This is a genomic window from Halomonas sp. AOP7-E1-9, assembly GCF_052376035.1.
Lineage (GTDB): Bacteria > Pseudomonadota > Gammaproteobacteria > Pseudomonadales > Halomonadaceae > Vreelandella > Vreelandella citrativorans.
The window spans coordinates 1-56963 of sequence record NZ_JBQSVC010000011.1 but is presented as its reverse complement, the minus strand read 5'-3'; the positions used below and the strand labels follow the sequence as shown (position 1 = coordinate 56963).

The 56963-nt window shown below is 54.3% G+C and carries 52 protein-coding genes, 1 pseudogene and 1 riboswitch (1 of these 54 running past the window's edge); of the genes and pseudogenes, 22 read left to right on the top strand and 31 right to left on the bottom strand.

The features are described from left to right. From ACT3R4_RS08575 to ACT3R4_RS08565, 3 genes are all read right to left on the bottom strand, one after another. Positions 1 to 1672: the 5' portion of an ABC transporter ATP-binding protein gene (locus ACT3R4_RS08575; protein WP_441678476.1), read on the bottom strand. It extends 179 nt beyond the left edge of the window; the window shows 1672 of its 1851 coding nt (coding positions 1–1672); the start codon lies at positions 1670 to 1672; its stop codon lies beyond the left edge, outside the window. Positions 1673 to 1819: 147 nt separating this feature from the next. After that, positions 1820 to 2350 carry a chromate transporter gene (locus tag ACT3R4_RS08570; RefSeq protein ID WP_441678474.1) on the bottom strand — a complete coding sequence of 177 codons (531 nt, stop codon included), beginning with the start codon at positions 2348 to 2350 and terminating at the stop codon, positions 1820 to 1822. Then, positions 2347 to 2904 carry a chromate transporter gene (locus tag ACT3R4_RS08565; RefSeq protein ID WP_441678472.1) on the bottom strand — a complete coding sequence of 186 codons (558 nt, stop codon included), beginning with the start codon at positions 2902 to 2904 and terminating at the stop codon, positions 2347 to 2349. Before ACT3R4_RS08565 ends, ACT3R4_RS08570 begins: the two co-directional genes overlap by 4 nt. A gap of 191 nt (positions 2905 to 3095) precedes the next feature. Here ACT3R4_RS08565 and ACT3R4_RS08560 point away from each other — a divergent pair, with 191 nt between their 5' ends. Both ACT3R4_RS08560 and ACT3R4_RS08555 read left to right on the top strand, forming a co-directional pair. Further along, the gene (locus tag ACT3R4_RS08560) at positions 3096 to 3764 is read left to right on the top strand and encodes a GntR family transcriptional regulator (protein ID WP_441678470.1); all 669 of its coding nucleotides are present in this window, start codon (positions 3096 to 3098) and stop codon (positions 3762 to 3764) included. A 75-nt stretch (positions 3765 to 3839) separates the two neighbouring features. After that, a complete protein-coding gene (locus tag ACT3R4_RS08555) occupies positions 3840 to 4415 on the top strand; it encodes a DUF1415 domain-containing protein (RefSeq protein WP_441678468.1) in 576 nt (191 codons plus the stop codon). Positions 4416 to 4617: 202 nt separating this feature from the next. On the opposite strand, the gene ACT3R4_RS08550 is transcribed toward ACT3R4_RS08555, so the two are convergent. The 7 genes from ACT3R4_RS08550 to ACT3R4_RS08520 form a co-directional block, all read right to left on the bottom strand. After that, entirely contained in the window at positions 4618 to 5112 is a 495-nt protein-coding gene (locus ACT3R4_RS08550; protein WP_441678466.1) for a GNAT family N-acetyltransferase, read from the bottom strand. Between the two features lie 134 nt (positions 5113 to 5246). After that, positions 5247 to 6239 (bottom strand): LLM class flavin-dependent oxidoreductase, encoded by a 993-nt coding sequence (locus tag ACT3R4_RS08545; RefSeq protein WP_441678464.1) that lies wholly within the window; start codon positions 6237 to 6239, stop codon positions 5247 to 5249. A 197-nt stretch (positions 6240 to 6436) separates the two neighbouring features. Continuing rightward, on the bottom strand, positions 6437 to 6577 hold the full coding sequence (locus ACT3R4_RS08540; protein WP_441678462.1) for a hypothetical protein: 141 nt from the start codon (positions 6575 to 6577) through the stop codon (positions 6437 to 6439). 15 nt (positions 6578 to 6592) lie between these two features. Then, positions 6593 to 7858, bottom strand: coding sequence for a nitrate- and nitrite sensing domain-containing protein (locus ACT3R4_RS08535; protein ID WP_441678460.1), 1266 nt, complete (start codon positions 7856 to 7858; stop codon positions 6593 to 6595). 107 nt (positions 7859 to 7965) lie between these two features. Continuing rightward, a complete protein-coding gene (locus ACT3R4_RS08530; protein ID WP_441678458.1) occupies positions 7966 to 9318 on the bottom strand; it encodes an MFS transporter in 1353 nt (450 codons plus the stop codon). Positions 9319 to 9622: 304 nt separating this feature from the next. After that, the gene (locus tag ACT3R4_RS08525) at positions 9623 to 10642 is read right to left on the bottom strand and encodes a patatin-like phospholipase family protein (protein ID WP_441678456.1); all 1020 of its coding nucleotides are present in this window, start codon (positions 10640 to 10642) and stop codon (positions 9623 to 9625) included. Positions 10643 to 10727: 85 nt separating this feature from the next. Beyond that, positions 10728 to 11453, bottom strand: a complete 726-nt coding sequence (locus ACT3R4_RS08520; RefSeq protein WP_441678454.1) for a murein L,D-transpeptidase catalytic domain family protein — start codon at positions 11451 to 11453, stop codon at positions 10728 to 10730. Positions 11454 to 11558: 105 nt separating this feature from the next. On the opposite strand from ACT3R4_RS08520, the gene ACT3R4_RS08515 reads away from it, so the two are divergent. Beyond that, complete coding sequence (locus ACT3R4_RS08515; RefSeq protein WP_441678452.1) at positions 11559 to 13199, top strand: L,D-transpeptidase family protein; 1641 nt, start codon at positions 11559 to 11561, stop codon at positions 13197 to 13199. A gap of 144 nt (positions 13200 to 13343) precedes the next feature. Here the strand turns inward: ACT3R4_RS08515 and ACT3R4_RS08510 are convergent, their stop codons facing one another. Continuing rightward, on the bottom strand, positions 13344 to 15014 hold the full coding sequence (locus ACT3R4_RS08510) for a peptidoglycan DD-metalloendopeptidase family protein (protein WP_441678450.1): 1671 nt from the start codon (positions 15012 to 15014) through the stop codon (positions 13344 to 13346). Positions 15015 to 15745: 731 nt separating this feature from the next. Between ACT3R4_RS08510 and ACT3R4_RS08505 the strand changes: the two genes are divergently transcribed. Both ACT3R4_RS08505 and ACT3R4_RS08500 read left to right on the top strand, forming a co-directional pair. Continuing rightward, positions 15746 to 16666 (top strand): LysR family transcriptional regulator, encoded by a 921-nt coding sequence (locus ACT3R4_RS08505; RefSeq protein ID WP_441678449.1) that lies wholly within the window; start codon positions 15746 to 15748, stop codon positions 16664 to 16666. Between the two features lie 84 nt (positions 16667 to 16750). Then, positions 16751 to 17752 (top strand): glutathione S-transferase family protein, encoded by a 1002-nt coding sequence (locus ACT3R4_RS08500; RefSeq protein ID WP_172118033.1) that lies wholly within the window; start codon positions 16751 to 16753, stop codon positions 17750 to 17752. A gap of 90 nt (positions 17753 to 17842) precedes the next feature. Here ACT3R4_RS08500 and ACT3R4_RS08495 read toward each other — a convergent pair whose 3' ends face one another. Continuing rightward, complete coding sequence (locus tag ACT3R4_RS08495; protein ID WP_172118032.1) at positions 17843 to 18325, bottom strand: PRC-barrel domain-containing protein; 483 nt, start codon at positions 18323 to 18325, stop codon at positions 17843 to 17845. Positions 18326 to 18447: 122 nt separating this feature from the next. After that, a complete protein-coding gene (locus ACT3R4_RS08490) occupies positions 18448 to 18645 on the bottom strand; it encodes a CsbD family protein (RefSeq protein WP_087108335.1) in 198 nt (65 codons plus the stop codon). Positions 18646 to 19175: 530 nt separating this feature from the next. Between ACT3R4_RS08490 and ACT3R4_RS08485 the strand changes: the two genes are divergently transcribed. Together ACT3R4_RS08485 and nfi are read left to right on the top strand one after the other, a co-directional pair. Continuing rightward, on the top strand, positions 19176 to 20900 hold the full coding sequence (locus tag ACT3R4_RS08485) for a DEAD/DEAH box helicase (RefSeq protein WP_172118031.1): 1725 nt from the start codon (positions 19176 to 19178) through the stop codon (positions 20898 to 20900). 124 nt (positions 20901 to 21024) lie between these two features. Then, positions 21025 to 21735, top strand: a complete 711-nt coding sequence (nfi, locus tag ACT3R4_RS08480) for a deoxyribonuclease V (protein WP_192526694.1) — start codon at positions 21025 to 21027, stop codon at positions 21733 to 21735. A 34-nt stretch (positions 21736 to 21769) separates the two neighbouring features. Here nfi and ACT3R4_RS08475 read toward each other — a convergent pair whose 3' ends face one another. Beyond that, on the bottom strand, positions 21770 to 22486 hold the full coding sequence (locus ACT3R4_RS08475) for a glutamine amidotransferase (RefSeq protein WP_193053458.1): 717 nt from the start codon (positions 22484 to 22486) through the stop codon (positions 21770 to 21772). Positions 22487 to 22653: 167 nt separating this feature from the next. Here ACT3R4_RS08475 and tpx point away from each other — a divergent pair, with 167 nt between their 5' ends. After that, on the top strand, positions 22654 to 23157 hold the full coding sequence (gene tpx / locus ACT3R4_RS08470; protein WP_441678446.1) for a thiol peroxidase: 504 nt from the start codon (positions 22654 to 22656) through the stop codon (positions 23155 to 23157). Here tpx and ACT3R4_RS08465 read toward each other — a convergent pair. Together ACT3R4_RS08465 and ACT3R4_RS08460 are read right to left on the bottom strand one after the other, a co-directional pair. After that, positions 23147 to 23830, bottom strand: a complete 684-nt coding sequence (locus ACT3R4_RS08465) for a gamma-glutamyl-gamma-aminobutyrate hydrolase family protein (protein WP_087108347.1) — start codon at positions 23828 to 23830, stop codon at positions 23147 to 23149. The two genes, tpx and ACT3R4_RS08465, sit on opposite strands and share 11 nt — an antisense overlap. 57 nt (positions 23831 to 23887) lie before the next feature. Then, the gene (locus tag ACT3R4_RS08460; protein WP_441678444.1) at positions 23888 to 24892 is read right to left on the bottom strand and encodes an amidoligase family protein; all 1005 of its coding nucleotides are present in this window, start codon (positions 24890 to 24892) and stop codon (positions 23888 to 23890) included. Positions 24893 to 25021: 129 nt separating this feature from the next. Here ACT3R4_RS08460 and ACT3R4_RS08455 point away from each other — a divergent pair. After that, a pseudogene (locus ACT3R4_RS08455) lies at positions 25022 to 27450 on the top strand (mechanosensitive ion channel family protein). On the opposite strand, the gene ACT3R4_RS08450 reads toward ACT3R4_RS08455, so the two are convergent. Together ACT3R4_RS08450 and ACT3R4_RS08445 are read right to left on the bottom strand one after the other, a co-directional pair. Continuing rightward, entirely contained in the window at positions 27385 to 27798 is a 414-nt protein-coding gene (locus tag ACT3R4_RS08450; RefSeq protein ID WP_441678442.1) for a hypothetical protein, read from the bottom strand. The pseudogene ACT3R4_RS08455 and the gene ACT3R4_RS08450 sit on opposite strands and share 66 nt — an antisense overlap. Before the next feature lie 52 nt (positions 27799 to 27850). Continuing rightward, a complete protein-coding gene (locus ACT3R4_RS08445; protein ID WP_441678556.1) occupies positions 27851 to 28921 on the bottom strand; it encodes a DnaJ domain-containing protein in 1071 nt (356 codons plus the stop codon). Between the two features lie 111 nt (positions 28922 to 29032). Between ACT3R4_RS08445 and ACT3R4_RS08440 the strand changes: the two genes are divergently transcribed. Beyond that, a complete protein-coding gene (locus ACT3R4_RS08440; RefSeq protein WP_193053998.1) occupies positions 29033 to 30469 on the top strand; it encodes a hypothetical protein in 1437 nt (478 codons plus the stop codon). Positions 30470 to 30619: 150 nt separating this feature from the next. Here ACT3R4_RS08440 and ACT3R4_RS08435 read toward each other — a convergent pair whose 3' ends face one another. From ACT3R4_RS08435 to ACT3R4_RS08400, 8 genes are all read right to left on the bottom strand, one after another. Then, positions 30620 to 31744, bottom strand: coding sequence for an aminotransferase class V-fold PLP-dependent enzyme (locus ACT3R4_RS08435; RefSeq protein WP_441678440.1), 1125 nt, complete (start codon positions 31742 to 31744; stop codon positions 30620 to 30622). A gap of 206 nt (positions 31745 to 31950) precedes the next feature. Beyond that, positions 31951 to 32358: a cytidine deaminase gene (gene cdd / locus ACT3R4_RS08430; RefSeq protein WP_018919042.1), complete on the bottom strand. Its 408-nt coding sequence runs from the start codon at positions 32356 to 32358 to the stop codon at positions 31951 to 31953. A 60-nt stretch (positions 32359 to 32418) separates the two neighbouring features. Further along, positions 32419 to 33144: a purine-nucleoside phosphorylase gene (deoD, locus tag ACT3R4_RS08425; RefSeq protein ID WP_441678438.1), complete on the bottom strand. Its 726-nt coding sequence runs from the start codon at positions 33142 to 33144 to the stop codon at positions 32419 to 32421. A 32-nt stretch (positions 33145 to 33176) separates the two neighbouring features. Beyond that, a complete protein-coding gene (locus tag ACT3R4_RS08420) occupies positions 33177 to 34421 on the bottom strand; it encodes a phosphopentomutase (protein WP_441678436.1) in 1245 nt (414 codons plus the stop codon). 27 nt (positions 34422 to 34448) lie between these two features. Next, positions 34449 to 35777, bottom strand: coding sequence for a thymidine phosphorylase (gene deoA / locus ACT3R4_RS08415; RefSeq protein WP_441678434.1), 1329 nt, complete (start codon positions 35775 to 35777; stop codon positions 34449 to 34451). 1 nt (position 35778) lies between these two features. After that, entirely contained in the window at positions 35779 to 36570 is a 792-nt protein-coding gene (deoC, locus tag ACT3R4_RS08410) for a deoxyribose-phosphate aldolase (protein ID WP_441678432.1), read from the bottom strand. Between the two features lie 86 nt (positions 36571 to 36656). Next, entirely contained in the window at positions 36657 to 37940 is a 1284-nt protein-coding gene (locus ACT3R4_RS08405; RefSeq protein ID WP_172118017.1) for a NupC/NupG family nucleoside CNT transporter, read from the bottom strand. 54 nt (positions 37941 to 37994) lie between these two features. Then, positions 37995 to 38837, bottom strand: coding sequence for an outer membrane protein OmpK (locus ACT3R4_RS08400; protein ID WP_441678430.1), 843 nt, complete (start codon positions 38835 to 38837; stop codon positions 37995 to 37997). 304 nt (positions 38838 to 39141) lie between these two features. Here ACT3R4_RS08400 and ACT3R4_RS08395 point away from each other — a divergent pair, with 304 nt between their 5' ends. The 6 genes from ACT3R4_RS08395 to cyoE all read left to right on the top strand — a co-directional run bounded on the left by ACT3R4_RS08395 (position 39142) and on the right by cyoE (position 44995). Next, on the top strand, positions 39142 to 39933 hold the full coding sequence (locus tag ACT3R4_RS08395) for a DeoR/GlpR family DNA-binding transcription regulator (RefSeq protein WP_441678428.1): 792 nt from the start codon (positions 39142 to 39144) through the stop codon (positions 39931 to 39933). A 278-nt stretch (positions 39934 to 40211) separates the two neighbouring features. Further along, the gene (gene cyoA / locus ACT3R4_RS08390) at positions 40212 to 41198 is read left to right on the top strand and encodes a ubiquinol oxidase subunit II (protein WP_441678426.1); all 987 of its coding nucleotides are present in this window, start codon (positions 40212 to 40214) and stop codon (positions 41196 to 41198) included. A gap of 2 nt (positions 41199 to 41200) precedes the next feature. Further along, a complete protein-coding gene (gene cyoB, locus ACT3R4_RS08385; RefSeq protein WP_441678424.1) occupies positions 41201 to 43177 on the top strand; it encodes a cytochrome o ubiquinol oxidase subunit I in 1977 nt (658 codons plus the stop codon). Beyond that, positions 43177 to 43791: a cytochrome o ubiquinol oxidase subunit III gene (cyoC, locus tag ACT3R4_RS08380; protein WP_441678422.1), complete on the top strand. Its 615-nt coding sequence runs from the start codon at positions 43177 to 43179 to the stop codon at positions 43789 to 43791. The genes cyoB and cyoC overlap by 1 nt, the downstream gene beginning before the upstream one ends. Next, positions 43788 to 44111, top strand: a complete 324-nt coding sequence (gene cyoD, locus ACT3R4_RS08375; protein ID WP_018919031.1) for a cytochrome o ubiquinol oxidase subunit IV — start codon at positions 43788 to 43790, stop codon at positions 44109 to 44111. The genes cyoC and cyoD overlap by 4 nt, the downstream gene beginning before the upstream one ends. Beyond that, positions 44069 to 44995, top strand: coding sequence for a heme o synthase (gene cyoE / locus ACT3R4_RS08370; RefSeq protein WP_087108380.1), 927 nt, complete (start codon positions 44069 to 44071; stop codon positions 44993 to 44995). Before cyoD ends, cyoE begins: the two co-directional genes overlap by 43 nt. 129 nt (positions 44996 to 45124) lie before the next feature. Here cyoE and pta read toward each other — a convergent pair whose 3' ends face one another. Together pta and ACT3R4_RS08360 are read right to left on the bottom strand one after the other, a co-directional pair. Then, positions 45125 to 47308 carry a phosphate acetyltransferase gene (pta, locus tag ACT3R4_RS08365; RefSeq protein WP_441678420.1) on the bottom strand — a complete coding sequence of 728 codons (2184 nt, stop codon included), beginning with the start codon at positions 47306 to 47308 and terminating at the stop codon, positions 45125 to 45127. Continuing rightward, entirely contained in the window at positions 47305 to 48489 is a 1185-nt protein-coding gene (locus ACT3R4_RS08360) for an acetate/propionate family kinase (RefSeq protein WP_441678418.1), read from the bottom strand. Before ACT3R4_RS08360 ends, pta begins: the two co-directional genes overlap by 4 nt. A gap of 147 nt (positions 48490 to 48636) precedes the next feature. Here ACT3R4_RS08360 and ACT3R4_RS08355 point away from each other — a divergent pair, with 147 nt between their 5' ends. The 5 genes from ACT3R4_RS08355 to ACT3R4_RS08335 all read left to right on the top strand — a co-directional run bounded on the left by ACT3R4_RS08355 (position 48637) and on the right by ACT3R4_RS08335 (position 52892). After that, on the top strand, positions 48637 to 49557 hold the full coding sequence (locus tag ACT3R4_RS08355) for an EamA family transporter (protein WP_441678416.1): 921 nt from the start codon (positions 48637 to 48639) through the stop codon (positions 49555 to 49557). Between the two features lie 77 nt (positions 49558 to 49634). After that, positions 49635 to 50144 (top strand): porin family protein, encoded by a 510-nt coding sequence (locus ACT3R4_RS08350; protein WP_441678414.1) that lies wholly within the window; start codon positions 49635 to 49637, stop codon positions 50142 to 50144. A 244-nt stretch (positions 50145 to 50388) separates the two neighbouring features. Further along, entirely contained in the window at positions 50389 to 51450 is a 1062-nt protein-coding gene (locus tag ACT3R4_RS08345; protein ID WP_441678412.1) for an HlyD family secretion protein, read from the top strand. Continuing rightward, positions 51440 to 52606 carry a DUF2955 domain-containing protein gene (locus ACT3R4_RS08340; RefSeq protein WP_496201209.1) on the top strand — a complete coding sequence of 389 codons (1167 nt, stop codon included), beginning with the start codon at positions 51440 to 51442 and terminating at the stop codon, positions 52604 to 52606. Before ACT3R4_RS08345 ends, ACT3R4_RS08340 begins: the two co-directional genes overlap by 11 nt. A 106-nt stretch (positions 52607 to 52712) precedes the next feature. Continuing rightward, positions 52713 to 52892 (top strand): CsbD family protein, encoded by a 180-nt coding sequence (locus ACT3R4_RS08335; protein WP_441678554.1) that lies wholly within the window; start codon positions 52713 to 52715, stop codon positions 52890 to 52892. Positions 52893 to 52978: 86 nt separating this feature from the next. On the opposite strand, the gene thiC is transcribed toward ACT3R4_RS08335, so the two are convergent. After that, positions 52979 to 54889 (bottom strand): phosphomethylpyrimidine synthase ThiC, encoded by a 1911-nt coding sequence (thiC, locus tag ACT3R4_RS08330; RefSeq protein ID WP_441678409.1) that lies wholly within the window; start codon positions 54887 to 54889, stop codon positions 52979 to 52981. 22 nt (positions 54890 to 54911) lie between these two features. Further along, positions 54912 to 55580 (bottom strand): thiaminase II, encoded by a 669-nt coding sequence (tenA, locus tag ACT3R4_RS08325; protein WP_441678407.1) that lies wholly within the window; start codon positions 55578 to 55580, stop codon positions 54912 to 54914. A 90-nt stretch (positions 55581 to 55670) separates the two neighbouring features. After that, positions 55671 to 55823, bottom strand: a riboswitch (TPP riboswitch). A gap of 130 nt (positions 55824 to 55953) precedes the next feature. Here tenA and ACT3R4_RS08320 point away from each other — a divergent pair. Continuing rightward, positions 55954 to 56556, top strand: coding sequence for a class I SAM-dependent methyltransferase (locus ACT3R4_RS08320; RefSeq protein ID WP_441678405.1), 603 nt, complete (start codon positions 55954 to 55956; stop codon positions 56554 to 56556). A 62-nt stretch (positions 56557 to 56618) separates the two neighbouring features. On the opposite strand, the gene ACT3R4_RS08315 is transcribed toward ACT3R4_RS08320, so the two are convergent. Then, the gene (locus tag ACT3R4_RS08315; protein WP_441678552.1) at positions 56619 to 56759 is read right to left on the bottom strand and encodes a phage integrase N-terminal SAM-like domain-containing protein; all 141 of its coding nucleotides are present in this window, start codon (positions 56757 to 56759) and stop codon (positions 56619 to 56621) included. Between the last annotated feature and the right edge of the window lie 204 nt (positions 56760 to 56963).

Genomic DNA, 56963 nt, shown 5'->3' with positions numbered 1-56963 from the left:
GCTGCCGAAACCTTGTAAATACGTCGGCTTCAGCGGCGGCGTCCATCGCAGCGGTGGGTTCATCCAGCACTAAAATATCGGCCTCTTCGCGCATGTAAGCGCGCGAGAGCGCTATCTTTTGCCACTGCCCGCCAGAGAGTTCCTGTCCATCCTTAAACCAGCGGCCCAACTGAGTGTTATAGCCTTGAGGCATGCGTTTGATAAAACTGTCGGCCATGCCATTGCGAGCGGCCTGCTGCCAGCGCGCTTGATTATTAAACGCCTGGGTGTCGCCCACGCCCAGATTTTCGCCAACCGGCAATTGATAGCGGACAAAGTCCTGAAAAATAACCCCGACGCGTTTGCGTAGTGCACTGCTTTCCCAGTCACGAAGATCACTGCCATCCAGCAGAATTCGCCCCTTTGTAGGGTGATAAAGCCGCGTTAAAAGCTTAATGAGGGTGGTTTTTCCGGAGCCGTTTTCGCCGACCAGGGCAAGGCTTTGACCGGGAGACAGGTGCAGTGAGATGTGTTGCAATACCTGCTTGCCGCCTGGGTAAGCAAAGCTTACATCTTCAAAGCGCAGCCCGTCGCCGGGAAGCGCGCCTTGCAAGCGCGTGCCGCCTTCCTGCTGGGTAGGTTGTTCCAGGTACTCGTAGAGGTTGGAGAGATAGAGATTGTCTTCGTACATGCCACTGATGGCGGTAAGGCTTGCAGAAAGCGCAGATTGGCCCTGTTTAAACACCATCAAGTACATGGTCATCTGACCCAGCGTGATAGCACCTGCAATCGTTTCAACCACTACCCAGCCATACGCTGCGTAGAACGTTAGCGTGCCCAGCAAGCCAAGCAAGAAGCCCCAGCCCTCACGGCGGAGTGTCAACCGCCGGTCTTCGCGAAATAGTCGGTTGAAAATATCGCGATAGCGTTGCAAAAAAAGCGGCTCAAGGCCAAATAGTTTGACCTCTTTAATGCTGTCTTCGCGGGCCAGTACGGTTTCCAAATAGCCCTGCATACGCGTTTCAGGTGAGCGCCTGCGAAACAAGCGAAACGCATCACCTGAAAACTTGGCTTCTGAAACAAACACCGGCAGGGCGCCTGCCGCTAGAATCAGCAGCGCCCAAGGGGAAAACTGCACAAGCAGTACACTAAAACTGACCAGTGAGATGGCGTTTTGCAGCAGCCCAAAGGTTTTATTAACCAGCGCTAAAGGCCGCGTGGAGGCTTCACGGCGAGCACGTGTTAATTGGTCATAAAGCTCTGAATCCTCGAACTGGCTTAATGATAGCGTGCCTGCTTTTTCTAAAATCATGACATTGACTTTCTGGCCCAGCAGGGCGCGAAGCAGCGACTGCTGAGCAGAAAGTCCGCGTTGGGCCAGTGCGATCAAGGCGATGATGAGAGCCTCTAACGCCACAAGCTCAAGCACCGGCATAATAATAACCGTCAGGTTAGCGGAAGGGTTGTCGCGATAGGTGTCCATTGCATTGACGACGCCATCAACGATCAGTTGGCCCACCCAGGCGCCCGCCGCAGGCAACACGCCAGCCACCAGCGTGCAAAGCGCCAGCCCGAACATCATCCAACGGGAGGTTTCCCAAACAAGGCCCAGGGCTCGCTTGCTGTAGCGAAACACGTTGAAAAAACCGTTAACCGACGGGGCGTTACCAGAGGTGGAAAACAGTGGGGGCATAGGGAGTTAACATGAACCGAGAGCGAAAGAAGCTATTATGATGCGTGGGTTGCGTCGCAATAGCCACTTCAACCGCCGGCGCTTTAATAGCGCGCGACGGTTGAAGCAAAATAAGAAGACGAGCACAGGCTCTTTTCGTACAAACCTTTAGGAAAGGATAAAGGCACCGTACACAAGCGCACCCATCACCACAAACGCGGGATGAACGCTGAACCGTACCAGCGCAATCGCGGCAATGGCGCCGATAATCAGCGTATGTACCCACCCTGCGCCATTAACGCCTTCAAGGAAAAAGCCCAACGTTAACCAAGCCATCATAATGGCGATTACTGGGCGTACCCATTGGCTCATACGCTTGACTTGGGGAGACTCGCGATGGCGGTACAAAAGCCCTAGTGCGGCAATCATCAGCAGTAGTGAAGGCACAACCGTTGCCGCTATTGCGACGGCAGCACCGCCGATGCCGGCCACTTCATAACCCACGTAGCCGGCCATTTTAGTAGCAATCGGGCTAGGCAGCGCGTTTCCAAGCGCAAGCGTTTCCGCGAAACCTTGAGACGTCATCCAGCCATAGCGGCCGACTACTTCGGCTTCAAGCAGGGGAATAATGGCTGGGCCACCGCCGTAGCCAACAATGTTCGGGACAAAAAACGCCAGGAACAGCTGCCAATAAATCATGCTGAACGCTCCGCTTTTTTAGCTGCGGAAGGGCGTAATAGCGCTGCCAGCAAAATCGCGCCAATAATAAAACCGGGGTGAATGCCCAGCCAATAAATCAATAGGCCAGCGGTAATCGCCATTAGGCTACTGACAAGCCAGCCTAGCGCCTTTTGCGATTTATCAAAGAAGTCCCAAGCCAGTTGCCCCATCATCACCATGACGACGGGAACCACGGCTTGCCCCATCCCTCGAATCCAGGCCACATCCCGATACCGACTAAAAACGCCCAGCATGACCACCATGGCAACTACCATGGGAAAACAAACTGCAAGTACCGACGCTATACAGCCACTAATGCCGCCTACACGGTAGCCGATATAACCAGGCATTTTAGTTGCGATAGGACCAGGTAAGGTGTTGCCAATGGCTAATACATCGGCAAACTCTTCGTCCGTCAGCCATTGGTGGCGTGTAACGACTTCTGCATGTACCAGCGGTATCATTGAGGGGCCGCCACCGAAACCAAAAATACCGACGCGAAAGAAGGCCCAGAACAGGGCTGTTTGTTTCATCAGTGTGTCACGCTATGGTAGGCAGGCCGAAAACGGTAGTAGATGCGTTGAAAAACCATATTTTCTCTTTATATCGTTTATATGTAATAAAATCGATTATTTTTCAGGGTAGAATAATATAATCAAGAGCGTTAGCAGGCGTCAAACGGAATAAGTGATATGCGCTCACCGGTGGATGAAAGGACCCTACCATGAACCAGTACGTTCAGCCCTCCACAACAACAGCATCTAGCCGTATTTACGATATTTTACGCAAAGACCTGGTTAATGGGCGTTTTGCTGCTGGCGAAAAGTTGGCAATCAATGCGCTTAAAGAGCTGTATCAAGTGGGCTTAAGCCCCTTGCGTGAAGCGTTAAACAAGTTGGCCGCCTATGGTCTGCTGATACAGGAAAATCAGCGCGGTTTTCGGGTGCCGACTCTTTCACGCAGTGAACTGGATGATATTGTAAAAACGCGCTTGGCCTTGGAAAGTATGGCATTTGAACAGGCAATTTCGCTGGGGGATGCGGCGTGGGAGGCAAACCTTCTCGCGGCAGAGCATCGCCTGAAATGTGCCGACATGACGCTGGATAATGACGATGAGTGGGAGCGATTGCATACCCAGTTTCATCGCACGCTGGTCGCATCGTGCGGCTCTATATGGTCGCTGCGGTTTATTGAACAGCTGCACGATCAATTTGATCGGTACCGGCGCTTGGGCCCCAAAATGCCGGTCATTCGCCAGGAGTTGGATCAGCAGCACCATGAGCTAGTGGCGCTCGCTTTAAAGCGCGACGTGAAAGCAGCGCGAAAGCTTCTTGATGAGCATATCCTTAAATCCTATGAGGCTGCACTAACGTGCTTTGCGCAGCACGGCTAAAAGCACCAGCTAAGCCGTCAGCGATCAGTGTACACTGGCGCGTACTAAACACGATAAAGTGGATGTAAAAGAGCGATGCAATATTCAGATAGTGATGTCATTGAGCAAACGTTGAGCTGGGTGCGCAACTTTATTGTGGCTGAAAACGTATGTCCCTTTGCTCAGCGAGAAGTAGAACGTGACACTATTCGTGTGGGCGTCGTACGCTCAAAAAAGCTTGAGGTGGCATTGGAAGAGCTGATGGTCGAAGTGCAGTGGTTGGATGAGCATCCGGAAACAGAAACCACGTTGCTGGTCTTTCCCACGCTTTTTAAGCACTTTGACCACTATCTGGACTATGTAGAACTGGCAGAAAGCATGCTGGCCGAACAGGGCTATGAAGGTGTTTATCAGCTGGCGACTTTTCATCCGGACTACTGCTTTGAGGACGCCACGCCAGAGGACGCCTCGAACTACACCAACCGCTCACCCTACGCAATGGTGCACCTATTGCGCGAAGCGAGCGTTGAAAAAGCCATTGAGTTTTATGGTGATACCTCGGTCATCCCGGAACGCAATGTGGCCCATTTGACCACGATGGGAAGCAGTAGGGCAGAGCGCTATCTTCAGGATGCGTTAGCGCAACGGGCATCTTCGGGTAAAACGCCATAACGCCTTGTTCGTGCTGTTTATGCAAAGCTCAAACGCCCTTGCTTTGGATCGATTGTTGCGCTTTTCTCTGCGGGTATTCCAAGCGCCGCCACTACCATCAACATGACAACGAGCAAACCTAATGCACCTGCCAGAGCATGGTTCATTGGAGTGGTTGTGATGTCGATAAAAACTATGAAAATTAATACGCTAGTCGAATAAGTTATAAGAATTTATGCATCACGTAGCTGTCTACGAGTCCTTGTGTTGCGTGACAATAAGCTTTCGGCACCGTACCCACAATATTAAATCCTAAACGCTGCCAAAGCGCTACCGCTGCCTCGTTCGTGGCAACGACAGCGTTAAACTGCATGGCTTTAAAATCATGGGTGCGGGCTAGTTGCTGAGAGTGTTCACACATCGCGCGCGCAACGCCTTTACCGCGGGCGGCAGCGGTGACCATATAGCCACAGTTACACACATGGCCACCCGGGCCTGCGGCATTGGCTTTTAGGTAGTAGCTTCCCACCAGTTCGCCTGCTGAATCTCTGACGGCATACGTGGCTTTGGGGACTTGGCACCATAGTGAGTAGGCCGCCTCGTAGCTAATGTCGGGGTCAATGGCATAGGTGTGTTGTTCCGCCACAATCGCCTTAAAAGTGGGCCAGAAAATAGCGAAGTCGTCTTGCGTCATTAAGGTGAAGGTAAGTGTAGACATGGTTAATACCTGGTAGAGATAAGCCGAGTAGCATGTGAGGGGCGTTAATGGTACCAGGCCGCAGCGATGCCTGCGGCTGTCAACATGGAAGGGGCATCTGCGCTTGAAGCCCCTTAAGTGGCTGTACGTTGCGCTTATTTTGCTACGTGAGCAACGATTTCGTAGCTGCGCACGCGGTCGGCATGATCAAAAAAGTCACTATTAATCATTAACTCATCGGCGCCTGTACGTTCCTGAAAGTCTTCAAGTCCTGCTTTAACTGTTTCTGGACCACCAATAATCGCGGCACCCAGGAACTGGTTGACTTGCGACTGCTCCATGGGTGACCAGTCCAGCTGCTCTACCGGGGGCTGCGACTGAGTCGGCTTGCCACGGATCAGGTTCAGAAACTTCTGCTGGGCGGAGGTAGCAAGGTAGTGCGCCATGGCATCATTCTCTGCGGCCATCACCGGCAGCCCGACCATGGCATAAGGCTTATCCAGATGCTCAGACGGGCGGAAGTTATCGCGGTAGAGGCGTAACGCTTCAAATAGGTAGCCGGGTGCAAACTGCGCCGCAAATGCAAAGGGCAGGCCCAGCCTGGCGGCCAGTTGGGCGCTGTAGCCGCTTGAACCCAACAGCCAGATAGGCACGTTAGTTCCTTGGCCAGGTACCGCTTTCACCTGCTGGCCGGGCTCTGCATCTCCCAGGTAGCGACGCAGCTCGCTTAGTTGCTCGGGGAAGTCGTCTACGCCCGCATGCATGCTGCGCCGCATGGCACGCATAGTGGCACCGTCAGAACCGGGCGCCCGCCCAAGTCCCAGGTCAATGCGCCCAGGGTAGAGCGTTTCCAGCGTGCCAAACTGCTCGGCAATCACAAGCGGAGGATGATTAGGCAGCATTATCCCGCCCGAGCCTAGCCGTATAGTGGAAGTGTGGCCTGCCAAATGGCCAATCAAAACGGACGTGGCGGCACTGGCGATTCCAGGGATGTTGTGATGTTCGGCAAGCCAGTAACGGGTATAGCCCAACTGCTCGGCTCGCTGTGCCAGTGAAACGCTATCCCGGAACGTTTCAGCAGCGCTGCCGCCTTGGCGTATAGGGGCAAGGTCGAGTACAGAGAGCGCGGTCGAAGAGAGTTGGCTCATATTTCACCTACTAATAAAGACGTGGAGCATGCTTAAAGATTTGGACGCGTAGGCAATGAGACGGCACGCGGTTAAATCATTAGCACGCTTGTTAGTAGAGTGTATGCGGGCTATGAAGGCCAAATGCAAGGAGCAGCCCTTTTGGGCTGCGTAACCTGTTTGATCGGTTAGTCACTCGGCGGGGTGGCGAACCAGGATCACGTTAACGTCGACATGGGCCGGTTGAGAGAGCGCATAAATAACCGCGTTGGCAATATCGCGAGCTTCCAGCGCCGTTTCAGGCGGTTCATCAAAAAAGGGCGTATCGACATGCCTGGCTCAATCAAACGAGGTGACATCAGTGGATGGCTCGTTTAGCGTGAGTATGCTGGAGCCTCTTTGAGCATGGAGGAGAGATCGAGAATGGCTTGCGCCATGTCTGCCATGCTTTTGCTTTGATCCATTGATGTCTTGCGAAGGAAGCGGTAAGCCTCCTCTTCACTCATTGATTGGTGCGCCATAATAAGCCCTTTAGCGCGTTCAATAAGCTTGCGCTCGCGCAGTGCCTTACGGGTATTTTCCAGCTCATCGCTTAACCCTTGTAGGCGGCTGGACTGGGTCTGGGTTAACGCTATCAGGGAACGGCCAAGCGGTGAGGTCAGCGCGCTGGCCGTTAAATCACCCGACGGCTGAGGATGGTTAAGGGCCAGTAACGGTTCGCAAGGCGCGGGTTTATGCGCGTAAGGCTTGGCTTTGGTCTGCTCAAGCGTTGCTTCTGCCTGGTGTATTTTGCGATAGCAAAGCGCGGCTAGCTGTGCGTTTAACGTATCTTCGACGCTTTTGATTGCATCAATGCGCAGCGTGGTTAGCTCGTACCAGGTTTCACCCAGCGGGTTAGACGCTATGTGCGGCGACGCTGGCTGGCAGGCGGCCTCGCGCAGTTGTTGAATGCCGGTTAGCGCGCTGGTTGAAACGGCTTGCTGCCAGGCAAGCGCGGCGTCTGGAGTAGCAAATTCGATAAAAGTGTCAAAACAGCGCTGCTGGTCGTTAACCAGTTGGCCGAGAAGTTGGCGGTGACTGTCATCAAAATGGCCAAGGGTATAGCCAAAGGCGCCACAGGCACGCTCTTGTCCGGCCAGCTCCTTGCCTTGCATGAGATGGAAAATAGCCACCAGCGCGCGGGTAATATCTGGATCGTCTGAAGTGTCGGCAGCTTCGAAGACAATCGCTAACAAACCGCCAATAAGGTGATTAAAGGCTTGGGTGGCGGCATCGGGAGAAATAGCAACGTTATCAATGGCGCTGCGCAGTGCGCTTAAGTCGTCCAGGGCGTTCCACATGGCGGCTATTCGGCGCAGCAGGCGCGCCGCTGCCTGTGGGCGTGCTTCCTGGCTTAGCGCCTCTAAGCGCCTGCGCATCAGCGCTTCGGCCTCTTTGCTCTTGTTAATATATGTCTGGTGGCGTGTTTTAAAGCGCTGACCTTGAGAGGCGAGGTAAATCGTTGAGGCACCGCGTTCGCGCTGAAGCACATGGATAAAACGGCTAATATCCGCAACGATTTCCGAGGCCGTCGCTAAATAACGAAAATTGTCGATATCGCAACGAATGGCGGTTAAGAGTAGCTGCTGGGCAGATGACATAACGATTTCCTTTTACTCGCCGCGTTGCCCTTCTCTCATGGCTGGCTTGCGCCGGAGAGTAGGGGGCTGCTTGAGCATAATGCCTGGCGTTAACTTAATGCCTAGCGTTAACGTAATGAAAGGGCCCCCGCACCGGTATCATCGCCCACGGCGTCACGGTAAGCGTTTGCTTCTTGTGCTTCCGTTACGTCGTTAAACCGAACGACTAATACGCACGAGGCCAGTACCAGAACGGTCACGCCTAGGTAAAATAGCCCTTGTTGATAGCTTAAGCTTTCACTGCGAAACAGAAAGGCGGCCGAGACGGCGCCGACATTGCCGCCCGCACCCACAATCCCGGCAACTGCGCCCAAGGCTTTTTTATTGATAAACGGCACGACACCGAACGTGGCGCCTTCGGCCATTTGTACGAAGAGGCTAAACACCAGCATGATGCCAATGGCCAGGCTTAGAACGTGCATTTGCGAAAAGGCGACCAGCGCAATGCCTTCACAAACCAGCGCAATAAATAGCCAGCGCACACGTCCTTTTAACCCGCCCTGTTTGGCGAACAGATCCGAGAAAACACCACCCAGCGTGCGGGCAAAAATATTCATCAACCCAAACAGCCCTGCAATCATGCCAGCCATTGCCAGCGTTAAGTCGAATTTGTCGAAGAAGTAGATAGCCGCAATATTGTTGATCGTAAGTTCAACACCAAAACAGAGCCCATAAACGACAAACAGTGCCCAAACGCGGATGTCTTTCGCCGCTGCTAAAAAGCATTGAGTGGCGCTGTTCTCGCCCGTTGCCTCGGGCAATTCACCCCGTGCGCGCAGGTCACTAAAGTTGCCGTCAGGCGCATCCTGCGTGAGGAACCAGTAACCTATCCCGGTGATAAACATCACAATGCCGGGCACGACCATGGCAAGACGCCAGCCTAGCGCTTCGTTAACGCCCAGCATTAGCATGCCTGCAAAGATAAGCGGCATGAGAATTTGCGTGGTACCGCCTCCCAGATTACCCCAGCCCGCACTCGTTGCATTGGCGGTACCCACGACATTGGGCGCAAACATCATGGTGGTGTGGTACTGCGTAATCACGAATGAGGCACCGATAGCGCCAATGGCTAAGCGGGCTAGCAGGAACGTCTCAAAACTATTGGCAAAGCCGATGCCCATGACCGGTAGGGAGCCTAAAATGAGCAGGCCCGTGTAGGTTTTGCGCGGTCCTAATCGGTCACACAGCAATCCGATCAGGAGCCGTACGATAACGGTAATCGCGACAGACGCGATGATCGTGTTGCCAATTTGTGTCTGTGTCAGGGAAAGGTCATCGCGCACCACCGCCATGAGTGGCGCGATGCCGAACCAGCCAAAGAAACAGATATGAAAAGCAAACCACGACAGGTGGAAGGCACGCATCTGAGGCGTGGAGAACGTCAGCAGTCGAATACGATTGGCTTTATTGCGTATGTCCATGGGATGGCCTCACAGGATCTTAACCAGTTGAGCATCACGCAACGCCAAATCGCTCTGTTGCGTTACGTGTTCACGAGAACATGCCTTCGTCATTGAAGGTCAGGCTCGACGCACTCGTACCCGGTTGGGCCTGGTCTACGCCTACCATCACAAGAGATAGTTAAGCAATTAATTCGCCATCGGGGATTTTTATAAGCCTTATCAGTTGGTTACTTTTTATAGGCCGAAGATTTACAGAAAGAGGAATAGCCCCATGCGCTGTTGATGGGCATGCCGTAGGCGGCATGCATCACAATAGTGCTGTTTAGTCGTGCAGGTAAACGGCGTCGATATCCAGCGTTGAGTGATTGCCGATTGCCTCGAAGTGCTCATCCAGCCAGCGCTGCGCGGCGTCTCGGCCTTGTTCAAAAAGGTGTGAAAGAAACGACCATTCCGAATTCATCTTGCTGGAAACGGAAAGGTTTTCCAGCGCTTGCTCGCCGCTAATACGGTGAAAGAGGGCCTGCTGGTAACAGTTGTTGATCCCTTGCTCTTCCAGGGCGTGTTGCAGTAGCGCAATCATGCGTATCTCTTTAATCAGCGCGGCGTTAAAGGTAATTTCATTAAGTCTGTTCAGGATGGATGACGCACAGGTCGGTACTGAGTCGCGGCTGATAGGGTTAATTTGTATCAGCAGGATATCCCGTGAACTGCACTCCTCCATTAAGGGAAACAGCGCGGGATTGCCCATGTAGCCACCATCCCAGTAGGCCTCGCCATCAATTTCAACGGCCTGGAACATCAAGGGTAAACAGGCAGAGGCCATTACAGCATCAAGACTCATCTCTTCACGACGAAAGACACGCTGTTTGCCCGTGCGCACATTGGTGGCCGCCACAAACAGCTTAAGCTGCTCGCATTGGCGCACCCGCTCGAAATCAATGTGTGCATCAACGATGTCACGCAGTGGGTTAACGTTTAACGGGTTGAATTGATAGGGCGAGATCAGGCGCGTCATAAGGTCCATCGAGATATAGCCTGGCGAATGATCAAGGCTCCAGTTGCCGGTCCAGACATCCATCGGCGAACGACGTACCGGGCTTGCCATACCCGCGCGACTGACCGCCTGCCAAAAATCCGTCAGTGCTTGCCTGGCTAACGGCTTGCCGCCTCTGGTAAGGGCATCGGCCATCACCACGCCATTCATGGCACCGGCACTGGTGCCGCTAATACCTTCTATTTCGATGCGCTCATCTTCAAGCAGGCGGTCAATGACGCCCCATGAATAAGCGCCGTGTGCCCCGCCGCCTTGCAATGCGAGATCCAACTTCTTGACTTGAGTCATAAGGCCTCATGCGTTAGTTAGCTTATTCATGCTGCACTGCTTCTCAGCATGGCATAAGAACCGACACATGCCACCAGGCGCGAATTTAACGTTGCGCTAAATGGGGGGCACCTGGCGTTTGGCAGCGTAAGAAATTTGAGCTGGCGAGCCACTCCTCATCGGGGTAATAGGCAAACACATACTGATCATCTCTTAAGCTATCAATCAGCGGGTAAGTGATATCCTGGCGTACAGCGGGGCAGCCATGGCTGCGGCCGAGGCGGCCTGTTTGCGCGATAAAGTCATCGCTAACGTAGTCGGCTCCGTGAATCACAATGGCACGCTCGTAGGCGAGGTCATTGACCTCGGGTTCCAGCCCGTTAAGCCTAAGGGAGTAGCCGTTGCGTCCGTAATAGCTATTCATGGTACGAAACAAGCCAAGACTTGATTGATAGCTTTCGGGAATATTCGAGAAGGCGTCGGCTTGCGCATCACCAGAACCCTGGCCATGGGAAACCAATTCCTCAAACAACAGCGTGTGCTGGCGCAGATCAAAGACCCACATGCGCCGCTCGGTGGAAGGCAGTGAATAGTCGATAACTGCCAGCCGCTCGACATTGGGGTCCGCACAGCTGAGCGCTTGGGCGGCAAGGCGCAGCGCTTCTGGGGTAGCCGAAGGCGCTAATTGAAGCAACTGATGATTAAGCGATAACACACCGGGAGGGGGCGTTGAGGCGACATCAGAAAAGAAACTGCTCGCGTATAAAGGGAGGCTAATGAACGCGAAAGGTAAACAGCATGACAACGATAGTGGGCGCAAACGGGTTACCATACAGAGCAATCCTGCTGACAAGAGCGACGACGAAAAACAGTAAACGGCTATGATGAAAGTAAGCATGCCGCGAATGGGAATTCATAGTAACGCAAGGAGAGGGTGATGAACGAGATGCAGTCACTAAGACAATGGGCGATAGGGGCCGCTCTAGGTCTAGCACTGTCCCATATCCCTTTCGGTTTAACACCGGCGTATGCGGCCTCTGAGCCGCTTAAACAGGCACTTATACAGCGCTTGGCGGCTGAAGATCAGGCGTCGCTGCCGATCCGTGAATTTTATCAATTGCGTAATGAGCAGCTAGCCTGGCGCGAAGCTTCATCGGTTGAGGCGTTAGCCAATGCGCTTAACCTGCTTGAAAGTGATGGTTTGACCCCTAGTGACTACCGTGCCGATAGATTGTTGAGCGCTTTCCAGAGTAGCCAGAACGCTGGAGAGTCCGCTCAGGCCGCGTTTGATATTCAGGCAACGTCGTCGCTGTTGTTGGCGCTTGATCACCTGGAGCGTGGCAAGGTCAACCCGCGTGACGTTGAGCCGAATTGGGATGTCCCACGTCCTGAACGTCGCTATTCGCTGGCTCGCGTTGCTCAGGCCGTTGATGACCAGGCATTGGAGCGCGCTTTTGAGCTGGCTCGTCCAGCCTCAAGTGAGTATCAGCAGTTGCGAGAGGCGCTCAGCCGCTATCGTCAGATGGCCACGCTAGGCAGCACCCCGTATTTGCCGTCGCGCGAAGACTCGCTGCGCCCGGGTGATAGGGATGATGACGTAATCCTGCTGCGCCAACGCCTGGCGATGTGGGGAGAAGATGGCCTGGTCTCGGCAGACAGCAGCGCCTATCCCATGATTGGCGTTCAGGCGCCAGGCGGCGATAGACGCACCTTTGATACTGAACTCGAAATGGCCGTAAAACGCTTTCAGCGGCGCCATCAACTAACCGCCGATGGCGTCGTCGGCGATCGTACTCGCTTGGCGCTTAATGCACCTGCCGCCTCACGTGTTGATCAGTTGCGGGTTAATCTGGAGCGTGCTCGCTGGATAGGCCCCCAGCAGTCTAGTGAGCCGCGGGTCTGGGTAGATATCGCAGGCTACCAGTTGCACTATATTCGGCCAAACGGCCAGCAGTGGAATGCCCGGGTGGTCGTTGGGTCGCCGCGCCGTGAAACGCCTATTATTCACTCATCCATCAGCCACCTAACGATCAATCCCAGCTGGACGATTCCGCCTACCATCCTGCGTGAAGATGTTCTGCCCCGGATACGTCAGAACACCGACTATTTAGCCCAGCATAATATGCAGGTGATCAATATGTCCGGTGCGCAGCTAGACCCCGCCGAGGTCGATTGGCAACGCCCTGGGGGCGTTATGTTGCGCCAGGTAGCGGGGAGCAGTAACCCTTTGGGTCGGGTAGTGGTGCGCTTTCCCAATAATGACATGATCTATTTACACGACACGCCAGCACAGGGGCTTTTCCAGCGTGATCAACGGGCATTGAGCTCGGGCTGCGTACGCGTCGAAGGGGTGCGCGAATTTGCCCAAATGCTTTTGCAAGATAGTGGCAGTCGTTACCAGCTCAGCACGCTAATAAATAGTGGTGGCAGCGACCGTAATGTGAACTTGCCTCAGCGCATTCCTGTTGCACTACATTACTTGACCGCATGGCCCAACGCCCAAGGGGAAGTGGAGTTTCGCACGGATATCTACCGGCGCGATGCGTCACTATTGGCAGCGCTCCAGCGTTCTGTATGAACGTAGAGGGCAGGCCAGCGTGTAGATAGCGCAAGGTGCGTGGCTACCGTTCAGAGGGTAAAAACGACAATGCCGCCCTTGGGGGCGGCATTGTTATAGGGTGTTAAAGCTTGGATTACAAAACTTGGATTACAAAAACCTGGATTACTCAGTATCGCTTTCTGACTGGTAGCCCGCCACGCTAATCGTGCCGGTTTCGCCACTTTCAAGCGCAGCAAGCATCGGCTCGGCTTGGCGTTGGAAGGCAATTAGTGTGTCGCCGTTTAAGCCCATGTTTTCAGGAAGGTCTATCGTCATTGCATTAACGGGCGAGTTATTAACGATGACCTCGTAATGCAGGTGAGGGCCTGTACTGCGGCCAGTGTTACCCGAAAGCGCGATGCGCTCGCCCATGGTGACGCGTTGGCCCTGGCTTACCAACTGCCGGGACAAGTGCAGGTAGCGCGTACGATAGCCATTGTCATGGCGGATAATAATATAGCGGCCTGCGGCTGGATGGTTGGCAATTTTCTCAACACGGCCATTGGCGGGGGCAGTCACCGGCGTACCAATAGGCATTGCAAAGTCAGTACCGTTGTGCGGGCTGATCCGACCCGTTACTGGATGTTTACGACGTGGATTGAAGCCGGAGCTAAGGCGGTAACTGCCGTCAAAGGGATAGCGTGCAAAAGAGGGGTCCAGGCTATTGCCTTCGGGCGTATAGAAGTTATTGTCGGTGGCATTACGTACGACAGTGAGGTCCATGCGCTCCCCGGCATACTTTACTGCTAGTACGCGGGAGCCTAGCGTTTCTCCATCAATCATGTCGGACTCAACCAGCACCTGGAATTGGTCGCCACGGCGACTGTCCCGGCGGAAATCAAGTTTCTTCTCTAGCAAGTGAGTAAGCTCGGTAACCGAGCTACTGCTCAAACCTGCTGCTTGAGCTGAGCGGGCGAAACTACCGCTAACACTACCCGCAAAAAGGCGTTGAACCGGCTCACCCTGTCGCTCAATAGACGTAATGGCGAAATTGTCAGTGTCGCTTTCTATTAATACCCCGTCGCGCATGTTTTTCATCATGCGAAGCGCGAGCAGGCGGCCGCCCTCGTCTAGCTGGTAGTCGAAGCTGTGGCCTGCACGCCAGTTTGTCAGCATTCGAGATTCTGGCATGTCATCCAGCAGTGCCAGTACTTCGCTATAGCCTAGCCCCAGCTCATCTTGTGCCAGAACGGCAAAGGTTTCACCTGGCTCAACAAGGTGGGTCTTCCATTCAGGGACATAGGGCTCTTCAGCAGCCAGTTCCAACTCAAGAAAAGAGACGTCATCGAACAGATCAATGCCGTAATCTTCATAAGAAGTAGCATCTGCGATTTCGACAGAGGAAGATGGATCGATATCGAGCATGCCGCTTGAAAGTGTGCCTACGACAACCGCCATATGCAGCGCGCCGTTATCGATTGCACTGTGGGTGAGTAATGCACTGGGGGGCTGGTGTTCTGCTACCGCCGCATCCGCACTGGAGATAAGATCAAGATCAACGATTTCTGTTGCCGCTAAATCGCTAAGGGGGATATGTTCGCGGGTGGCATCAATGGCCCTTGAGGCGCGATTGATGGCATCAGCAACCGGCGTTCGTTCCTGACCAAGGGAAGGAAGACCTGGCGCTGAATCGCTGGGAAGCGGTACTAACACGCTTTCAAGCGGTGTATGGGGTTGGTTTAAATCGTGATACGTTGTAATTAATTTTTGTGCGCCCAGCACAGTGACCATTGTAGCCACAGGTAACAGTAACAACTTATGCGTGCGGGGCAGCGAATGAAGGATTCGCAACATGGGTAAATAGACCGCCGAGTTCGTGATCGAAAACGAATATGAAAGTAAACAAACCCCGGAACCATACCCCATGGAGCAAAAGGTGCATAGACTGTATATCTATACATAAAAGATACTTTTGCTATATGAGCATAAGTAAATGGCAGATATCACTGTTTGTGAACACTGTTTGCTAACAAAGGTAAATAAAAGCTTGGATAAAGTGAGTCGGCTAGCTTTGCGCATCGCATGCTTCAGACCTGAAAAACATGAGAATTATTAACCTAACCATAGACAGGTAGGGAGTAGTGTAAAGAATTTATAGAGGCTGGGAGGGTCGAGTAAGTAAGATCTAATAGGAATTGTTGTTATTATTGTTTAAAAACAAGTGCTTAAATTTTTATTAATGTTAGTTAAGAGTTTTTGAGTTGGACGAAGATGATACCGTTAGCCATGGGTACTGTCTGTCAGACTTAAGCCGGGGTTGATCTTGACGTGTTTTTTTGTAACAAAAAGTTAATTGCAGATTTTTTGAGTGTTTTTAACGTGCTTAGGCTAACGGCTGATAGGCTGATAGGCTGATGGATTCGCATGGATGCGCTTGGCGTTGCTGTTCCTAGGAGGCTGTATTGTGCCGGATGGCGCAAATAAGCGCTGAATAAGCGGTACTTTTTATTGATTACTGGCATTCTAGTGAGATTTTTTCGAAGATTAAGCGGACTGTATCGCTGTATAGCATCGAGGAAATCGAAATGTCCCGGGTAACACTTGCGCAATGGCAAATGCTGGCAGCCGTGGTAGACCATGGAGGATTTGCGCGTGCAGCGGAAGCGATCCATAAAAGCCCCTCTACGTTGAACCATGCCGTTCATAAGCTGGAAGAGCAGTTAGGTGTTCAGGTGCTTGAGCCGGTTGGGCGTCAGGTTCGCTTGACGGAAGCCGGTGAATTACTGCTGCGTCGCGCACGTCAATTGGTAGAAAGCGCAGCCTCTTTAGAAGATGTGGCGTCAAGGCTGGCGGCAGGCTTGGAAGCTGAAATTATCGTGGCAATCGAGCAGATATTCCCTGCGGCGGTCCAGGCGAAGGCGCTAGAGCGCTTCTCGGAAGAGTACCCACAAGTACGCGTGCAGCTACATGAGAGCGTGCTCCACGGTGGAATTGAAATGCTCTATGACGGCCGTGCAGACCTCGTGGTTTCGGGTATATCGGCGCAGGGTTTTTTAGGCGAGCCTCTGGTGCTCGTTCGCTTTATTGCGGTTGCCCATCCGGATCATGCCCTACACCAGTTGGGGCGATCACTGGACCTCCGCGATCTGGCGCAGCATCGCCAGTTGGTGGTTCGTGACTCAGCCTTGCGTCAGCCTTTGGATGCAGGGTGGTTAAAGGCCGAGCAGCGTTGGACGGTAGGTCATTTGAACACCTCTCTGGATATGTTAAAGCGTGGCCTGGGGTTCGCTTGGATGCCTGAATCCCATATTACAGAAGAGCTAGCGCGTGGCGAGTTAAAGCCGCTACCGCTTCCGGCGGGTGGCATACGTGAAGTACCTGTTCAGATGATTTTTCGGGATCGTGATCGTGCGGGGCCTGCCGCTCATGCCATGGCTGCTGCGTTAAAGCAGGCGGTCGACGAACTCTATTCTCATGGTTCGATTATCTCGAATGAAACACCGTAAAACATCCGCTTGAGCATCTGTGCACCGGGGGTATGCTGAAGGTAGCGTCGTCAGATACTTATTACCCCCTTTAGGAGATGCCTTATGGGCTTGCTTGTTAATGGTGAATGGCACGACCAGTGGTACGACACGAAAAAGAGCGGCGGTGAATTTGTCCGTGAGTCTGCTCAGCTGCGTGATTGGGTCGGCGATCAACCGGAAACTGACGGGGCCTGCTATCCCGCTGAAAAGGACCGCTACCATCTATACGTTTCGTTAGCCTGCCCTTGGGCGCACCGCATCCTCATAATGCGTAAGCTAAAAGGGCTGGAGTCGTTGATAGGTGAGTCGCATGTGAGCCCTTTGATGCTAAATAAAGGGTGGACCTATGAGCAGAATGAAGGCTCAAGCGGTGATGCCGTTAACGGCGTTGATTACCACTATCAGCTATACACCATGACTAACCCCACCTATACCGGTCGGGTAACGGTCCCGGTGCTCTGGGATAAAAAGCGAAGTGCCATCGTTAATAATGAGTCGGCCGACTTGTTACGTATATTGAATGTCGCGTTTGATGATCTTACTGGCAACCATTTGGATTTTTATCCGGAGGATTTGCGCGAACAGATCGACCAAGTGAATGCCGATGTCTATGACCATATTAACAACGGCGTTTACAAGACCGGTTTTGCCACCGAGCAGAATGTGTATGAAAAGCATGTTCATGCGCTGTTTGAAGCACTAGAGCGTGTGGAAAAACGTTTGGGTAACCAGCGTTATCTGGCGGGTGAGTGGCTAACAGAAGCGGATATCCGCCTGTTTACGACGCTGATTCGTTTTGATGCCGTGTATTACGGCCATTTCAAGTGTAATTTCAAGCGTATTGAAGACTTTCCCAATTTGTCCAATTATGTGCGCGAAATCTACCAATGGCCGGGGGTGGCTGAAACGATTGATATGGGCCATATAAAACGTCACTACTACTACAGCCACGATACGATTAACCCAACACGTATTGTACCTGCTGGGCCGCTGCTTGACTTTGAACGCCCCCATGATCGAGAGCGCCTGCCAGGGCGTGGGGTACGTTCTAAGCAGAGCGCTTAGGCAGCTTGTTCAGCGCAGCCGGCCGCTGCAAACCAGAAGACCGCCGAAAAGGCGGTCTTCTGTTATTACGTTAGCTGATGATGGACGGTGTTAATCGTGATTTGATATGGCTTCACGTGTTGATTGCCAAGCGCTTTGTGCGCCATCGCGGGTAGTCTCCCACGCATCACGAGCATTTACTTTCGTTTGTTCCCACCAGTCATGGTTGTAGGTCGGAAATTCTTCAACTTCTTCGTGGGTTGCATCAAGAATAATGCGGTGCTCGGTATCCCCGTCGCTCTCAGTGTGGGTTTCAAGCGAGAAGTAGTCAGTGCCTACAACGATCTCACGACCACCAAGGCCTAATACGGCGCCACTCTCAATGACCAGCGCATTGATACGCATCTCTTCATCGAACAGGATATTATCGACTTCACCGATCTCATCGCCGGACCCGTTGTTGAAGTAGACGTCAGCGTCAAGGATATCTTTGGCGGAGTACATGCCTTGGGGCTCTTCTGACGCTTGCACTCCGAAGGCCAGGCTGCCTAACAGGGCGGTACCGATAGCGGTGGTTAACATTGTCTTACGCATAGCTTCTCTCCATGTGGCTAAAATACAGAATGGTCAACATTGGCTGCCCATTCATCGCTAGTCGCCAATAACTTGCAACGTTTGACTAAAACAGAAGTGAGTAGGCTTATGACGCTGACGGGTTATAGCGTGTTGGCCCAATCATCAGCACGTCTTTCAGCTTCTTCACGCGTCAGACCATATTTTTGCTGAAGCTTGCCCACTAGCTGATCTTTCCTGCCACCAATCTGATCAAGCTCATCATCGGTGAAGTCGCCCCAGCTAGTGCGTGCTTTACCTTTCATTTCCGTCCACTTGCCTTCAATTTGATCCCAGTTCATACATCACTCCTTGAATTGCTGAACGTGTTGAGGCATCTAATTAAGTTAGACGATATTTACACAAGTGCAAATGATGATGTTTGTTTTGGGTGAAGTAAAAAAGGTGTAGTAAAAAGGCTGGTCATTCATTATTTGAGGTGTTAGGATGCGCGCTCCTCGCATGTGTTGACCCCTCCATCACGACGATAAGCGATGTCTACGTAGTTTTATATTTGATGCGTAGCAAGGCTTGCGGGAACATCTCGCTGATTGCAGATGTTCATTGCTGTGAAGATGGCGCGCCTCCAGCATTTCACCAAACGGGTGAAATCGGCGCAGAAGGTCGCCACAGCGGTTGGCCCTTTGAGAATATATAGGTTTGCCAACCGTATGCCAGGTGCGACCGGCGTCTCCGACTCCACTGATGACATTATCCGCTTATTGACGGAACCTGTTTTTCGATGCTGCTTTTTAGCGCAACATCGTTGTCAGAGTCAGAGACGCTTACGATGCTCTTTTGCCGGTACTGCCGGCCTACCAAGGTGTGATTAATGACCTCGACTTCTGTCGCCTCGCCGAGCTTCGGCGATCTGGCTCTATTGCCTGCCGTTCTGTCTGCTGTTGAAGCACAGGGCTATGTAACCCCTTCACCTATCCAGGCGCAAACTATTCCTGCGTTGCTGGAAGGTCGCGATATGCTGGGCCAAGCACAAACCGGTACCGGTAAAACCGCAGCATTTGCTTTACCGTTATTGTCACGACTGGATCTTCAGCGTCGTGCTCCTCAAGTATTAGTCATGGCCCCAACCCGCGAGCTTGCTCAGCAGGTTGCAGCCTCATTTAGTAAGTATGGTCAAAACCTGCAGGGCCTTGAAGTGGCCATCCTGTGTGGTGGCCAAGAGTACCGTGAACAGTTAGGCGCGCTGAAGCGCGGTGCCCAGGTTGTTGTTGGCACCCCCGGCCGTATTATTGATCACCTGGACCGTGGCAGCTTGAAGCTGGACGGCCTGTCAGCACTCGTATTAGACGAAGCTGATGAAATGCTGCGCATGGGCTTTATCGACGACGTAAAACGCGTGGTCGCCGATACCCCGAAAGATGCACAGCGTGTGTTCTTCTCGGCCACACTGCCGACTGAAATTGAGCGCATTGTTAACCGCTATCTGGTTGACCCGGTAAAAGTGGCGATTGAGTCGCGCACGACCACTGGCGAAAACATTGAGCAGCGCATTGTACGCGTTGACGGCGGTGCCAAGCTTGAAGCGCTGGCGCGTATTCTTGAAGTCGAGCCGGTCGATGCCGCTATTGTCTTCGTACGTACTCGTGCCGCTTGTACTACCCTGGTTGAGCAACTGACGGCTCGTGGCGTCAACGCCGCTGGTCTGTCCGGTGACCTGGACCAAAGCCTGCGCGAGCGTACGATTACTCGCCTGAAGCGTAGCAAGGTCGACGTATTGATTGCGACTGACGTTGCTGCCCGTGGTCTTGACGTGCCGCGCATTACGCACGTTATCAACTACGATCTTCCGCAAGATGCAGAAGCGTATACGCACCGTATCGGCCGTACTGGTCGTGCTGGTCGTAGCGGCATCGCGATTACCTTTGCTGGTTTCCGTGAAGGCCGTAAAGTAGGTTGGATGGAGCAGGCAACTGGTCAGAAAATGGCCGAAATGCCGCTGCCTGACGAAGCTGCTATTCGCGCTCACCGTGACGAAGTGTTCCACCACCGTGTGGTGGCAGCGCTTACCAAAGGTGCCGAAGAGCAGCAGGCACTGGTAGAGCGTCTGGTAGAAGAAGGTCATGACGCTATTCAACTGGCCTGCGCCTTTGCTGCCATGGCTCGTGCTGATGAAGCGCCGATTGGCCGCTTGCAAGCGCCGCGTAAAGAGCGTGCCCCGCGTGAAGGTGGCAGTGCCAAGCCTGGTGCTCGCCGTGAGCGTGGCGAACGTGGTGAGCGTCCGCGCGCACCTAGCGAAGGCATGACTCGCTACCGTGTATCCGTTGGCCATAAAGACGGCGTTAAGCCAGGCCAGCTGGTTGGCGCGTTGGCGAATGAAGGCGGCATTGAAGGTGCGCGTATCGGTCGTATCGATATCCGTAACGCCTTCTCAGTGGTTGAGCTGCCTAGCGGTCTGCCTTCCACTATTCTGACCAAGATGGCCCGTGCTCGTGTCGCCGGTCGTCCGTTGGAAATCAGCGAAGACCGTGCGCCTGAGCGTGCTCCGCGCCGTCGTCGTGATGATGGCGATGCGCCGATCCGTCGCCGCGAAGCGTAATCGCTTAAGCATGCGATAGCGGTATTAACCGCGCCTAAAATGCCCTCGTACCGGTTTCCGGTGCGGGGGCATTTTTTTGCTACGCTAAAAGATGACACGCCAAAAAAGCGACAGGGAGTCGACAGTGAAAGCAGCCTTGCATGAATGGAACCTGGCGCCTAAAGAGGCTATCGCGCTTCAGAAAGAGCTTGCTACACGGTTAGAGTCTGATGACCGTATTGCGCCGGTAACGCACATCGCCGGGATGGATATTGGCTTTGAAGACAACGGAGATACCACGCGGGCAGCCGTGGTGGTGCTCAAGTGGGACCCACAAACAGCACCTGACTTAACGCTTGTTGAGCACGTTGTTCATCGTGAGCCGACGCGAATGCCGTATATTCCAGGACTGCTCTCTTTTCGCGAAATACCGGCGGCTCTGGGCGCCTTTGAGCAGCTCAATATACTGCCCGAATTAATCATGGTGGATGGACAAGGGATCGCCCACCCCAGAAGGCTCGGGATCGCCGCGCACTTGGGGTTGTGGCTGGACCTGCCTACCATCGGCGTTGCCAAATCACGCCTTTACGGCAAGCACGATGAGGTAGGCGAGGTACGTGGGGACTGGGTGCCACTGCGAGCCGGTAACGAGACGATTGGCGCCGTACTGCGCTCGCGTGACAAGGTGAAGCCGGTATTTGTCTCGCCTGGCCACCGAATTAGTCTTGAAACATCGCTTGATTGGGTAATGCGTTGCCTGGGGCGTACCAAGTTGCCAGAGCCTACCCGCTTGGCCGACAGGTTGGCTTCAAGGCGCGACCAGCATGTCAAAAAGCCACAGAATTTGCTGTTTTAAGATGTCTGGCCCACGTGACCATGTGATGAGCGTTTTATAAAAGCGTGATAAAGCGCTTGAGTAAGCTTGTAGCCTCCTGTGTTTCAACCACCTGAGCGGCAATTGCCTCTGCGTCTTGTTGCTGTTCAAGCAGCACTTCGCGCTGATGCGCTATATAAGCGCGCATGACAGGTACAGTGAACTCAGGGTGAAACTGCACGCTCCACTGGCGCGGTCCGTAACGCAGTGCCTGGTGCGCATCGTGGGAATTACAGGCCAGCACCTGGGTATTGGAAGGCAACCCTAACACAGACTGCGCATGGGTCAGGTGGGCCATGAAATGTGCGGGTAACTGGCTAAACAGGGGGTCTTGAAGGCCCGCATCCGTCAGCGTAACGCTATGCGTACCCAGCTCACGCCCCTTGGGATGGAAGTCGCTGACACCTCCAAAAGCCGCTGCCATTAACTGATGGCCGTAGCAAACGCCTAACATGGGAATGTCCGCTTGAAGCGCCTCCTGTAGCCAGGGTTTTAAGCGTTCGCTCCAGGGCTCTTGGTGGCTCACCATGCTGTGGGAGCCAGTAATGAGAATGCCTGCCAGCGCGTTTAGCGGTAGCGGCGAAGACTCCGTTCGGGCGTCCCATACGCGAAGTGTTAAATGCTCAGGCAGCGTATCGTTTAGCTGTTGCCCAAAGAGGGTTTCAAAGTCACCGTGCTGTTCGGCAACGTCAGAAAATGCATCGCCGGTTTTAATAATGACGACAGAGGCCATATTGATTCCTGTGAAAAAAGGCAGCCTGGTGCGCACACTGTTGATGCGAGCACCAGGGGGATAAAGCATGTCATTATGCGACAGGGCGAATAGGATGTAACCGCCATTCAGTGAGTAACGCCAATAATGAGCGATCCTGCTCATTAAGCTTTAATAAGGAGATGACAATGCAACACGTGACGCGTGCCGGTGAACCGATGGATGTGGCCGGGGTAATACCTTCCGTTGATCAAACCGCGCCAGAGATGGTATTAACCGATGGCAATCTTCAAGACGTAACGCTGGACACCTACGCAGGCAAGCGGAAAGTCCTCAATATTATTCCCAGCGTCGATACGCCGACCTGCGCCATGTCGACACGGCATTTTAATGAGCTTGCCTCTAATTTGGACGATACCGTGGTGTTGGTGGTGTCGGCTGATCTGCCATTTGCCGCTCAGCGATTTTGCGGTGCGGAAGGATTGGATAACGTTAAAACGCTTTCCACCTTCCGCCATCCCGAGTTTTTAGAGGCCTGGGGTGTCGCGCTGCGTAATAACCCTATGGAGGGCTTATGTGCACGTGCTGTGGTGGTGCTGGATATCGATAATCGCGTACTGCATAGCGAGCTGGTCAGCGAAATTAAAAATGAACCGAACTACGATGCGGCACTGGCCGTACTTACGGCGTAGCTGACTGCTGACAACGTTTAGCGGCCTCCAGCAGCGCACTAATCAGGCGTTGCTGGGGTCGGTTAAATATCAGCCATTCGGGATGCCATTGAACCCCGATTAAAAAATCATGTTCGCGCGATTCGATGCCTTGCACCAGGCCGTCACGGTCACGCGCGACAATCTCTATCCCTTGGCCCGCTTGGTTAACGGCCTGATGATGAAGGCTATTTACCCGGCACCAGGTGACGCCGAGTAATTGATACAGTTGGCTTGCACCCACAATATCGACCGTCTTACGGGGAAGTACCGTGCGCCGACGTTTTAAGCCTTCGTGGGTGGTGTAAATATCGGGGTCCAGCGTGCCGCCTAAATGCACGTTGATTAATTGCGCACCTCGGCAAATACCCAAAACGGGTGTGTTTAAGGGAATGAATCGTTCAAGTAAGGCAAGTTCCAGAGCGTCGCGTGCTGGGTCAAGGCGTACATCCAGCTGGAGCTCACCGCCGTAGAGGGTCGCCTGAATATCATCGCCACCGCCAATAATTAACCCATCCAGATACGCTGGCAACGGGCGGGAAGGGGATAGCCGTAAGGGTTTTCCGCCATGCCGCCATACGGCAAACCAGTCAAACCACCAGGCAAGGTGGCTTTTATAATCCGAGGTGGTAATTCCAATAAGCGGCCGTTGCATTCAGATAAGTTCTCTTGAGTCGTCAAAATAGCCGTGCTGCTGACATGGAGCGCTGCCTTAACGGCGCATCCATGTTTTCAGTTTGTCTTTTAAGCGCATCATGAACGGTCGATTTTGCTTGGCTATATATTCATCACAGCGTGCTTGAAGAAGCCGAGTGTCCGCCGCGAGCTTTTCCACTTCAACCCAGCGATTCCATTCCACTACCGCCCCCCAGTCTGGCTGAGAGAGCTGTGCATTGGGCAAGCGGTAATGAAACGTGGGGCGCGGCTTTATAAGTTTGGTATGCAGCAGCGCGCGAGGATGCTCTGGACACAGATACGCAAATAACGGCAGTAGATCAAACTCACGATTTCGCGTGGCGTTATAGTGCAGGTAATCGTTAATAAACGATGCAAGGTCTGGCTGGTAGCGACTATCCAGCACCTTTAAGGCGTACTCCTTGGGGAAAGGATTAGCATGGGGCAACACTTCACGAGTGATATCCACTTTGATCTCATCGCGAAGCCAATGGGCCAGCAAGAGATAAGCACGCAGCATCGCCAGCAGGTAGTCAACGTCCAGGCGCGCTACCTCCAAATTAAGGTGTAAACCAAAACCATACAGCAGGCTAGCATCAGTGCCTTTTGCACCCTGGTCGCGTAATGCTTGAAAAATAGTATCCAGCTCTTCAAGTTCATTCCACGGCACCGGCGGACAAATAAGCTCGGTGGGCACCAGGCCTGTTACCATGTCGCCAATAAATTCGCGGGTCTTTTGGTGAAATTCCAGACGGCGCTGGTGCCGATGCCGTTCCCATTCGCTATCCTGGTTGGCCTGCTCTTCAAGCAATGCCTGATCGGGGTGGGCATACTGGGTATCAAGCTCAATGCCAAATACACCCCAGCGGGTTCCCTCAACCAGTAGCCGGTGGGGGCTTACCACGTTAAGCTCACCTTTAAACAGATCGCGGACCACTAATGCAGTGTCGTGGGGTGGCAAGCCGGCAAATTCGATCTCAATGCCCACACGGCGTACCTTACCGTCGCTATTTAACCGGTTCGGGGGAGCTTGCAGCGTCATCTCGGCATCCTGTGAGGTGAACGTTTAGACTATCAGCCTATCATAGTCGCGCAGATAGGCTGAGCGGATTCCGGGAGGCGAGAGGGAGTAGGCGCGGTGTCATTTTTGAGTCCATTTTAGGAGCATGGTGTGCGACAGCACTGGATAATTAACACTGCCATTTACATTGCGTTAACGGTACTGGTCAGCGTAATGGCGGCTCAGGTTCAGGCCCAGGTCGTCTCGCTTTCCGGTTTAAGTGGAAATGAGCCGAACCAGGAAGAAGAGGTCAGCAGTGATGAATTCCAACGCTCGCTGAATGATGTTATCGCCATGCTCGACAATGAAGAGCAGCGTACGGCGCTGCTTAACTCGCTGCGCGAGCTACAGGTAACAACGGATGCTACTCAAGAGGAAGGCATCGTACGCCAAGGGCTGCTGGGCGCGCTTGCCGACACGCTAACGGATCTCGGTGAGCAGGCCCAGGCAGGCAACTCACCGATTGATGAGTGGTCACGGCAACTGGTGCAAGGGGCCGCTGATCTGCGTGCCTTAAATGCTGGCACGGACCGCGGGCAGGCGATCCGTGAAGTTGTTGACGGCGCAGTGATGGGGATTATCTGGGTCACGCTGCTGGTACTGATGATTGCCTTTGGCCGCTTGGTTGCGACGCGCCGAGAGTGGCCCCTGGATTTGCCTCGTGACCCCAAGGCGTGGCTGCTGGCGGCGCATTTTCTACGCCGCATGCTGCCTTGGGCACTGGCCTTTGCGATTATCCTGGGCATTGCCCAACTGCTGCCCTACAGCCCAGGGCGCACGGTGGTGTTGGTTATTGCGTATGTCTGCCTGTTTGGGCGTGCGTTATCGGTAGTGTTCGAGACCGTCATTGCCTTCTTTAGTCGAGGGCACCGCTTTACCGCTGTGCAGCTGTTGCAGCAGCAGGCACTGCGTGGGCTGTTTGTGATCGGGGCGTTGATCGCTTTGGGCGATGCGGTAAATTCAGCACGCTTGGTGGATCTACTGGGGACCGAACTCTCAAGCCTTGTCTCGATGTTGTCCAATATGCTGGCCGCGCTGCTGGCTGCGCGCTTTATTATCAAGTTCAAGCAGCCAGTACGCCATCTCATTTGTAATCGGCCCTATAAGCAGCGCCGGGAGGCCAGCACGGCCGTTGAGATGGTTCGTACCCTGGGCGGCTTATGGCATATCCCGGCACTGCTACTGGTGGGCGGCTCGTTATTGGCGATTTTTATCACCGTGGGCGATGTCGGGACCGCGCTGGCACGTTCGATAATTTCTGCGAGCTTGCTGGTACTTACCCTGGTGGTTACCGGGTTGATACGCCGTCAATCCGAGCGCTTGAGTAAGCGTCGTCGTCGGCGCTTTAGCCAGTACCGAAAACGCCTCGAGCGCTTTGGGTTTGTGTTGGCGCATATCTGTTCATGGATGGTATTTGCTGAACTCTCCATGCAAGTGTGGGGAGGATCGCTGTTTGGGCTAGGTCAAGAAGCGGTGGCCAGTACGCGTATCGGCCAAGCGCTGGTTAGCCTTGGGGCGACAATTTTGTTGGCATGGCTGGTGTGGATATTTGCCGACACGGCCATCCAGCGGGCGCTGACTTCCTCGGGCCGCGCTCGCGGTCGGCGGGTTAACCAGGCGCGGGCGCAAACCATCACGCCGATGATTCGCAACGTAATCTTTGTCGCCATTTTGATTATCGCGTTTATTGTCGGGCTGGCTAACCTGGGGGTGAACGTGACACCGCTGCTGGCGGGTGCCGGTGTGATCGGTTTGGCGATAGGCTTTGGCGCACAGACGTTGGTTCAGGATTTGATTACCGGCATCTTTATTCTGATTGAAGATTCGTTGGCGGTAGATGATTTTGTGCGCATCAACAACCATATGGGGACGGTAGAAGGGCTGACTCTGCGTACCGTGCGGTTACGCGACCTGGATGGCGTGGTACATATTATTACCTTTAGTCGTATTGAATCGATCCACAATATGTCGCGTCAGTTTGGTATTGCGCTAATGCGGATACGCATTCCCTATGACATGAAAATTGATGATGCCATTACGCTAATGCAGGAAACCGCCCTGGAGCTGCGCAATGACCCGATGATGCGTCATTACATCTGGTCGCCGCTTGAAATGCAGGGGGTCCAGGGATTTGAAGAGGGCTGCCCTATCTTGCGCATGCGCTTTCGGACCGCTCCTGAAATGCAGTGGGATGTTTCGCGGGCCTTTAATCTACTGCTTAAGCAACGGATGGAAGCGCAGTCCATCGATTTGGGTGTGCCGCGTCTAAGTGTCAGCATGGAAGCGCGCTCAGAAGACCATATGGAGCCGACCGGAGGCACCGACCTATCGCTTGATAATGGGGAAGCTACAACGGGTGAGCACGAGGCCAATAAAAAGCCTGCACCGCCCAGGCCCGCCCCGCAGCCTACTCAAGCAGAGATAGAGCGTGATGAGGGGAGGACGTATCGCGGCTCACCTTAAGCCGCAATCGTCTAGCTCAAGGTGAGCCCCAGCGCAATCCCCAGGCCTGTACCGAGGGTGAAAATCGCAATGAGTAGCCAAGCGCCGCGTAAGCCACGCCAACGGTTGTAGAGTTTTACGACGTGGCTGACGCGGTCGACCAATTTATCGTGACGGGAAACTATCTCGTCAGGCGGTACTGAAAAATCGTTGGCAACATCATCCTGCCAATGGGCGCCGTGGGTTAGCCCAAGCTGAGTACGCAGCTGCCCAATGTCGCTCAGCGTGGCGTGCAGCTTATCGTAGTCTGCACGCCGCTTGGCGACGGCGAATGCGGCTTCCGCATCCTGGCGCAAAGCGCTGTTGGGGCAGCGAGCAACGGCTTGCTGTAGCTCTTCATCGTTTGCTTGGGGTGGAACGTTAAGGCGTTGGTACAAATCCCGCATAGGTGCATTGTTCTTTTAGGGTTGGAGGTTAACACCAGAGAGTGTGCCTATTTTACCGATAGGTTTGCATCAAGTAATCATAGGCGCTTTTTATACGTTGAAAACGTGCTGAAGCAAGGGCAATTTGATGTTCACTTTGGGTATAGAAGCGATCCGGATGGTGTAGCTGTGCCATGCGCCGGTAGGCACGGCGCACTTCTGCTTGGGTAACGCCAGGTGATAATTCCAGTACCGCCAAAGCGCGGGTGGTGCGATCAGGTGGCGGCGGTGTGGACGAGCGCTGTTGATGGCTGTGCTGATAGCCGTTCTGATAGCCCTGGCGTGAACCCTGCTGTGAGCCTTTTTGTGAACCGCTTTTCGAGTGTTGTTGCTGGCGTTTTGCGCGCTCACGCTCCTCTTTTTTGCGCCGAGCATGTTCCTGCTGCTGTCGAGCCTTTTCGTTGCGCGCTTGGTCTTTACGCGCTTTGTCGTCACGAGACTTGTCGCTGCGGGCTCTCTCACGTTCGGCCTTTTCCTGGGCTTTCGAATGCGCGCGTTGGGCCTCTTCTTCCTGGCGCCTTTTTTCCTGCTGTTCGGCTTTTTCCTGCGCTTCGCGGGCCTGGCGGGCAGCCTCTTCAGCCTTGCGTGCTTGCTGCGCGTAATAGTCAGCGTCATGGACACGCCAATAGGCGTCGCGGCTGGGATCTTCCGGCAGAGCGAGCGCGCGTCCTGTAAGCTCTTTAAATAGCGTGCCAAGTGTTGTGGGCAGCACATTGAGCAAATCTGCCACGAACCGCAATATATAATGGTTCGACAGAGAAAGGTCGCCATTGTCGGTTGCCACTGTGATGGCTTGATGCATGACGCCAAGGCTATGCTCTTCGGAGCACTCCTTGCGAATGACTTCAGCGGCAAGCTGAATAGCCTTGAGGTCGCGCTGCCGCGCAATATGCATGACTGGCGCCAGTTCATGCCCATGACGAAAGTGCGCACACACCTGGGCCAAACGGCGTCGCCGTTGACCTTCTGAAACGTGTTGGCGGTGTACCAATATCCAGGCCAACAGCAGTAGCTTTGCCGTATCCACTTGGCTGCGGCTTTGCAGTAGCAGCAGCTCAAAGGGGGAGAAACGGGCAATGGGCATTCCCAGGCTCCAAAGGGTAAAAGTAAACCATTCCCGCACGAAGCGGACCACCATGACAATTGGTGTCATGGTATATCATCGCTCAAGGCAATGAAGTAGGAGATTGACCAGGTGATTAACGTCGAGCGTAAAAATAGCTACCAGCTACGCCTTACACGGCGGCTCAAGGAAGAGACATCGCATAGGCTTGACGTCTATCTTTTTGTACCTGGCGAGCTGGGTTTAAATGCTCACGTCATCTCGGAAGAGGCATTTTATCACTCATCCATTAGTGTCTCGCGGACGTACTATAGCGATGCCTACCACCTGCCGCTAGTGCATAGCCGGCTCGCCAGCCGTAATCAGTTGGGCAGCGAATCCTACCGATTAAGCTTAAGTCTTTATGCGTATCAGTATGTGACTGCCATGGAGCGGACGACTCAAAAAATGCTGGTCCGTGAGCGCAAACTGCGTAGCGAACGGCAAAAAGAGTCCAGCGATGTGCAGACGCTAAGAGAAGAGCTGTGTGAGCAACTGAATGAAATGCAGAAGCTCAGCGAAAGCATTTTAAGGAAGATGCGCCGCAATCAACCCACGGATGAGCGTTTATACAAATATTTTGCCAATATTGATAACTATCTCTCCTGGTTTACTGAGCAGCAGCTGCTTTCACTAGTGGCCTATATGCCAAGAGGTGGCGAGTTTAGTGATATCAAGCGCCAGTTTATCAATGTGTGCGAACGTGAAAGTGAGTATCGACGCGAACAGAAGTACAACTCAGAGCGTGTGATGGAAGACCCGACACGCATGTCGAATAAAATGCGCTTGCTACGACGCTTGATTGAATATCCGATTACCTTGAAGCAGGAGGCGCTGGAGTTAGGCGGCGGTGAGCAAAAAGCTGTAAAAGCGTTGGCAACCGCACTGGTAATGGCCTGTGTCACGCTGGGAGTATTGCGCGTACGCGAAGTCGTTGGCGATATTACGGCGCTGTTTGTGCTTGCCATGGCGCTGCTGTATGCCTTGCGTGAAGTGTTTAAGGACGACCTGCGCAATACGCTTTGGCGCCTGCTGCGTCGGGGGCGGCCAAAATGGCGTCGCCAATATGTTGACCCCACGCGTAATGCACTGGTGGGGCGTCAGCTTGAATGGTTTGATTACAAGCGCTACACCGCCCTGAATGAAGACATCAAACAGATGCGAAGACGGACCGTGGCTGAGCGGGAAGAGGATGTGCTGCATTACCGCTCCAGTTCGCGTATGTCGCCCACGCGGTTTTTGAGTGGTTACGAGCATACGCGAGAGACGCTGTATATTGATCTCTTGATGCTGACCCGCTTAATGAGCAAAGAGAAGCATCATATCTTTCGGTTAAAAGATGGCCAGGCCGTACGTGAAAGCGTTGAACGGCGCCATTTGTTCAACCTGGTGGTGCGCGAAACCGGCAGTGAAGATGCCCCTTACCTGGCGCGTTGGAAGGTGGTGGTTAGTCGTTCGGGCATTGTCGATGTCGAAAAAGTTGCTGAAAGTGGCGTCTCAGAAGGCACATCCAGTGAGCTCAGCCCTTGAAGCCATTTCTTAAACTCAGTTCTTAATTCAGCCCTTACATACGGCCTCTGTGCATCGAGTGCCAGCCAGCTGCAAGCGATTCACTCAGAGGCGCCCGAAAAGACGCCTCTGAGCGGATATAGTCAGCGTTAAGCAATGTGTAACGGCTGATTAATTGAACGAATTAAGGGCCTTTTCCAGGTTGTCCACGCTGCGTTTAGTGTGATGCAGTTTATCCAGCCCAAACAGGCCGATACGAAAGGTCTGGAAGTTATCACCTTCATCGCACATTAAGGGCACACCGCCCGCCACTTGAACGCTTGCTTGGGCAAACTTGCCGACAAGCCCGGCATCGTCGGTGTAGCTGACCACGACACCTGGCGCTTCGAAGCCTTCAGCGGCAACGCTGATAAACCCGTGGCGTGCGAGCATGTCCCGAACGCCCTGACCAATGGCCTGCTGCTCTTGCTTCACCTTGGCAAAGCCGTATTCACGAGTCTCCTGCATGATATCGCGCAGCTGGCGCAAGGCATCCGTTGGCATGGTGGCGTGGTAGGCATGCCCACCGTTTTCGTAGGCCTGCATGATCGCGTGCCATTTGGCTAAATCGCAGGCAAAGCTATTGCTTTGCGTTTCGCTTAAGCGCTGTGTGGCGCGCTCAGAAAGCATGACCATGGCGCAGCAGGGCGAGCCGCTCCAGCCTTTTTGCGGTGCGCTGACCACCACATCGATGCCCAAATCCTGCATATCCACCCACAGGGTGCCTGCGGCAATGGCGTCCAGCACAAACAGGCCACCCACCTCACGCGTCGCTTGCGCCACGGTACGAATATAGTCATCGGGCAGCAGTAGACCCGCAGAGGTTTCTACCTGGGGGGCAAACACCACAGCGGGTTTTTCCTGGCGGATACGCTCAGCGGCTTCTTCCGCAGGTACAGGCATAAACGGCGACTGCGGGTCATCAGCCGTCACGCGGCGTGCTTTGAGTACCGCGTGTTGGTCGGTTAAACGGCCCATCTCGATAATCTGCGTCCAGCGGTAGCTGAACCAGCCGTTACGAATCACTAGGGTTTTCTGATCCAGGGCGAACTGACGTGCGACCGCTTCCATGCCAAACGTCCCGCTACCGGGAACAATGGCCGTTGCATGGGCGTTATAGACCTCTTTCAGCGTGGTCGAAATATCGCGCATGACGCCTTGAAACTGCTGCGACATGTGATTGAGCGAACGGTCGGTATACACCACCGAGTATTCAAGCAGTCCGGTGGGATCAACGTTGGGCAGTAGGGCCGCCATGGCGTTCTCCTTGATAAGTAAGCGTGCGAGATAAAGTGCCTTACAGGGTTTGGGGAATTAGAGCCCGAGGAAATAGAGTACGAGGAATTGTTAGGCGAGGCCAGTGCTGGCAGTGTGGTTCGCAAGGCAATAAAAAACCGCCGTCATGAAGACGGCGGCAGAGTGACAACCAGCCTGATGCGGCTAACCGCAGTAATGAATGCGGCCTAGCGTTGAGGCAATTGCTCGGGGCCAAAGGCGTCCGGCAGTAATGTTTCCATGGTGTAGGTTTTGAGCACCTCGCCCTGGCGGGAGATAACCATGATTTGCGTATCGGGGGTAGCGAACTCACGAATACGCTGACGGCAATCCCCACAGGGCGTGCACAGGTGCTCGCCTGGCCCCATTACATACACCTTGGCAAGCTCGCGCTGGCCAGCGGTTACCATCGCGCTAATGGCCGATGCTTCCGCACAAAGCCCCTTGTAGTGAGCGACTTCGACGTTAGCGCCTACGAACTGCTGGCCGTCCGGGCACTCCATGATGGATGCCACCGGGTGGTCGGAGTAAGGGACATAGGCATTATTCAATGCATCAAGCAGCGTGTTGACCAGCGCAGAGTCTGCTTGGCTCATAGATGATTCCTCGGTTTAACCCACTTAGGCATTGTGAACCACTTGGGCATTGTGACCCACTTAGGCGTTGGCGGCGTCATCACGCAGGACGGTATCCAGCGCGATGATCATCATATCGTTGAACGTCGTTTGACGATCGGCGCTGGAGAGCGCTTCACCTTTCAAAATATGATCCGATACGGTGCAGATGGTCAGCGCGCGGGCACCGAACTCGGCGGCAACGCCGTAAAGGCCAGCCGCTTCCATCTCAACGCCTACAATGCCGTAGCGCTTCATCAGCTCGGCCATATCGGTCTGCGGGTTGTAAAACAGATCGGCGGAGAAAATGTTACCCACTTTCACTGGCACGTGTTGCGCTTTGGCGGCGGCCACGGCGTGGCTTGTCAGCTCAAAATCCGCAATCGCGGCAAAGTCGTGGTCGTTAAAGCGCATGCGGTTCACCTTGGAGTCCGTGCACGCACCCATGCCGATCACCACATCACGAACGTTAACGTCGTCGCGTACCGCGCCGCAGGAGCCTACTCGAATAATCGACTTAACGCCGTAATCGGTAATCAGCTCTTTGGCATAGATGGACACTGATGGAATACCCATGCCGTGGCCCATCACGGAAATTTTGCGGCCTTTATAGGTGCCGGTATAGCCCAGCATGCCACGCACGTCGTTCACCTGACGCACGTCATCAAGGTAAGTTTCGGCAATGTACTTGGCGCGCAGCGGGTCGCCGGGCATCAACACCGTATCCGCGAAATCACCCTGTTCAGCATTAATATGCGGAGTAGCCATGTGGTTTCCTTATGTCTTGTTAAATAGCGCCATCAGGCAGCATAAGAGAGAAAGCTTTTGCCATCGTCCATTGCGGGAAGGGCGAAGTAATCCGCCAGTGTCTGGCCAATATCGGCAAACGTATCGCGTGCGCCCATCGGCCCTGGCGCGAACCCAGCGCCGCTGACCATCACAGGAATGTATTCGCGCGTGTGCTCAGTACCTTCCCAGCTTGGGTCGCAGCCGTGATCGGCGGTAAGAATCAGCAGATCGTCACTGTTCAACGCAGCCAGCAGCTCCGGCAGGCGAGCGTCAAAGTGCTCAAGGGCGGCCGCGTAGCCCGGCACGTCACGGCGATGACCGTAGACTGAGTCGAAATCGACAAAGTTGGTCATGATCATGGTCGGGCGGTCGCTGGTTTCAGCAGCGGTGCGCGCCACTTCACCCAACGTCGCATCCATCAGTGCATCGTGGCCGCTGGCTTTGACCTTGTGGGTAATGCCGCAGTGGGCGTAGATATCAGCAATCTTGCCAATCGATACCATTTCACCACCGGCATCGGCGAGCTTTTGCAGTACCGTGGGCGAAGGCGGCTCTATGCTGTAATCGCGACGGTTACCGGTACGCGCAAAGCTTGCGCTGTCTTCACCTATAAACGGGCGGGCAATTACCCGGCCGATATTGTAAGGCTCCAGCAGCTCACGCACGGTTTCGCACAGCGCGTAAAGGCGATCCAGGCCAAAGTGCTCTTCGTGAGCGGCAATCTGGAAGACCGAATCCGCTGAGGTATACACAATCGGTTTGCCGGTTTGCACATGCTCATCACCCAGCCGGGCGATGATCTCGGTGCCTGAAGCATGGCAGTTGCCGATTACGCCGGGCAGGTCGGCTGCCTGAACAATCTTGTCCAGTAGCTCTTGTGGAAAGCTTTCGGTCTTATCGCTGAAATAACCCCAGTCAAAACGTACCGGCACGCCAGCGATTTCCCAGTGGCCGGACGGGGTGTCCTTGCCGCTGGAAATTTCCTGGGCGTGGGCGTAGGCGCCTTCAAGCACCTCGGGGAGGGCAACGCCTTCGGCAACCGTGCCGGTGCTATCCCGGTGGGCATGAAACAGGCCAAGTTTGGCCATGTTGGGCAGCTTCAAGGGGCCCGAGCGTTCAGCCGTATCGGCGTCGCCACGCGCGCAGGCGGCAGCGATGTGGCCCAAGGTGTCCGAGCCTTCATCGCCAAAGGCGGCGGCATCGGCGGCGCTGCCGATGCCGAAGGAGTCTAGTACCAGCACAATTGCACGTTTCATGGCGTTTTCCTCGTCAGGCGGTGCTCATTAAAGCGCTTCACCGCGATAGGTTTCCTGGAGCAGTGAATCAATCGTCGCTTCGCCCGTGCCAATGGTGATGGCAGCACGCAGCTGGGCAGCGGCGCGGTCAGCTGCTTCATCGCTACGCGCGTGAACGAAGGCTAGCGGCTGCTGGCTATCCACTTGGGTGCCCAGCTCGGCAATCGCACTAAAGCCCACGCTATGATCGATACTGGCGTCATTACGCAGGCGGCCACCGCCCAGCTCGACCACGCTCATGCCCACTGCGCGGGTATCGATGCGTAGCACATTGCCCGACTGCTCGGCATATACGGGTTTGACCACGTTGGCTTTGGCAAGATAGCTGTCAGAGCGCTCCATAAAGTCACCCGGGCCGCCCAGCTCACGTACCATGCGCGCGAATACTTCGGCTGCGGCACCCGAGGTCAGGGCTTTTTCAAGCTGGCTCAGGGCATCTTCACGGCTCTTGGCCAGTTTGCCCGCCATGAGCATTTCAACCGCCAGCTCACGCGTGACCTGCATTACGCGGCTGTTGGGACGCTCTCCGCGCAGCAGTTCCAGCGTTTCGACGATTTCAACCGCATTGCCCGCGCACGGTGCCAGCGGCTGGCTCATGTCGGTCAATAGGGCTGTCGTCGGCGTACCGGCCTGGGTGGCGACCGAGGCGATGCTTTTGGCAAGCTCGTGGGATTTTTCGGTGGTGGGCATAAACGCGCCACTGCCGACTTTGACATCCATGACCAGCGCATCGAGGCCGGAAGCAAGCTTCTTACCCAGAATGGACGCGGTGATTAGCGGAATGGACTCAACCGTGGCGGTAACGTCACGCACGCCGTAAATGCGCTTATCCGCCGGTGCCAGGTTGCCGGTCTGGCCGATGATCGCCACACCAGTGGACTTCACCACATCACTGAAGCGCTCAGGAGCCGGGTAGGGGTCGTAGCCGGGGATCGACTCAAGCTTGTCCAGCGTGCCGCCGGTGTGGCCAAGGCCACGGCCTGAAATCATCGGTATAAAGGCGCCACATGCTGCGACCCACGGGCCGAGTACCAGAGACACCAGATCACCCACGCCGCCGGTGGAGTGCTTGTCGACCACCGGGCCTGGCAGGTTTAAGGAGTCCCACTGCATGACGTGGCCGGAGTCACGCGTGGCGGTGGTTAGGGCTACGACTTCCTCACGGCTCATGCCGTTAAGAAATACCGCCATGGTGAAGGCGCCAATCTGAGCATCGCTGATACGGTCATCGGCAATGCCCTGGACAAACGTTTTGAGGTCCGCTGCTGCCAGCGGGTTGCCGTCGCGTTTTTCGCGAATTAATTCCTGTGGGAGCATATTAGTAGCCTTCCTGTGGTGCTGCGCTTTCTACGCCGCCCAGTGTGTTTAATAAATTGGCTAAAAGATTCGATGCGCCAAAGCGAAAATGTGCCGGCGTAATCCATGCACTGCCCATGATGTTGCTTGCCAGTGCCAGATACTCAGCGGCTTCTTCTGTGGTGCGTACGCCGCCTGCGGCTTTAAAGCCAACGTCTTTGCCGCTTGCTTTAATCGCGTTCAGCATAATTTCGGCGGCTTCCAGCGTGGCGTTGGTGGCCACTTTGCCGGTTGAGGTTTTAATAAAGTCGGCGCCGCCTTCAATAGCAAGCTCGCTAGCACGTTTGATAAGCGCTGGGTCTTTGAGTTCGCCTGACTCGATAATGACTTTTAACAGGGCCTGGTCTGCGCAGGCGGCTTTACACATTTCAACCAGCTCAAGGCCGGTTTCTTCGTCACCTGCCATCAGCGTGCGGTAGGGGAACACCACATCGACTTCGTGGGCGCCAGAGGCAACGGCATCGCGGGTTTCACGGGCAGCCGCCATAATGTCATCGCCGCCATTCGGGAAGTTGGTGACGGTCGCGATTTTTACCAGCTCGTTGAGTTTGTGGGCAGTTAGCGCACGCTGAGCGGTAACAATAAACTGCGGATAGACGCAAACGGCGGCCGGATTGCCGTAAGGCGTTTTAAGCTGCTGGCAAAGCGCTTCAATCGTGCTGTCGGTGTCGCTGTCATTCAGGCTGGTCAAATCCATTAAGCTCAGCGCTTGGCGGGCGGCCTGGATGGCGTGGGGAGAGGCTGTCGCGGTCATTGGATTCTCACAAAATTGATAAAAGACAAAACGGGCACTGCGAGATCAAACAGCAGCGCCCGTTGCATGGTGTCGTACTCGCTGTGTTATGTCGTAATACTGCTCAGCGAGATGAAGAAGCCAGCAATAGTGGCTGACATTAAATTGGACAGTGTACCGGCCAGAACGGCTTTGCCCCCAAAGCGGGCAATTTCAGCGCGACGGCTCGGTGCAATACTGCCTAAACCGCCCAACAAAATAGCGATTGAGGACAGGTTGGCAAAGCCGCACAGGGCGAAAGACAAGAAGGCCGTGGTATGAGGCGTCATTAATTGACCCGTCGCGGCAACCACCTGCTCCCCATCAATGTAGGGGGCCAGGTTAATAAAGGCGACGAACTCATTAACCACTAGCTTCTGGCCAATAAAGGAGCCCGCAACGGTGGCTTCAGCCCACGGTACACCCAGCATGAAAGCCAGCGGGGCAAACAGCCAGCCCAGGATCATTTCAAGGCTCAGCGACTCAAATCCAAACCAGCCGCCAACGCCTCCTAAAATGCCGTTGATCAGTGCGATCAAGGCAATAAAGGCTAGTAGCATGGCGCCAACATTGGCCGCCAGCATCAGGCCAGAGGTGGCGCCTGAGGCAGCAGCATCCAGCACGTTGGCGGGTTTGTTTTCCTGCTCTTGGAGCTCTTCCTCGACTTTAGAGATGCTGTCGCTGTCAGTTGCGTCCTGGGTTTCCGGCATGATCAGCTTGGCGAACAGCAGACCCCCCGGGGCTGCCATAAACGACGCCGCGACCAGATACTCCATGGGAATGCCCAGCTGCGCGTAACCGGCAAGTACCGAACCCGCTACCGAGGCAAGGCCGCCGCACATAACGGCGAAGAGCTGAGAAGGGGTCATGCGAGCAATAAACGGGCGTACCACCAGCGGCGCTTCGGTTTGGCCTACGAAGATATTGGCGGTCGCAGAAAGCGACTCCGTACGCGACGTGCCGAGCGCCTTTTGCAGCCCGCCACCCAGAATACGAATCACCCACTGCATGATGCCCATGTAGTAAAGCACGGCGATCAGCGAGGAGAAGAAGATAATGACCGGCAGGACCTTGATCGCGAAGATAAAGCCAACGTTATCCACATCAGCCAGGCCACCAAACAGAAAGCCAATACCATCGTTGGCGTAAACCAGTACCTGGCTCACTCCCATGGAAATGGTTTGCAAAATGGTTTGTCCAAACGGCACATAGAGGACAAACGCCCCGATGGCTGCCTGGATGCCAAAAGCGCCCAGCACGGTGCGCAAGCGAATTGACTTGCGGTCGTAAGAAAAAATCAGAGCGATAGCCACCAGAGTGACCATGCCAACCAAGCTCATAAGGAGGGTCATATGAAAATCCTTTGAGTCCGCTAAGGGGGCTCGTTTAAAGTAAGTTGAGCCTGCTTAAAGTATGTTGAGCTTGATAGAGTAAATCATCGCGTTTTGATAAGCATTCGGCGTGCCGAGCTTATTCTCCGAGTAGCGATACTGAACGCCCGTTGTGATCAAATCGCTGGGGTGCCACCACAGGCTCAGCGCACCGTTGGTGCCTACGCTTCCGGCTTTGCCACCTACATAGTTCTGTTCCAAGTAGTCACTGTCGCGGCCAAACGTTTGCTCGTGCCAGTTGGTGACGCTGAAGTTTTGATTAAGGGCGGCGAAGTCATAGCCCGCGACCCAGCCAGCCATGTAGCCGTTCATGCCAGTATAGCTTTCGCTCTGAACGCGTGCTGCGCCAATAAAGGGTTTAAACCATAAACCGTTGGCGAACGTGGTGCGGTAGCCCAGGCCCAGGATTTGGTCTTGTTCGCGGCTGTTATAGCCGTAGTCACGGAAGTCGTACACGTGGGCGTAAAGCGACAGCGGGGTATCCCCCAGATAAATGTGTGACGTTACCTTGCCTGCCGTGCGGAAGTTATCTTTACCGCCGCTTGATTCATCGAACTGGTCGTTGGTCGGGTTTTCGAAATCAAAGAAACCGTAGAACTCGCCCCAGCTAAAGCCCGCGCCGCCTTCTATCTCTACGTAGGTGAAGTCACTTTTTGCCGCGTTGGAGGCCGTGCGGCGCTCGGTACCGTTAGACCAGTCGAGGTAGTTAACCGAGACATTGGCAAAGGACCAAAGAGGTGTCGTCGGCTGGGGCGGCGCATCGGCAGCCATTGCCGGTGTTGCCAGTGCCAAGCCAGCGGCTAAAACGCCAACGCTGGTGGTGAATGAAAACGTACGCATTGAGATCGGAGCAGTCATGTAAGCCTCAAGAGGGGTTGCCACAGTTTGGCCGTCGTTAGAATTATGTGGGCTGGCGGAAATGTTATAATTATAACATTGCATGTTATTTTTTTAACGCCCATTTGCAATAAACTCACACCAACGCTTATTGGATGCTGCTATCGGGGTATCGCAGGAGGGCTTGCATGTTCCAGGCGTTAAGCTTGTGGCTTTAATGTCACGGCCATAGGCTAAGCACGCCGTTGGGTAACAAGGGTCATGGCACCCGCCATGCACGACACATTATAAAGTGAATAATAATGGTATTGAGGAGACGCCTGGTATGAGTGACCGTAGCGTCCAGCGGTTGGCATTGCTTCAGGAAACGCTTGCCGGTGGTGGTACGTTGCATTTACGTGACGCCGCTAGTTTATGCGGTGTTTCAGAAATGACCATACGCCGCGACCTTTCAATGCAGCCTTCTGCGTTAACGCTGCTGGGCGGAAGGTTGGTAATGGCAAGTTACCCAAGTAACACTCCTGCGTACGATTTGGCGGAGCAGCAAGCCAACGACTATCCGTTAAAGCACTTGCTCTGCAAGCGGGCCGCAAGCTTTATTGAAGAGGGCGATACGCTGTTTATTGATTGCGGCTCAACGCTGGTGCCGCTTTTGGGGCAGCTGGGGAATTTTCATGAGCTAACGGTGGTGACCTATGCGTTAAATGTCGCCACGGTGGTATCGACGCTACCCAATGTGCGTTTGGTGCTATTGGGCGGGCTATTTTATGCGTCATCACAATCATTTGGCAGCGATGACATGCGCGCCGCCATTGAGCGTATCGGTATCAATAAGGCATTTATTTCCGCTGCTGGGGTTGATTGCACGCGAGGCGTTAGTTGTTTTCACTTTCATGAAGTAGCCCCCAAGCAGGCGGCTATTGCCTGTGCTGCGCAGCGCTTATTAGTGATCGACGCGAGTAAAATCGGCATGATTCGCCCCGCTTATTTCGCATCATTGAACGATTTTGACATTGTTGTGACTAATGAGGGTGCTGCGCCCGCATTATTTACCCATTTTACGGGGCGTGTGCTTACCCACCTTTCTGTTTCATCTACTTATGAACAACCGCGTTAAGAGATTGCGGCTAGGTGCGTCAAATCGTCGCTTTGATTCGTTGCCTGGATCAAAGGAAGATACGCCGGTTAGAGCGGGCCTCCTTCATGTTAGGATGTCGGTTCAATCCGCTACCTGCTTCTAATCCCGGTAGCGCATGTTTTTCCCGGAGCACAGGCAGTACCTTTGGCAGAGTGTTTTGGGAAGAGTATGGGGTGTTAGTTAGCTGACATATGGCATATCGTTTGGCTTGCTGTTTGACGGCTAGTTTTGTAACGCAACTCTGACGAGATCGCACCATGCAACAACCTTCCTACTGGCGCAGGTCAGGCACTCTGGTGCTCATTGCGCTGTGCTTGCTGCTTGCAGGCTGTAGCTCGGCCTTGATGGACCCAAAAGGTGTCGTTGGTGAAACCCAGCGTTCACTGATCCTGAGTTCATTTGGCTTGATGCTGATCGTGGTCATCCCCGTTATTGTTATGACGATAGTGTTTGGCTGGTACTATCGCCGTAGCAATACGATGGCTGAATACCTTCCTGACTGGGCGCACTCTAACTGGATCGAGGCCATTGTTTGGCTAGTTCCTGTCGTAATCGTCGCTATTTTGGGCGTAATTACCTGGAAAAGTTCACACGACCTTGACCCCCATCGCGCACTAGAAAGTGATACACCTGAGCTTGAAATCCAGGTCGTGGCACTTGATTGGAAATGGCTGTTCATTTATCCCGAGCAAGGTATTGCAACGGTAAATGAAGTGGCGTTCCCGGTTGATACGCCCGTCCGCTTCCGAGTGAGCTCCGGTTCGGTGATGAACTCTTTCTTCATTCCTCGACTAGGCAGCCAGATTTATGCCATGGCAGGAATGGATAATGACGTTTATCTCGAAGCTAATGAGATCGGTACCTATAGCGGTCGTTCGACCAACTATAGCGGTGCAGGTTTCTCTGGAATGATCTTCGATGCTCACGCGACATCAGATGAAGACTTTGATGCGTGGGTAGAAGAGGTTCGGCAGTCACCACAAACGCTGACCTACCCAGAAGGCTACTCACAATTGGCTGAGCGCTCTTCGTTCAACCCCGTTGAGTACTTCGCAAGTGTTACACCTGAGTTCTATGAGCGTCTGGTCTCCAGCTTCCGTACTGGCAGCGATCCTGAAACCGACACTCAAGATGCGCCTCGCGCACCAGCTATCGATAGCAATGAAGCCTATCAAACGACCGACAACCAAGCGAGTGGCGAGGCTGAAGAAGGCCAACCTGTGAGCAATGAGGCGGGAGAGTAACCGTGTTCGGTAAATTAACCCTAGAAGCAATTCCCCTTCACGAACCCATTCTGGTTCTTGCGGGTCTCGTGGGGATTCTAGGCGGCGCGGCATTGTTAGGCGCGCTGACCTATTTCCGTAAGTGGGGCTGGCTATGGAACGAGTGGTTCACCTCCGTTGACCATAAAAAGCTCGGTATCATGTATTTCATCGTGGCGCTTATCATGCTGCTGCGCGGTTTTGCTGATGCCTTGATGATGCGTGTGCAGCAGGCGGTCGCCGCAGGTGGTTCGATGGGCATTTTGCCGCCTGACCACTACGACCAGATCTTTACCGCCCACGGCGTTATCATGATCTTCTTCGTGGCCATGCCTATGGTTATCGGCCTGATGAACCTGGTTGTTCCGTTACAGATCGGTGCGCGCGATGTTGCGTTCCCGTTCCTGAACAACCTGAGTTTCTGGCTGTTCGCGGTTTCGGCGCTGCTGGTCAACATTTCTCTGTTCGTGGGTGAGTTCGCTACCACTGGTTGGTTGGCTTACGCGCCATTGTCGGGGATAGAGTACAGTCCCGGGGTCGGGGTCGATTACTGGATATGGGCGTTGCAGATATCCGGGATAGGTACCACGTTAACCGGTATTAACTTCTTCGTTACTATTTTGAAAATGCGTACCAAGGGCATGACCCTGTTCCGCATGCCGATCTTTACCTGGACGTCGCTGTGCGCCAACGTACTGATCATTGCCTCTTTCCCGATTTTGACCGCAACTATTGCGATGTTGACCCTTGATCGTTACCTGGGGATGAATTTCTTCACGAACGATATGGGCGGCAACGTAATGATGTACGTCAACCTTATCTGGGCGTGGGGTCACCCCGAGGTGTACATCCTGATTCTGCCGGCCTTCGGTGTGTTCTCGGAAGTTATTGCCACCTTTGCCCGCAAGCGCTTGTTCGGTTACCACACGATGGTATGGGCAACGATTGCGATCACGATTCTGTCGTTCATCGTATGGCTGCACCACTTCTTCACCATGGGCGCAGGTGCCAACGTCAATGCCTTCTTCGGCATTATGACGATGATCATTGCGATCCCGACCGGTGTGAAAGTCTTTAACTGGCTGTTCACTATCTTCCGTGGTCGTCTGGAAATGACGTCACCAGTACTGTGGACGCTGGGCTTCATCATCACCTTTACGATCGGTGGTATGACGGGCGTTATGTTAGCGTTGCCAGCAGCCAACTTTGTACTGCACAACAGTCTGTTCGTTATTGCTCACTTCCATAACGTTATCGTTGGTGGCGTGGTCTTCGGCATGATGGCGGGTCTGACCTACTGGTTCCCGAAAGCCTTTGGCTTCACGCTGGACGAGAAGTGGGGCAAGCGTTCCTTCTGGTGCTGGATAACCGGTTTCTACGTGGCGTTCATGCCGCTGTATGTTCTGAGCTTCTACGGTGCTGCGCGCCGCATGAACTCTTACCCGAACGCTGAATGGCAGCCCTGGTTTATCGTTGCTTTGCTCGGTGCACTGCTGATCGCTGCGGGGATCGCTTGTACACTTATTCAGTTCTACGTAAGCGTGCGTAACCGCGAAAAGTATGCGGATGTGACGGGCGACCCATGGGATGGCCGTACGTTGGAGTGGTCAGCTTCATCGCCGCCCCCGTTCTACAACTTTGCGCGTCTGCCCGTCGTTGGTGATATCGACAGCTTCTGGTCACAAAAGCAGCGTGGCAACGAGCAGTTGGACAATGCGCCTTACACGGATATCCATATGCCGAGGAACACGGTGGCCGGCCCCGTCATCAGTGTCTTTGCGATGATCTTTGGTTTCGCCATGGTATGGCACATCTGGTGGCTGGCTGGGTTCAGTGCCATTGGCATGCTGGTGAGCTTCCTGATGCGTGTATCTAACGACGATATCGATTACTACGTGCCTGCTGCAGAGGTCGAGCGAATCGAGCGTGCTCATCAACAACGTGTGGAGGCCCAAGCGTAATGGCTACTGAATCCCTACATCATGATGCTCATGCTGAGGAGCATGAGCACCACGATGCCGGTCCTACCAAGGTATTTGGTTTCTGGGTCTACCTAATGAGCGACTTGGTGATCTTCGGAACACTATTCGCTACCTACGCCGTGCTCATGAAGGGCACGGCAGGTGGGCCGACCGGCGCGGATATTTTTGAACTACCTTTGATTCTTTTCGGCACCTTTGCACTACTGATCAGTAGTTTTACCTTCGGCATGGGCGTTCTGGCGATGAACGCCAATCGTGTCGGTCAGGTGAAGATGTGGCTGGGCATTACGTTCGTGCTGGGCCTAATGTTCCTGGGGATGGAAATCTATGAATTCTATCACCTGATCCATGAAGGTTTCGGACCAGATCGTAGCGCCTTTTTATCTGCCTTCTTTACGCTGGTAGGTACTCACGGTCTGCACGTGACCTTCGGTATGATCTGGATTTTGGTCATGCTGGTTCAGCTTTCGACTAAAGGTCTGAATGATAAAACGCGTCCGCGTATCCTGTGCTTGAGTCTGTTCTGGCACTTCCTGGATATCGTCTGGATCTGTGTATTCTCCTTCGTCTACTTGATGGGAGTGCTGGTATGAGTTCTTCTAGCCAACCGTCCGGTCACGGCACCGTAAAGTCTTATGTAACGGGGCTTGTACTGTCGTTAGTCCTGACTGTCATTCCATTTGGCGCGGTTATGCTGGGTTCGTTCAGCTTGCCCGTGAACGTGGGAATCATCGTTGTGACGGCTGTTCTGCAGGTTCTGGTTCAGCTTGTGATGTTCATGCACTTGGACTTCAAGACAGAAGATGGCTGGAACATGCTTTCCTTCGTCTTCACGGTGCTGATTCTCGGCCTAGTGGTAGGAGGTTCGCTGTGGATCATGCAGCATCTACATCTCAACATGATGATCGGCTAACCAGCATGCCCAATAGGTGGCACGATCTGCTTGAGCTAACCAAGCCAGGCATCATTGGCGGCAATCTAATTGCCGCCCTTGGCGGCTACTTTCTAGCCGCGCATGGTGAATTCGATCTGGTGACGTTTGCTTCGGTCATGTTGGGGATCGCATTAGTGATCGCCTCAGGCTGTGCCTGTAACAACGTGATTGATAGGGACATTGATGCTCTGATGGCGCGCACGCGCCATCGTCCTCTGGTGAGGGGAAGCGTCTCTATCACGCAAGCATTGGGCTTGTCGGCGTTTCTGGGTATCAGTGGTGTGGTCTGCCTGGCATTAGGCACTAATGGGTTGACGGTGGCCTTGGCTGTTATCGGATGGGGCGTGTATGTGGGGGTGTATAGCCTCTATATGAAGCGCAACTCCGAATACGGCACGGTAGTAGGCAGCCTGTCAGGCGCTATGCCGCCCGTGATCGGGTACTGCGCCGTGACGGGGACCTTTGACAGTGGAGCGATGGTTCTGCTGTTAATCTTCTGCCTCTGGCAGATGCCTCACTCCTATGCCATTGCGATTTTCCGCTATGCCGATTACCAACGCGCTTCGATTCCCGTTCTGCCTGTTGTTCACGGGATCAAGCGCGCAAAGCATCACATCCTTGGCTACATTGTGGCGTTTATTCCCGCCTCATTGGCTTTGGTGCTGGCGAGTAAGGCAGGTACTGGCTACCTGTGCGTCGCACTGACCATGGGGGGCTACTGGCTCTACCTGGCGATTTGCGGCTACCGGCTGGATGATGATGTACGCTGGGCCAAACGCGTATTTGGCGTCTCGATTTTGACCATCACCGCGATGAGCCTGGTGATTGTGTTGGAATCCATGGTGCCAATAATGTGGGCGTGATTGACCCACACCGCTAAGTGGTTGAATTAGAAAAGCCCCGGGTAGTTAAACTGCCCGGGGCTTTTTCTTGTCTTAAAGCTTACTTACCATTGATCGCACCTGCGAAGCTTATCAGGTGCGATGACGGGTTTACGCTTCTCGCTGGCTTGCCTGAATAGCGGTCAGCGCGATGGTGTAGACGATATCATCCACCAGCGCGCCTCGGGAAAGGTCATTCACCGGTTTGTTTAAGCCTTGCAGCATGGGGCCGACGCTGACTACGCGGGCACTACGCTGCACCGCTTTGTAGGTCGTGTTGCCGGTGTTCAGGTCCGGGAATACAAAGACGGTGGCGCGGCCCGCTACGGGCGAATCTGGCGCTTTCTGCTTACCCACGCTCTCAATGGCGGCTGCATCGTACTGAAGCGGGCCATCGATCAATAAGTGCGGGGCACGCTCTTTGGCGATGCGCGTAGCTTCACGCACTTTATCGACATCCGCGCCGGTGCCTGAATCTCCCGTTGAGTAGCTGATCATGGCCACGCGCGGCTCAATGCCAAACGCTTCTGCGGAGCGGGCGCTTTGCAGGGCTATTTCAGCCAGCGTTTCGGCATCCGGGTCCGGGTTCACCGCACAATCGCCATACACCACTACCTGCTCTGGCAGCAGCATAAAGAAGATTGACGATACCTGGCTATATTCTGGCGCGGTCTTTATCAGCTGAAACGCCGGGCGCACGGTGTTAGCGGTGGTGTGGATAGCACCCGAGACAAGGCCATCGACTTCATCCAGCTGGAGCATCATGGTGCCAAGCACCACGTTATCCTGTAGCTGGGCCTCAGCGGTGAGTTCGTTAAGCTTGCCACGCCGACGTTCTACCATGGGCGCGATATAGTGGGCACGCGTGCTTTCGGGGTCGATAATCGTCAACTCGTCAGGCAGTGCTAAACCGCGGTTACGCGCCACTTCCTCGATGTTTTCACGACTGCCCAACAGCACGCAGTTGGCAATGCCGCGCCGCTGACAAATAATCGCTGCCTCCACCGTGCGGGGCTCGTCGCCTTCCGGCAGTACGATTCGTTTTTTTGCGTGCTGAGCCTGTTTAACCAACTGATAGCGAAACGCCGAAGGAGATAAGCGCCGTGCATAGCCGTGGCTTAACTTATCTTTTAGCCATTCAAGGTCGATATGGGCAGCGACAAAGCGCGCCACCTGCTCGGCACGTTCGAAATCATCAACGGGGATTTCGCTGCTAAGCTGGCTCAAGTTTTGAGCCGTGGTCAGACTGTCGGTTTCAACCGCCAGCACGGGCAGGCCGGTTCTAAGCGCTGGGCGACACATCTCAATCATATTGTCGTTAGGCAAAAAACCATTGGTCAGCAATATGCCTGCCAACTGAGTGCCATTCATGGTAGCGAGGGCGGACGCCAGCACGACGTCGTCACGGTCGCCAGAAGCCACCACCAGACTGCCGGGTGTAAAGATATGCAGCGCATTCGCCGCGCTACGCGCACACAGGCTTGTCGACATTACCCGGCGGCTTGCCGCATCGCCTTCATTCAGCACCTTGGCACTTAGTGCCCGTGCCACGTCCAGCGTGCGGGGCGCATTGAGTGTTTTGCTGTAAGGCACGATGCCGATTAGGTGAAAACTGTCGGTGGCTAGTGACGGTGAATAGCCGCGAAGCTCGTTAAGCACCGACTCTTCAAGCTGCGGTTTAATGGTGCCCGGCGCTGCCGAAAGGTCATCTTCCTGGCCGTAAGGCAGGTTCTTCATGCGCATCAGGATGCCGCCCAACGTGCGGGTCGAGCTAACCCCGCCAAAGCTTCTGGCGTGCATATCCAGCTCTTCAGCAAGTGCCTGTGGCTCGTTTAAATCCCCGGTGCCAACCAGAATGATTCGGGCATTAAGTGCATGCGCCAGTTGAGCATTGGTTTGCGTCGCGTACGTGGTGTACTGGGTAGGCACTACGCCTTCCACTACGACTAAATCCAGCGCATTACCGTCCCGCTCAGCCTGTTGCATTACCTGCTCATAAAGCTCGACCACATTTTCCATTAGCTCATCGGTTTGGTCATCGCGCAGCAGGCGCTCCAGCCGGGCTTGTGAGATCGGCGAAGGCGGGCGCAGGTTGAGCGTGCGAGACACCAGTGCCGTTGAGCGATCAAGGCCTGGGCCGTTCAGCTCTTTTTGCATAAACGGCTTCAAAAAACCGGCTTTAAGGCCAATGGTGTCGAGCGCCTGAATCAGGCCTAAGCAGGCCGAGGTTAACCCGGCCCCCATGCTTGTGGGCACTAGAAGGATGGCTTGGGGTTGAGAAGGGGACGAACTCATGCGTGGGCCTCCAGGCATTGACGTGTTTCCATTGCGATACGGCCTTCTTCGTCGGTAGGAATGACCCAGGCTTCGGGACCCTGATGATTTTCCCTGTCCAGCTTGCCCTCTTTGCCGCGAATCATCACGTTATTGCTCGCCTCATCAAGAGCAAAGCCAAAGTGAGGCAGCAGGCTGATAACGCGGCGGCGTACAAGAGGAGAGTTCTCACCGATGCCGCCGGTAAAAATGACGCCATCAAGCGTCGGCAGTGCGCAAGAGAGAGCAGCAAGCGACTTGGCAATGCGGTAGCAAAACACGTCGAGCGCCAGCATGGCTCTTGCATGACCCTGCTCGGCTGCTTCCTCGACTTCGCGCATGTCGTTGGTTAAGCCAGAAAGCCCCAATAGCCCGCTTTGCTTATTCAGCACATCATCAATCTTGTCCATCGACCAGCCCAGCTGGCGGTGTAAATGGGCGTGCAAGCCTGGGTCGACGTCGCCGCTGCGCGTGCCCATCACCAGGCCTTCCAGCGGGGTAAGTCCCATGCTGGTGTCCAGGCTTTGATTATTCCACACCGCTGCGGTGGAACAGCCGTTGCCCAAGTGGGCTGTTAACCAACCGCCCGCGCCGCGAGGGCTAAGCTCGGCCGCACGCTGGCTAACAAAGGCGTGGCTAGTGCCATGAAACCCGTAGCGACGAATGCCGTGTTCAGCGTAGAGGTTCTCTGGCAGGGCATAGCGGTAAGCTTTTACGGGGAGGGTTTGGTGAAACGCGGTATCGAATACCGCAACCTGAGGTAGTGCTGGAAATATCTTTTGAGTAGCGCTGATGCCTGCCAGGTTGGCAGGGTTATGCAGAGGCGCCAACGCGGCGGTGGCCTTAATCGCACTGATAATATCACTATCAACCAAGGCGGCCTGAGTAAACTTCTCTCCGCCATGAACAATACGATGCCCAATAGCGCCCGGAATGCGTCCTTCCAGGCTGTTTAAAATGGCGTTGAGCGCTTGAGTATGATCAGCATTGGGGAGTGCATGGCTAAAACTTCCCCCCGCGCTATTTATTCCTTTTAAACGGGCATCGGCGCTGCCTAAGCGCTCTGCCAAGCCTGCTAAGCGCGGGGCATCAGGGGCCGGATCGATCAGTGCGTATTTAATAGAGGATGAACCACAATTAATAACCAGCACCGGTGCATCCATAAAGAATCTACCAAAAGAGTAAAGGTTTAGTTTGTACGTTAGTGTGGCAGGCGGCAAGGGGCATTAACGTAGGCGGATATTTGTTTAGCCATTCGACTCAAATCCGGGCATGCTTGGCGGTTAACGTTCTTTTGCTGCCTGGAGCCTATGACTACGTCCTCGTTACCCAACCACCTGCCGCGCCACTTGGCCATTTTGCTGCTAATGACCGTTGGCACCATGTTCGCTGCCAACCATGTGTCGGCCAGGCTTGCCTTTGATAACGGTACAGGGTTACTGCTGGCCGTATTAACGCGTTCCGGGGTAGCCTGTTTGATCCTGCTCGCCCTTGTGATCGTTCAGAAGAAACGCTTATGGCTGCCTTCGGGCACTTGGCCCTGGCAACTGGTGGTAGGTCTTCTTATCACCATTCAAAGTGTCAGCCTTTATTCAGCGGTTGCGCGGCTTCCTGTCGTTATTGCGCTACTGTTGGTCAATACTTTCCCCATTCAGTTAGCACTATTGAGTTGGGCGCTGGGCGGGCCGCGTCCGTCGCTTCGCAGCTGCCTTATTATGGGGACCATTTTAATCGGGCTGTTGGTCGTGCTGGATATTCCAGCGTGGCTTTCCAGTGCTGACAGTATGGGGCCAGAGTGGGTCGCCGGTATTGGATTTGGGTTACTGGCCGCGTTCGTTTTCGCCTGCGCGCTATGGGTTACCGAGCACCGTTTATCCCAGGTAGGCAGCACGCTGCGCAGTCTTTTAACCATGCAAACCGTGTTTTTCGCCATGGTAATCGGTGGGGCTTTAGGTGTTGTGCCCGGTGGCATGAGCCTACCTGACAATAGTCAAGGCTGGGTGGGTTTGGGGCTTTTGGCGCTGCTCTACGCCACCGCGTTCTCGACACTGTTTATTTTTGTGCCGCGCTTGGATATGGCGCGCAACGCCCCGGTCATGAATATCGAACCTGTCGCCTCTTTGGTGATCGGCTATTTCGTATTAGGGCAAACGCTAAGCCCCGGCCAGTTATTGGGTGGGGCGGTCGTGGTGGGTGGTATTGTCGCACTTAGCCTATCCAAAGGGCGGTAAACGTTGCGTTCTTTTCGGACATGTACCACAATGAATCTGTGTAAGGAAACACTGTTTTTTAACGGAGGTACAAGACGATGAAGATGACCGTATTATCACTCACTTCTGCGGCACTCTTGGTCGGCGCAGGTGCATTCGCTGCATCAGCACAGGCACAGCAATCATTGGGTTACCCTGAAGGTTACGTGGCGGGCGACGCCATGTTTTGGAACCTTGACCCTGACCGCGGTTCCTCACGTAACGACGTAGGCCTGCGTTTACGCGGCGGCGCGCAGTTCAATGATTACTTCGCGCTCGAAGGGCATCTGGGTACCGGTGGCTCCGATGGTGATACCAAGCTGGATTACCTGGTAGGTGCTTACGCAAAAGGCATCGCGCCTATTACCCCCAATGCACGCCTTTATGGTCTGGTCGGTGTCACTGAAGTGGATTTCGACCACGACAGAGAAAGCGGTTTCTCCTATGGCGCGGGCGGTGAAATTGATGTCGCCAACAATCTGGCCATCAGCGCTGATTACATGCGTTATCTGGACAAGTCTGCCTACGATTTCGATGCCGCAAGTGTGGGCTTAAAATACCGTTTTTAATGATTAACGCTTAAAACGCGTTAGTGGTGTATCCAACCCTAGGGCCTTTTGGCTCTGGGGGTTTTTTATGGGATTTTTTCTGCAGGCAGCCAAGGGGGCTACTCAATAACGCTCATAAAGCAGAAGCGTGGATCATTGTTAGCTTGCTAATCATTTGCTAAAATACGCTATTCCATTAAGCATGCGCTGGCCATAAGCGCTCTGCGCGTACGCAGAAGGTGCGCAAATCAACGAGTAAAACTTCATGTCCCCTGATCAAAAATTCGCCCGCTGGGTGAAGGTAGCGCTGACTGCCTTTGCACTGCTGTTTATCTATTTCTTGATAGCTGACAGCTTCATGCCCATGACGCCCGAGGCCAGGGTAATGCGCCCGGTTGCCCGTGTAGCGCCAGAGCTCAGCGCGCCAGTGAAAGAAGTGACCGTGCGTGACCATCAACAGGTTGCCAAAGGCGATGTGCTGTTTCGTCTGGACCCCGAGCCCTTTCAGCTTGCCCTTGATCAAGCGCGGCTAAATCGTGAGCAGGCTGAGCGTGAAAACACGCGCCTTGAAGCAGAGCTTGCCGCTGCCCGGGCGGTGCTGGCCTCTGCCCAGGCCGTTGCGGAGGAGCGCAGCAGTGAGCGGCGCCGTGGCGAAGCCCTAGTGGGGCGGCAGAGTATTTCACGCCAGCAGTACGAGCAGCAGGTAGCGGCTGAGCATACCGCCCTGGCAGACGTGGCTTCCGCCGAGGCGAACATACAGAGCCTGGAAGTACAGCTAGGCGAGAACGGAAATACCAACCTGCGCTTGCGCCAAGCCGACAACGCCCTTGAGAAAGCGCAGTTGGACGTCGAACGTACCGAAGTGCGGGCGGCAGAGTCAGGCCAGGTGACGAACTTGCAGCTTCAGGTGGGCGACTATGTTCAAGCGGGGCAGCCAGTGATCGCACTGGTGACTCAGAACATGGATATCGTTGCCGATTTCCGTGAAAAAAGCCTACGCCACGTACTGCCCGGCGACTCGGCTGCGGTGATCTTTGATGCCATGCCTGGGCATATCTTTGAAGGGAAGGTCAGTGCTTTTGATGCTGGCGTGCGGGAAGGGCAACTGACCGCTGATGGGCAGCTGGCGAATATTCCTACCTCTGACCGCTGGGTGCGCGATGCGCAGCGTTTGCGTATTCATGTTGCCCTCAACGAACCCATTGCGGCGCTGCTGCCAAGCGGTGCCCGGGCAACGGTGCAACTGCTGCCGGGGGAACATGCGCTGGCGCACCCCTTTGCATGGCTACAAACGCATCTGATCAGCTGGCTACATTATGTCTACTGATGCGGGTTCTACTACTGCAGGGCCCGTTGATACAAAACCGGCGGATGCCAGCATGTGGTCAATCAATCGCGCGCTGCGTAGTTTTTTTAAGCGCACGCCTCGGCGTAGCGGCGCTGGCCCAGAGGCACCTGCCTACCATCGCCTGAGTGAGAATGCCCTGCGCCAGTGTTTGCGGGTGGCTGGTGGCGGCACGCTCGGGTTCATCATCAGTCAGTTAATGGGTTGGAACTACGGCGTCTTCTTTACCGTTTTTCCGATGTTTTTGCTGGGTATGGTGCCCATTCTGAATATCAGCATTATTCGCCAGTTTTTAGGTAACGTATCGGTGAATGCGCTGGAAGTCAGCCTGGTGGTCGGCCTGCTTAAACATATGCCGGTGGTGATGACGCTGGTCGTGTTGGGTATGTTCCTGTTTCGGTTTAGCTTGATGGCAAAAGGCCCGCTGTTTCTGTTTGGGGCCAATGGCGTATTAACCTTAAGCATTCTGCTGCATTTTGCGAGCTACCCCAGTGTCGATCTAGCTGATTTGTTGGCCTCCAATTTTGTGGCCAGCGTGCTTGCCGTGTTCATCGCCATGCTGATGTACACACTTTTCCCTGACGTTGAGCCCCGCCAACCGCCGCCTAAAAGCACCAAGACGAAAGCGCAGATGCGCCATGAAACGCTGATGGGCGGCATTACCGCGACACTTTCCTTTGTCGTTTTTCAGGTATTTGACCTGCAGGGGTCGCTCTCGGCACAAATGGCGACCATTTTGGTGCTGTTCGCGATGGGCTATGCCGGTGCGCGCGTATCCGCTCGCAAACGTGCCATCGGCACGCTGTTGGGGTGTAACCTGGCGCTGATTATGCAGCTTCTGCTTTACACACAAAGCAATCACTTCCTGCTAGCGATTGTGCTTTATTGGTTGGGGCTATTGCTGTTTGGGCGTGAGCACATACTTGAAGGCGGGGGCTCCGGCATCGGGTTTGGCGGGATGACCACCCTGGGTATCCTGTTTGGTCAATCTTTAGGCCCCAGTCAGGACCTTGTCTATAGCGCCCTGTATCGCTTTTCATCCATGAGTGTGGCGCTGGTAGTAACGCTGCTGTTCATGGCTTGCCTGCATTATGTGCTCAATCTTTGGGAGCCTACGCGACTACCAGAAAGAAAATGAGGTAACTTTTTTAACAAAGGCTACTCTGATAAGGCAGCTGTGATGTGAAGGGCAATATGTTCTTCTCTCCAGCGTGTTTCCTGCTAACGGATTAGAGGTGTATGTCATGAGTGGAAAAGACGATAAAGCAAAAGGCGCCGCTAACAAAGCCGCTGGTAAAGTGAAAGAAGCGGCTGGCAAAGTAACGGGCAGCGAAAAAACGGAAGCCAAAGGCAAAATGCAGCAGGCTAAAGGCGAAGCTCAAAAAGGTAAAGGCGACGTGAAAGAGAGTCTCAAGAAAAAATAGCTTTGCCACGCACGTTAGCGTAACACGTCGACAACAGGGGCCTTCAGGCCCCTGTTTGCGTTTATGCCTTTCGTTTTCAAACCGTTTTACACTTCCTGATACAGCTGGCTTCCCGTTTTTCGAAACTTCTCCGCCTGCTCTTCCATGCCGCGCTTAACCGACTCCGCGTCGTTAGTGCTTTCTGGCGTGCGGTCGCGGTAGGTGTCGCGTACTTCCTGGCTAATCTTCATTGAGCAGAACTTGGGCCCACACATAGAGCAAAAATGCGCTACCTTCGCGGAATCCTTGGGCAGGGTTTCGTCATGAAATTCCCGCGCGGTGTCCGGGTCTAGCCCCAGGTTGAACTGGTCTTCCCAGCGGAATTCAAACCGCGCCTTGGAAAGCGCATTATCACGCCGCTGTGCTGCCGGGTGGCCCTTGGCAAGATCCGCCGCATGGGCGGCAATTTTGTAGGTAATAATACCGGTCTTGACGTCATCTTTATTGGGCAGGCCCAGGTGCTCTTTCGGCGTGACATAGCAGAGCATGGCACATCCAAACCAGCCGATCATCGCCGCCCCAATGCCCGAGGTAATATGGTCGTAGCCTGGTGCGATATCCGTGACCAACGGGCCGAGTGTGTAGAAGGGCGCCTCGTCGCAGTACTCCAACTGCTTGTCCATGTTCTCTTTGACAAGGTGCATGGGCACGTGGCCGGGGCCTTCAATCATTACCTGCACGTCGTGCTTCCAGGCAATGTGGGTCAGCTCACCCAGGGTTTTAAGTTCGGCCATCTGCGCTTCGTCATTGGCATCGGCGATAGAGCCTGGGCGCAGGCCGTCACCTAATGAAAACGCCACATCGTACTGCTTGCAGATCTCGCAGATCTCCTCGAAGTGGGTATACAGAAAGCTCTCCTGATGATGGTACAAACACCATTTGGCCATAATCGAACCGCCGCGCGAGACGATGCCCGTTACCCGGTTGGCGGTCAGCGGCACATAGCGCAGCAAAACGCCTGCGTGAATGGTGAAGTAATCCACACCCTGTTCGGCCTGCTCGATCAACGTATCGCGAAACACCTCCCAGGTCAGGTTTTCGGCCACGCCGTTGACCTTCTCCAGCGCTTGGTAGATGGGCACCGTACCGATAGGCACTGGCGAGTTACGCAAAATCCATTCGCGGGTTTCGTGAATGTTCTGCCCGGTGGAGAGATCCATGATGGTATCCGCGCCCCAGCGAATCCCCCAGGTCATTTTGTCGACTTCTTCTTCAATCGACGAGGTAACGGCCGAGTTGCCCAGGTTGCCGTTAATCTTGACCAGAAAGTTACGCCCGATAATCATCGGCTCGCTTTCAGGATGGTTGATGTTATTGGGAATAATCGCCCGCCCGCGAGCAACTTCATCGCGCACAAACTCCGGCGTAATCTCTTCTGGGATGCTGGCGCCGAAGCTTTGGCCGCGATGCTGGTGGCCCAGGATTCTCTCCACCTCGGCATCGCCCAGCGCTTGGCGGCGCTGGTTCTCGCGCAGGGCGATAAATTCCATTTCCGGCGTGATGATCCCTTGGCGGGCGTAGTGCAGCTGGGTAACGTTTTTGCCTTCTTTTGCCCGACGCGGCGTGCGTTTCAAATCAAAGCGCAGCTGAGCCAGCATGGGGTCGTTGGCGCGGCGTTTGCCGTACTCAGACGTATGGCCTTCTAAAAACTCGGTGTCGTCGCGTTCCTCAATCCACACCCGGCGAAGCGCGGGAAGCCCACGGCGTAGATCAATCTGGGCGTTGGGGTCGGTGTAGGGGCCAGAGGTGTCGTACACCAGCAGCGGCGGGTTCTGTTCATCCACGCTGGTCGTTTTGGTCGGCGAGAGACTGATTTCCCGAAACGGCACGTGGATATCCGGGCGCGAGCCTTCAAGATACACCTTGCGTGAACCGGGTAGTGGGGAAATCGCGGCGGCATCGACCTGGGCGGTTTCGGCTAGAAAGCGGGCTGTCTTCTGGGTAACGGTTTTGTTCACGGTTATATCCTTGTTATTGGAATTAATGGGAAAGGTCCAGGCCCATCTGCCAGAAGTCGATTTCCAGGCGCGTGGCATCGCGGAAAATTTTGCTGAGCTCATTAAAGCGGGCAGGGGTGACGTCGGCGAGGCGAGCATCCAGCCATTCAAGCTCGGCTTGCATGGCCGCCTGAAACTCCTCGCTTTCGTACATCGCAATCCAGGCATCAAACGGGTTGTGTGTGCCGCGTAGCGTTGTGGATTTTGCGTTCAACCAGTTGGCAATCTCGCCATAGCCCACCAGGCAAGGGGCAAGTGCCACGTGTAAATCCAGCAGGTCGCCACGGTTGCCGGTATCCAACACGTAGCGGGTGTAGGCCATGGTCGCCCGAGCTTCTTGTAGCTCGGCAAGTGCCTCCTCGGAAATACCCCACTCGCGACAAAAGCCCACGTGCAAGCCCAATTCCACATCCACAATGGTTTTTAAACCTTCATGGGCATGGCGCAAATCGGCAAGCGTAGGGCTTTTGTAGGCGGCCAGTGCATAGGCGCGAGCGAAGTGAATCAGAAACAGGTAATCCTGCTTCAGGTAGTGGCGAAATGACGCTTCAGGCAACGTGGCGTTGCCCAGCTGGCACACAAAGTCGTGCTCAATGTAGGCGCGCCAATCGTCATGGCAGGCAGTGGTTAAATCAGTAAAGCGGTAGCCCATACATCCTCCGGTGGTGGTGATCCGAAGGGCAGGCGAAAAGATCGAGGAAATGGCACGGAAGGGTGGCGAGCGATTGTGGGAGAGAGCTAGCCAGTGCCATCGCTTGATCCCTACGCCGGTACCCGCGCTACATCAAAAGCAGCGCATTAGCCGGATCAGGTTCAGCGGGACCAGCGCTTGGCAGCAAAATTGCTACGCCCTGCGCCATCTCAGCCGGATTCACCGGCACCCCGTCAAGCATTCAACTCAGCGAGTCTAGGTGGCGGTGGAGGGAGATGCAAGGGGGCGGACGACGGTGCTATGTGTTAATTTGAATCGATTATGACGATTAACACTCATCATTACAGCGTGATGCGATCAGGAAGTACTGACATTGACCACCGATAACAAAACGGGTTGGGAAGCCTTCTATCGCGCCAATCAAACGCGAGCCGCCTCGCCGCTGTTACGCCGCGCTTTGGGGGACGAGTGCTTACCCAAAGGCAACGGCCATGCTATCGATTTAGGATGTGGAGGCGGCATCGAAACCGCACTACTGCTGACGTCAGGGTGGAAGGTCTTGGCGATCGACAAAGCGCCCAATGCCATTGTGCGAGTAGAAACACTAAAAGCTGAATTGCCCAGCGCTGATCTGACAATTTTGACTTCGAGTTTCGAGGAATTGAAAGGCCTGCCATCGTCATCCTTGGCCCACGCCGGGCTAAGCCTGCCGTTCTGCGAGCCAACGCACTTTCCCACACTGTGGGACATGATCCTTTCAGCGCTTGAGCCGGGAGGGTTATTTGTCGGGCACCTCTTCGGAGACAGGCACGATTGGGCCAAGCATCCAGCAATGAGCTTTCACTCGATGCAAGAAATAGAAGCGCTATGCGATGGTCTGAAAATTGAGCTTTTACGCGAAAGCGAAGGAGAGGGCGGGCAGGTAACGCATCACTGGCATCGGTTTGATCTGATTTTAAGAAAACCAGTGATTTAACCGAGACGTTGCTTATTTGTGGCAGCTGCCACGTGCTTTTCTATCGTCAAATACTCTAGGAACTATCCCACCTCTATACCTTTAACCATAGCTGGCTGGCGCTTGTCATGAAAGCGAATGAAAAATCGAATCCAGTAGCAATATGTCTTCTCAGTACGAAGGCTATGGCGTTTCACCCGTAAGGTCGCCCGGGCCCTATCCATTAGCTTCATGGGGGTATCCCTTTGTATTTATCTCCATATGTATTTATCTACAGTATTATTGAGAATGGCAAATCGTGCCAGCATACGAATTTTGGATAGGCAGCCAAAATTTGCTTTGCTAGCAATAGAATCAATGAGGTGGATTTGGTTTAGGCGGCTAGATAACCTCAATGAACGTGCTGGCGCGTTCATTGAGGTTATGCA

Bases quoted from the DNA above. Each gene is read 5' to 3' on its own strand.
- ACT3R4_RS08535 (WP_441678460.1), bottom strand. From the start codon at position 7,858: ATGTCATCTGCCCAGCAGCTACTCTTAACCGCCATTCGTTGCGATATC.
- deoC (WP_441678432.1), bottom strand. From the start codon at position 36,570: ATGACCGCGACAGCCTCTCCCCACGCCATCCAGGCCGCCCGCCAAGCG.
- ACT3R4_RS08420 (WP_441678436.1), bottom strand. From the start codon at position 34,421: ATGAAACGTGCAATTGTGCTGGTACTAGACTCCTTCGGCATCGGCAGC.
- cyoD (WP_018919031.1), top strand. From the start codon at position 43,788: ATGAGTTCTTCTAGCCAACCGTCCGGTCACGGCACCGTAAAGTCTTAT.
- ACT3R4_RS08505 (WP_441678449.1), top strand. From the start codon at position 15,746: ATGTCCCGGGTAACACTTGCGCAATGGCAAATGCTGGCAGCCGTGGTA.
- ACT3R4_RS08525 (WP_441678456.1), bottom strand. From the start codon at position 10,642: ATGACTCAAGTCAAGAAGTTGGATCTCGCATTGCAAGGCGGCGGGGCA.
- ACT3R4_RS08405 (WP_172118017.1), bottom strand. From the start codon at position 37,940: ATGACCCTCCTTATGAGCTTGGTTGGCATGGTCACTCTGGTGGCTATC.
- ACT3R4_RS08355 (WP_441678416.1), top strand. From the start codon at position 48,637: ATGACTACGTCCTCGTTACCCAACCACCTGCCGCGCCACTTGGCCATT.
- ACT3R4_RS08340 (WP_496201209.1), top strand. From the start codon at position 51,440: ATGTCTACTGATGCGGGTTCTACTACTGCAGGGCCCGTTGATACAAAA.
- deoD (WP_441678438.1), bottom strand. From the start codon at position 33,144: ATGGCTACTCCGCATATTAATGCTGAACAGGGTGATTTCGCGGATACG.
- ACT3R4_RS08450 (WP_441678442.1), bottom strand. From the start codon at position 27,798: ATGCGGGATTTGTACCAACGCCTTAACGTTCCACCCCAAGCAAACGAT.
- ACT3R4_RS08540 (WP_441678462.1), bottom strand. From the start codon at position 6,577: ATGTCACCTCGTTTGATTGAGCCAGGCATGTCGATACGCCCTTTTTTG.
- ACT3R4_RS08350 (WP_441678414.1), top strand. From the start codon at position 49,635: ATGAAGATGACCGTATTATCACTCACTTCTGCGGCACTCTTGGTCGGC.
- tpx (WP_441678446.1), top strand. From the start codon at position 22,654: ATGCAACACGTGACGCGTGCCGGTGAACCGATGGATGTGGCCGGGGTA.
- ACT3R4_RS08570 (WP_441678474.1), bottom strand. From the start codon at position 2,350: ATGATTTATTGGCAGCTGTTCCTGGCGTTTTTTGTCCCGAACATTGTT.
- ACT3R4_RS08485 (WP_172118031.1), top strand. From the start codon at position 19,176: ATGACCTCGACTTCTGTCGCCTCGCCGAGCTTCGGCGATCTGGCTCTA.
- ACT3R4_RS08400 (WP_441678430.1), bottom strand. From the start codon at position 38,837: ATGACTGCTCCGATCTCAATGCGTACGTTTTCATTCACCACCAGCGTT.
- ACT3R4_RS08435 (WP_441678440.1), bottom strand. From the start codon at position 31,744: ATGGCGGCCCTACTGCCCAACGTTGATCCCACCGGACTGCTTGAATAC.
- cyoC (WP_441678422.1), top strand. From the start codon at position 43,177: ATGGCTACTGAATCCCTACATCATGATGCTCATGCTGAGGAGCATGAG.
- ACT3R4_RS08550 (WP_441678466.1), bottom strand. From the start codon at position 5,112: ATGTCTACACTTACCTTCACCTTAATGACGCAAGACGACTTCGCTATT.
- ACT3R4_RS08395 (WP_441678428.1), top strand. From the start codon at position 39,142: ATGAGTGACCGTAGCGTCCAGCGGTTGGCATTGCTTCAGGAAACGCTT.
- ACT3R4_RS08520 (WP_441678454.1), bottom strand. From the start codon at position 11,453: ATGGTAACCCGTTTGCGCCCACTATCGTTGTCATGCTGTTTACCTTTC.
- ACT3R4_RS08335 (WP_441678554.1), top strand. From the start codon at position 52,713: ATGAGTGGAAAAGACGATAAAGCAAAAGGCGCCGCTAACAAAGCCGCT.
- ACT3R4_RS08500 (WP_172118033.1), top strand. From the start codon at position 16,751: ATGGGCTTGCTTGTTAATGGTGAATGGCACGACCAGTGGTACGACACG.
- ACT3R4_RS08565 (WP_441678472.1), bottom strand. From the start codon at position 2,904: ATGAAACAAACAGCCCTGTTCTGGGCCTTCTTTCGCGTCGGTATTTTT.
- ACT3R4_RS08445 (WP_441678556.1), bottom strand. From the start codon at position 28,921: ATGCCCATTGCCCGTTTCTCCCCCTTTGAGCTGCTGCTACTGCAAAGC.
- ACT3R4_RS08345 (WP_441678412.1), top strand. From the start codon at position 50,389: ATGTCCCCTGATCAAAAATTCGCCCGCTGGGTGAAGGTAGCGCTGACT.
- ACT3R4_RS08515 (WP_441678452.1), top strand. From the start codon at position 11,559: ATGAACGAGATGCAGTCACTAAGACAATGGGCGATAGGGGCCGCTCTA.
- pta (WP_441678420.1), bottom strand. From the start codon at position 47,308: ATGAGTTCGTCCCCTTCTCAACCCCAAGCCATCCTTCTAGTGCCCACA.
- ACT3R4_RS08495 (WP_172118032.1), bottom strand. From the start codon at position 18,325: ATGCGTAAGACAATGTTAACCACCGCTATCGGTACCGCCCTGTTAGGC.
- ACT3R4_RS08560 (WP_441678470.1), top strand. From the start codon at position 3,096: ATGAACCAGTACGTTCAGCCCTCCACAACAACAGCATCTAGCCGTATT.
- ACT3R4_RS08490 (WP_087108335.1), bottom strand. From the start codon at position 18,645: ATGAACTGGGATCAAATTGAAGGCAAGTGGACGGAAATGAAAGGTAAA.
- deoA (WP_441678434.1), bottom strand. From the start codon at position 35,777: ATGCTCCCACAGGAATTAATTCGCGAAAAACGCGACGGCAACCCGCTG.
- cyoA (WP_441678426.1), top strand. From the start codon at position 40,212: ATGCAACAACCTTCCTACTGGCGCAGGTCAGGCACTCTGGTGCTCATT.
- ACT3R4_RS08465 (WP_087108347.1), bottom strand. From the start codon at position 23,830: ATGCAACGGCCGCTTATTGGAATTACCACCTCGGATTATAAAAGCCAC.
- ACT3R4_RS08510 (WP_441678450.1), bottom strand. From the start codon at position 15,014: ATGTTGCGAATCCTTCATTCGCTGCCCCGCACGCATAAGTTGTTACTG.
- ACT3R4_RS08315 (WP_441678552.1), bottom strand. From the start codon at position 56,759: ATGGATAGGGCCCGGGCGACCTTACGGGTGAAACGCCATAGCCTTCGT.
- ACT3R4_RS08460 (WP_441678444.1), bottom strand. From the start codon at position 24,892: ATGACGCTGCAAGCTCCCCCGAACCGGTTAAATAGCGACGGTAAGGTA.
- cdd (WP_018919042.1), bottom strand. From the start codon at position 32,358: ATGAGCCAAGCAGACTCTGCGCTGGTCAACACGCTGCTTGATGCATTG.
- ACT3R4_RS08360 (WP_441678418.1), bottom strand. From the start codon at position 48,489: ATGGATGCACCGGTGCTGGTTATTAATTGTGGTTCATCCTCTATTAAA.
- tenA (WP_441678407.1), bottom strand. From the start codon at position 55,580: ATGGGCTACCGCTTTACTGATTTAACCACTGCCTGCCATGACGATTGG.
- ACT3R4_RS08545 (WP_441678464.1), bottom strand. From the start codon at position 6,239: ATGAGCCAACTCTCTTCGACCGCGCTCTCTGTACTCGACCTTGCCCCT.
- ACT3R4_RS08475 (WP_193053458.1), bottom strand. From the start codon at position 22,486: ATGGCCTCTGTCGTCATTATTAAAACCGGCGATGCATTTTCTGACGTT.
- ACT3R4_RS08530 (WP_441678458.1), bottom strand. From the start codon at position 9,318: ATGGACATACGCAATAAAGCCAATCGTATTCGACTGCTGACGTTCTCC.
- ACT3R4_RS08555 (WP_441678468.1), top strand. From the start codon at position 3,840: ATGCAATATTCAGATAGTGATGTCATTGAGCAAACGTTGAGCTGGGTG.